Origin of the sequence: Flagellimonas lutimaris (genome assembly GCF_003581615.1) — a bacterium.
GTDB lineage: Bacteria > Bacteroidota > Bacteroidia > Flavobacteriales > Flavobacteriaceae > Flagellimonas > Flagellimonas lutimaris.
The window spans coordinates 535,769-593,439 of the sequence record NZ_QXFH01000077.1 but is presented as its reverse complement, the minus strand read 5'-3'; the positions used below and the strand labels follow the sequence as shown (position 1 = coordinate 593,439).

The following is a 57,671-nucleotide window of genomic DNA, read 5'->3' as shown; positions in this document are numbered from 1 at the left end:
TCGATAATTCATTTTATCTTTTACATAAAAAGTATCTGGAAAGGTATCTATTTTGACCATGGTATTATGGGTGAGTCCCATTTTAATGAGGTCACGGGAAACAGCTATACTTTTCATGCCAGGTTTTAGGGTATCTCCCCATGCTGCAACAGTAGGACTGATACTATCCGTTTGCCAAAAAACCGAATTGTATGCAGAAGCTACCACTTCATGCCCGTACCATTCGTATTTTGGGGCAGGTTCAGTTTGGGGATTCTCTTTTGGTGAGCAACCAATAAGGATTAAGATTACTATGGAAAAACCTTTTTTCAATGCAATGTGTTTTCCAGGACCATAATATCCACATTGCTGTTTTTCCAGCGGTTGGATAATACTTCGGGGACAGGTGTGAATCCAAGGGTTAAGGAACTCAATACTAAATCTTCGTCACCGTCATCATCAATATCCGCTGCATCCATTAAAAACCAACGCGCCATGGATGGGTCTTCCAAAATATTTGTAGCAAAAACATAATTTTCTGAATCCTGGTTCTCGAGATATACAAAAGTTAATTCTGGAAATTCCAGGTAATTCGGAAAAGTACTGATCAAGGCAAAATCTAGATCTCCATCTTGGTCAAAATCGCGCGACACCACCCTTGTCGCTCCATACATTGGATAAAAGAAGGATTCTGAATAGGTATTATCACCATTGTTGAGATAAATCCGCATGCCATGATAAGGTTTGTGTACATAGGAGATATCCGCATTGTCGCCCTGAACCGTAATAATATCTTCCAGACCATCCCCATTGTAATCTACCAATTCATACCAACTGGTTCCAAAAACCGGGCTGAACTCCAAGACCTTTTTTGCTTCAAACTTCAAATCTTCCGTTTGGTAAAAGACGGTAATACTCTCATTACTTTGCGTCATTAGAGCTACAATATCTTTTTTTCCATCATTGTTCATGTCCTTTGCCACGGTTCGGATGGCCCCGGGAAGATTCAATAATACTTTTTTGTCATACTGTCCTGAGTTGTTCTCGATCAAAAGTGATAATCGCCCGGATTGATTTCCAAATTCACTAACAACAATCTCATTTTTCCCATCATCGTTTAGGTCTTCCAATAGGGTATGAACAGGTCTATGAAAATTTTGGTCAATCGAGAGTGTATCCTGCCCTATTCTTCGAATTATTTTTCCCTTTTCCAATTCTGAAGGTCGTATGATTCCAACTTCACTGATAATTTCAACAGAATCTTTTTTACTATACCAGGTAACAGGTGTTTTTCCTTGATAAAGTTGTTCGGAGTGCTCTTTATCAAAATTGAAGAAGCCCAAATTTCCCGTAAGATCTCCGAAGTATACTTGGTTAAGGCTATCTAAAAATTGTAAATAGGTGATCATAGCCCCATTTTGAGCATCCACAGCAAAGGGTTTGGGCGTAAAAAGCTTCAGGGTATCTGCTTTGGGCACTTGTATGGGCTTTAAAGTTTCGGGTGCATTGCTTACAATATAATGCTCCAGCTGAGCCCATTCCTTTATGGTAATTTTTGGTCGAAATCCAGTTGGCCCCGCAACGGGGTCTTGGTAAAGACCTTCAACATCCATGCGCTCCAACATTGCCGGCAACACCGATTTTTTCCAAACCTCTTTGGTTAGTTCATCAATTTTTGGTGCTAGGTGGCAACTGGCGCAATATTTATTGTAGAGTTGTGCTTCCTCTTGCTGTTTTGGTTTTTCTTTTTTACAGGAACCCAACACAAAAATGAGTGTAAGGAAAACTATTTTTGGGGAAATTTTTAGGCTATCTGGCATTGGCTGGTTACGGTTTTAAGGTTTAGTGCGCCACTTTAGTTTGGTAAAGGAACATAGGTGTTGTCATTCTCCATCATCGGAAAAGTTTTATCGGACCACGCTTTTTTGGCCTGTTTCAGCTTTTCTTTGCTGGAAGAAACAAAATTCCAATAAATATAACGTTCCTCTGGAAAAGGTTCGCCCCCAAATAACAATAAATGAGTGTTGGGTTGTAGTTTTATGTTGCAGGTATCTTCAACCTTGGAAACTAAAATATTTCCTTCTTCTACCAATTCACCACAGGCTTCTATTCCTCCTTCCACGATACAGATACCAATTTCTCCTTTTAAATTTCCATTTACATTGAGTGTGTAAGCTTCTACACTTTTGACTTCTACCATAAAAAGATTGGAATGCACGGGTACTGGCGATTTTCTTCCATAGCCTTCGCCTGCGACCAGCTTAAATTCGGTATTTCCATCGGTCCATTTAGGAATATCTTTCGCATCAATATGATGGAATTCGGGTTCCATGTTCTCAAGATTTTTTGGTAAGGCGACCCAAATCTGATAGCCATGGGCAGTAAAGGTGTTCCCATTGCGCATATCGGGTGGTGTGCGTTCGGTATGGGTAACTCCCTTCCCGGCCGTCATCCAGTTTACGGAGCCAGGCTTGATCCGTTGGTGCGTGCCCAGACTATCTTCGTGGATTATTTCGCCCTCGAGCATAAACGTTAAGGTAGACAAACCCATGTGTGGATGTTGGTTTACATCCATATATTTTTCAGGCCCTAATTGTGTGGGTCCCATATGGTCTATAAAAATGAATGGGCCGATCATGCGTTTCTTACGGAAAGGAATAAGTCTTCCCACCAAAAAGTCGCCAATATCTCTACTTCGTTCTTCAATGATTAATCCAATGTTGGACATGTATAAATGTTTATATTTAGATGCAGAAAGTTACAAATACATCCTATAACCATGAAACTACTTAAGCGTGTTTTGCTGCTCCTACTTATTGTAATCGGAGTGGCCATCTATTTTAATTATCCCAAATTGAACATTATTTCAGGCTATGCTGCCAAAAATATGGCTTCAGGGGTTTATGTCGCCCACCGTTCGGCAGCAAGCATTAATCAATACGATAATAGTGCTCCTTTGATTGAAATTGCTTCGACCGAAGTAAATGAGCAGGAAGAATCAGCTTCTTCAACTGTATATGGTTTGATGGAGCGTACCGCAGTATATCGCGATGGATTGGGAACGGTTTTGGTCAATGATGATTATGACCCGGAAAAACTCACCATCAGACCACAAAGAAATCAGCCCCCTGATACCATTCCTTATCCATTTGGGCAAGCAGCTCCGATTGATACTGTTTTGCCAGAAGTAGATATGGATCAAATCAATAAGGCCATTGCCATGGCTTTTTCTGAACCGGAAACACAGAAAACACGAACCCTGCTTATTTTATACAAAGGCCATCTAATTGCCGAAAGATACATTGATGGTTTTGATAAGGATACTCCTATTTTGGGCTGGTCCATGACCAAAAGTGTTTTGGCCACATACTTTGGAATTTTGGAGCATCAGGGAAAATTGGAAATGGATTGGCCAGCACCCATACCTGAATGGAAAGATGACGAACGAAAGAACATTACATTAAATCATCTGCTGCGTATGCAAAGCGGATTAGCGTGGGACGAGGATTATACGGGCATATCTGACGTTACTCGAATGTTGTTTTTGGACAGTGATATGACCCAGGCCCAGCGTGATAAAAAAGCGATTGCAAAGCCTACAGAGATTTGGAACTATTCCTCCGGAACCACGAATTTATTATCGGGTATCCTAAGACAACAGTTTCGTAGTCATCAGGAGTATTTGAATTTCCCCTACTCCACATTAATTGATAAAATTGGAATGTATTCCATGATCATGGAAGCTGATATTGCTGGAAATTATGTAGGCTCTTCCTATTCGTGGGCCAGTACAAGAGACTGGGCGCGATTTGGTCAACTGTATCTAGATAAAGGAAACTGGAACGGTGAGCAACTATTCGATTCTACTTGGGTAGATTATATTACTACTCCGACGGTTAATTCTGATGGCACGTATGGGGCTCACTTTTGGTTGAATGCTGAAGGAAAGTATCCTGATGTGCCTAAAGACCTGTTTTCTTGCAATGGTTTTGAAGGTCAACATGTATTTATGATTCCTTCGAAAGACTTGGTCGTTGTACGAACCGGTTTGGCCGAGGAACCGTTTTTTGATATAAACGGTGTCTTGTCAAACATCGTAAAAGCAGTACCATAAATCGGTGTGATATACTAAAACGACCATAAAACCACAGGATATTGACACTTCACAACAATAATTTCGTTTACGGGAACACTGGTGGTACTTTTATCATGTAATAATAAACGAAAGTAATTTTTTCATTTTCATATAGTGTTCTCGTAAAAGAGTCTTGACCCAAGTGGCAGGGCTCTTTTCTATTTAGGGCTATCCTAAACTTTTGGATTGACATGAATTTCACGAATTACTGTAACTCTGTCATTCTGAGTGCAGCGAAGAATCTCACAAATATTTATAAAATAATTCTTCAAACGTTCCACTCCTTCAGAATAACTGTTTCAATGCGGTAAACAGCACTTGAATTACAATTAATGCTGATGTGACAACAAGTAGCAGTCTCTTCACAACAATAATTTCTCTAAAGTTGAGTTGCGGACTACATTTACTATGTAATAATTAACGAAAGTAATTTTTTCATTTTCATATAGTGTTCTCGTAAAAGAGTCTTGACCCAAGTGGCAGGGCTCTTTTCTATTTAGGGCTATCCTAAACTTTTGGATTGACACGAATTTCACGAATCACACTAATACTTGTCATTCTGAGCGCTGCGAAGAATCTCCTATTAATTCAATCATCAAGAACCAGGATTTGGGTCTACACATTTCTATCCGTCACCCTGAACTCGTTTCAGGGTCTCATCTTTAATCCGTGGATTCCGTCTCAAAGCACGGAATGACACACAGAGTTTTAAGATAAAGTATGCACCTCTAGTTTCTTCAGTCATTTCACTTCTTCAGCATGACAACAAGTAATTGTAAATTGTTTATTGCAAACTTACATTGCTTTACGGAATCCACTTGTCTTTTCCAAAATCGGGCTTGCGTTTTTCTAAGAATGCGTTTCTACCTTCTTTGGCTTCATCGGTCATATAGGCCAAACGTGTAGCTTCTCCGGCGAATACTTGCTGCCCTACCATTCCATCGTCGGTAAGATTCATAGCGAATTTCAACATTTTTATAGATGTTGGTGACTTTGCCAAAACTTCTTGAGCCCACTTGTAAGCTGTGTCCTCTAATTCATCGTGCGGGATAACGGCATTCACCATACCCATTTCATAAGCTTCTTGTGCAGAGTAGTTTCTTCCCAAAAAGAAAATTTCACGGGCTTTTTTCTGTCCTACCATTTTTGCAAGATATGCTGAACCATATCCACCATCAAAACTAGTCACGTCAGCATCTGTCTGTTTAAAAATAGCATGTTCTTTACTGGCAAGGGTCATATCACAAACCACGTGAAGGCTGTGCCCTCCCCCAACGGCCCATCCGGGCACTACGGCAATCACCACTTTGGGCATAAAACGAATCAAACGTTGCACTTCCAGAATATTCAAACGATGGTAACCATCGTCGCCAACATACCCTTTGTGTCCACGTGCTTTTTGGTCACCGCCACTACAGAAGGCCCATTTGCCATCTTTGGACGAAGGCCCTTCACCGGAAAGTAACACCACACCAATAGAAGTGTCTTCCTGGGCATCGTAGAAGGCTTTATAAAGTTCGCTAGTGGTCTTTGGCCTGAAAGCGTTACGTATATCGGGACGATTAAAAGCAATACGAGCTACGCCGTTACATTTTTTATAGGTGATATCCTCAAATTCCGTGGCGGTCTGCCAGTTGGGTGATTCCATAGTTCTATTTTTTGTTGCACCACAAAATAACGGAAATTCTAGTTTACGACCATTGTAGAAAATTTGGTTTAAAGTTTTAAGACATCAAAAACGTTATCTTTAATAATGCCTATAGTTTCAAACCAATAGTAAAATAGATACTACCTTGGTTTTATATTGGCTTGGATTTTAATAAATCATGAAAGAATCAATGATAAAAGATAATCAACTTAAAGTAGCGATGGCACAGATTGCTCCTGTTTGGCTGAACAAGGAGAAAACCATTGAAAAAATAAAGTCCTGCATAATTGAAGCCGGGGAAAGTAGCTGTGAACTTATCGTTTTTGGTGAAGCTTTATTACCAGGTTATCCCTTTTGGGTTTCCATTACGAATGGCTCTGAGTTTGATTCAACGTATCAAAAAAAACTATTTGCGTATTATGCCAACAATTCAGTTCAAATAGATAATGGTGACCTCGACGAACTTTGCTCGTTAGCTAAAAAGAATAAAATAGCTGTGTATTTGGGAATTATTGAAAGACCAAAAAACCGTGGTGGGCATAGCTTATATTGTTCTTTGGTATATATCGATGCTGCTGGCACGATAAAATCGGTTCACAGAAAACTACAACCCACGTATGAGGAACGACTGGTTTGGTCGCCTGGAGATGGTAATGGTTTACAAACCCATGACCTAAAACAATTCACAGTGGGTGGTTTAAACTGTTGGGAAAATTGGATGCCACTTTCAAGAACTGCACTGTACGGATTGGGAGAAAACCTGCACATTGCGGTTTGGCCCGGTTCTGACTTCAACACGAGGGACATTACCCGGTTCATAGCAAGGGAATCCCGCTCCTATGTTATTTCCGTGTCAAGTTTAATGCGTAAAACTGACATAACTATAGATATACCAGGTTTTGAAAGGATGCTTGAAAATGCCCCTGATGTTTTGAGCAACGGAGGCTCATGTATCGCGGCTCCATCGGGCGAATGGATTTTGGAACCTGTCATTGAAAAGGAAGGACTTATTACATGCATCATAGATTTTAATAAGGTGTTGGAAGAACGACAAAACTTTGACCCTGTGGGACATTATTCTAGACCAGATATCACAAAATTGTCCGTTAATAGGGAGAGGCAATCTGTGGTGAAATTTGAAGAGCAAAAGTAAAAATCATTGTTCTTAGCTACTTGTTTTTGAATAAACTAGAATGGAAATTATTGAATTATTGGTTGTTTTAACCTCCCTTAGGGTTTTGTTTGGTCAAGACAAAAAGGTATCTTTAATTACAAACCAACCGCCAGACTATTATGAACACTTTTCAAACTCCGCTGGAAGCTTTTTCGCATTGGTTGCAAAAAGATTCAGATTATATTTTTTTACGCCAACCCATCAATCGTAAGTTTATTGAGTATACACGGCAAATAGCCTATGATCAAGCCTTGTGCATTGCCGGAGCCTTGCACAGCATGGGATTAAAACAAGGTGACCATGTTGCGTTGCTCTCCAAAAACTGTGCGCATTGGTTTATGGCCGACTTGGCTATTATGCTAGGCGGGTTTATTTCGGTACCCCTCTATCCTACCTTGGACAAGGAAAGTATCAACGAAATATTGATTCATAGTGAAAGTAAGGCCGTCATCGTGGGCAAATTGGATAATTATGAAGCCCAAAAACCCGGCATACCCAATATTCCAAAAATTGGGGTGGCTCTTTATGGAATTCAAGAAACATATACATGGGAGGATATTGTTAAAACCCCCACTGATTTTCAACCATTTGAACAGAACCCAGAGGACCTTATTACCATTATGTACACCTCAGGTACTACAGGGAACCCAAAAGGCGTAATGCACAGGGTCAAATCTTTTAACCAGGTGGCAAGTACTGGGGTTGAGATTTTAGAGATTAAAAACCAGTCAAAAATGTTCTCCTATTTGCCCTTGTCCCATATTGCGGAGCGGATTGGGATAGAAATGGTATGTTTTTATACGGGAAGTACAGCAAGTTTTCCCGAATCTTTGGAAACCTTTGCAGAAGACTTGGGCTCTGTTAAACCCAATACCTTTTTTGCGGTTCCCAGAATTTGGCAAAAGTTCCAAGAAGGAGTTTTAAATAAAATTCCACAAAAGAAATTGGACAGGTTATTAGGAATTCCCATCATCAATGGTATTGTCAAAAAGAAGATTGTAGGCAAATTAGGTTTGACCGAAGCTTCCTTCTGTGCATCGGGAGCAGCGCCACTAGCTCTTAGTCTTCAAGAATGGTACAAGAAATTGGGAATTGAAATCAAGCAGTGCTATGGGATGACGGAAGATTGTATCCTGTCACATTTTAACCTTCCTAGAACCAATAAATTTGGAACCGTGGGCAAGCCCGTACCTGGGGTGGTTTCAAAATTGTCGCCAGAAGGTGAAATTCTAATAAAAAGTGATTGTCTTATGGTGGGGTATTACAAATCCCCTGACCAAACAAAGGCAATGTTCACCGAAGATGGGTTTTTAAAAACAGGTGATCTTGGGGAATTTGACCATGATGGGTTTTTATCGATTGTTGGACGGATAAAAGACCAATTTAAGACGGATAAAGGAAAGTACGTGACCCCCTCACCAATTGAATTGGAGTTGACCAAAAACACTGACTTGGAACACATTTGTTTGGTAGGTACCGGAATCTCACAGCCCATAGTTTTAATTATTCCTTCGGAAGCTGGATGGGCCAAAGGCAGGGAAGTTTTAAGTAAATCCATCCTAGAGTCTGTGGATGCCTTAAACCCTAAGTTAAAAAAACACGAGAAAATCGAGAAAGCGGTCGTTATGAAAGAACATTGGACTGTAGATAATGGTTTGATGACGCCATCTATGAAGATCAGGAGAAATCGTATTGAAGCCATTCACCAGCCTATGTATTTGGATTGGTTCTCGAGAGAAGAACGCGTGGTCTATGAAAGCTGACAATAATGGAACTTGAACATTTATTGTTAATCCATTTTCCAATATGTTGTGTTGGAAGAAAATGTAAGTTTCTCCAAGTTTTTCGTTTAATTTTAGGGTCTAATTGATTTACGAAATTAATGCTATGGAAAGTGATTGGCTTAACATGTGGAATGCCAAATTTGGGCAGAAAGAATATGCTTATGGAACCCAACCCAACGACTATTTAAAAGAAAAACTGGGGACCCTGCCGGCAGGCTCCATTCTTTTCCCTGCCGAGGGTGAAGGACGTAATGCCGTTTACGCTGCTCAATTAGGGTGGAAAGTCTCCGCTTTTGACATTAGCGAAGAAGGACAAAAGAAGGCTTTGAAACTGGCCAAGAAGAAACAGGTTTCAATTGATTACGAAATCGGGGAATTGGCCAACTTGGGATATAAACCGGAACAGTTTGATGCTATTGCTTTGATCTATGCCCACTTTCCTCCAAATATCCGTTCCAATTACCATAAATTGCTCCACACCTACTTAAAAAAAGGCGGAACTATCATTTTTGAAGCTTTTAGCAAGGCTCATTTGGACTACAAAAAGAAAAATCCCAATGTAGGTGGTCCAGGCAGCCCGGATTATTTGTTTTCGATGGAAGAATTACAATCCGATTTTTCCGATTATGAAATCTTGGACCTTAAACAAACGACCGTACAGCTTAACGAGGGAGATGGTCATGTGGGAACAGGTTCTGTAATTCGTTTTTTAGGTAGGAAGCACTAATTACCCCTGAGCTTTATTCTCCAATAGCCGATAAGACCAATTTTTCCTTTAAATCATAAAATTAAAATTCAGGCAATTATTATTGCCTGAATTCTTTTCTAAACTTTGGGGGACTACCTAATTAAATTTTTATTTGCACTGACCTTTTAATGTTTCTGGACGAAGCCCCAGCCTTTATTACATAGCTGCCAGGCTCCAAGGTCCATTGAGAACTTTTTTCGTTCCAATACTGAAGACTTTTTACGGGTATGTTTACTTCAAGCGTGTCTGTTGCTCCTGTAGATAACTCTGAGGTTTTAGCGAATCCTTTAAGTTCTTGCTCTGGTCTGTCTATTTGAGTGGAATCTTTGGATACATAGAATTGAACCACTTCTTTCCCGGTCACATCACCGATATTGGTCACGGGTAAAGTCACTTTGAGCGAATCGTTTTCATAGACCAATTCCATATCCCCATACTCAAAATCGGTATAGGAAAGTCCATATCCGAAGGGATAGGAAACATCTAAATCTGCTTTATCAAAATGACGGTATCCTACGTAAATCCCCTCTTCATAATTGGTGTAATCTACATTTTCCACCATTTCATCTTCAGGAACTTCATCTTTGCCAAATAGCATATCCATCATTTGCATGGGCATTCCGTTCTGGGGAAAGTTGGCGTTGCTCGCATGATCATCAATATGCATCGGGAACGTCATGGTCAATTTTCCACTGGGGTTAACATTGCCATTTAGGATATCCGCGACGGCATTTCCGCCTTCCTGCCCGCCTTGCCATGCCAATACAATGGCATCGGGTTGATTTTTCCAAGAAGCGGTTTCGATAACTCCTCCAATGTTCAAAACCACAATAACTTTTTTGTTTACAGCATGAAAGGCTTCACAGGCTGCACTCAACATCTTTTTTTCTGCTTCTGAAAGAAGAAAATCATCCTCGACTACTCTATCTCCGCCTTCTCCACTGTTTCGACCAATGGTAATAATTGCCAAATCACTATCGTTGGCAATATCTTGCATCATAGCATCATCATACGACATTTCTGGAGGAAGGTATGGGTTGAACATGGCCGACATGCCTTCTGGTTTTATAAATGCTTCTGGATTGGCATTTTTATGCTTTTGGTAGACTTCTTTTGCTTTTTGATTTACGGAAAACCCAGTATTGGCAAGCCCTTCTTCCAGAGAAACTGTGTAGGCTTCATTTACATCCCCTGAACCTGTTCCTCCTGCAATAAAATCATAGGAATAAACACCAATAAGTGCTACGTTTTTACCTTTTTGCAATGGCAATGTATCGTCATTTTTTAGTAAAACTATGCCTTCGGATGCCGATTTCCTGGTGATTTCGGCATGTGCTTCTAAATCTGGGTTTTCACCATAGGTGTAATCCGTCATCTTTTTGCTTTTCAAAGCCAAAGTCAGAATTCTTTTAACTGAAGTGTCCACGGCATCCATGTCCAAAGTACCATCTTCATAACCTTTGGTAAGGGCTTTCCATTGCTTCTTGGTTCCAGGTTCTAAAAGGTCGTTTCCTGCATTAATCATTGCGACAGCATCGTTCCCACCAAACCAGTCGGACATTACTAGTCCTTCAAAGCCCCAATCATCCCGCAAGATATCGGTCAACAAATCCCTACTTTCAGCAGTATAGGTCCCATTGACTTTATTATAAGAAGACATAATGGTCCAAGGTTGGGCATCTTCCACAATAATTTCGAACCCTTTCAGGTAAATTTCGCGCATGGCTCGGTCAGAAACCCGAGTGTCGTTATAGTTTCTGTTGGTCTCTTGATTATTGGCCACAAAATGTTTTACCGAAGTTCCAATTCCGTTGGATTCAATACCATTTACCATGGCCGCTCCAATTTTACCGGTTAACAAAGGATCTTCGGAATAGTATTCAAAGTTTCTTCCACAAAACGGGTGACGGTGAATATTGGCACCTGGCCCAAGAATTACATCAATTCCGTATTCCAATGCTTCGTTGCCCATGGCATCTCCCACACTATAAACCAATTCGGTATTCCAAGTAGAGGCTAAAAGCGTAGCAATAGGAAAAGCAGTAGCATAAAATGTCCGATCAACCCCTTCCCGAGTTGGTTCAATACGAAGTCCTGCAGGGCCGTCGGACAGGTTTATGGCAGGAATACCCAATCTAGGGGTGGCGACAATGGTGCCAACCACACCGGGAATGCCCTCTTCGGGGTCGACCATGCCCATACCGGATGCCATTCCGGAACCTTTTAGAATATGGATTTTTTCTTCCACGGTCATTTGAGAAAGTAGGTCCACTACTCTATCCTCAATGGAGGCTCTATCATCTTCATACACATCCAATGCCCCATTATCATTACGGTCTAAAAAGGTGTATCCATCAATAGTAAGTTCTGGAATTTCCGTTTTTTCCGTATAATCATCTTCAAAGCTCAAAAATTGTGAGCTTACATACCACCATCCCAGTAGTCCTCCTATAATTAAGATTACAAGAATGACTCCTAAAGTCTTTAAAGTAATTCGAAGTGCTTTTTTCATCGTTGTTTAGTTTGTGACAATAAGTCACAAATATAAACATCATTTTTTTGTGGCAAAGTGACACAAATCATTATTTTTGTTATATGGACTTTCAGGAATTCATTGAACAAGGAGAAAAGCTTTTTTTACCAAACCTATCGGTCGATATGGTAATCATTGGATTTCATGAGGGTGAACTCAAGTGCCTCCTGCTTAAAATTGGGGATAAATGGCTACTGCCAGGAGGATATGTTTTTCGAACAGAGTCCGTAGAAAATGCCACAGTTAGAATATTAAGGGAGCGTACTGGACTCAAAGATCCGCATTTTAAATTTTTGTCCGTATTCGGTGGTGAAGACCGAAAATTCACTGAGGAATGGAAACAATTTTTTGTAGAGAATAATCTTCCCTTTAAAGAAAATACTTGGTTAAACGACCGCTTTGTGACGCTGGCGCATTATTCCTTGGTAGATTTTGAAAAGACCAAACCGGTTATAGGCAATTTTGATGAAGCTTTTGCGTGGTTTAATTTAGATGAGCTTCCCAAGATGTGGATGGATCACAAAGAAATAGTGCTAACAGCCAAAAACCGTTTAAAAGAAGATATTCAGCACGAGCAATTAACATACAACCTTCTGCCCAAGGAGTTTACCATGCCACAATTACATGGATTGCACCAGACCATTTTGGGTGAAAAATTGGATCGTAGCCGTTTTCAGAAAAAGATGATTGCTTCAGGAGCTTTTGAACGCTTGCCTAAACTTCAAAAAGACTCTCCTGGACGAAAACCCTTCCAATACCGAGTAAAAAAAGCCTAGAGCTAGTGAGTCCCTCTTGGGTTTGCGATTTAAATAGTATAACTTGGTTATCTCACTAAATAACCAAACTATGAAACCAACCTATTATTTCCCATTACTTGCTGCGCTATTCATTTTTGTAGGCTGTTCCCAATCCGAAAATTATGATATCCTCATTAAAAATGGACAAATTGTAGACGGGTCCGGAACACTCTCTTATATCGGTGATGTTGGTATCAACGCCGATACCATTGCCGCTGTTGGCGATTTGGGGGATGCTACGGGAACCCAAGAGATTGATGCTACTGGTTTGGCCGTCGCTCCTGGATTTATCAATATGTTGAGCTGGGCCACAGAATCCTTAATTGAAGATGGAAGGTCCATGGCCGATATAAAACAAGGGGTGACATTGGAAGTTTTTGGCGAAGGTTGGTCTATGGGGCCACTCAACGAATCCATGAAGAAGCAAGAACAAGAGAGCCAAGGAGATATCCAATACGACATCGAATGGAACAGCTTGAATGAATATTTGGAATACCTGACCACAAAGGGAGTTTCGCCCAATGTGGCCTCTTTTGTAGGTGCAACCACTTTACGCATAAACATGGTAGGCTATGAAGACCGTGCCCCTACTCCACAGGAAATGGACTCCATGAAACTGATGGTAAAACAGGCTATGGAAGAAGGTGCTTTGGGCGTAGGTTCATCTTTGATTTACGCACCTGCTTTTTATTCCAGTACCGATGAACTGATTGAACTCTGCAAAGTAGCGGCGGAGTATGATGGTATGTACATCAGTCATATGCGCAGCGAGGGTTCTCGTTTATTGGAAAGTTTGGATGAGTTGATTTGGATTGCGGATGAAGCTGGAATACGTGCCGAAATCTATCACCTAAAACAAAGTGGAAAGGAAAATTGGGACAAGTTTGATGATGTCGTGGCCAAAGTAGACTCTGCCAATGCTGCTGGATTGCACATTACTGCAGACATGTACAACTATGTCGCTGGGGCCACAGGTTTGGATGCATCTATGCCGCCATGGGTGCAAGAAGGTGGGTATGATAAATGGGCAGAGCGCTTGCAGGACCCTAAGATTCGCAAGAGGGTAAAAGAAGAAATGACTACGCCAACAGATGAATGGGAAAGTTTGATGCAGGCTGCAGGCGACCCAAGTAAAATCCTTTTGGTAGGGTTCAAAAACGACACATTGAAACATTACACAGGCAAAACATTGAAAGAAGTAACGGAAATACGCGGTACCTCACCTGAGGAAACCGCGATGGATTTGGTAGTGCAAGATGGCAGTCGTGTGGGCACCATCTATTTTTTGATGTCCGAAGAGAATGTAAAAAAACAAATTGCCCTACCATGGATGAGTTTTGGCTCCGATGCCGGTTCGCCAGCTACCGAAGGTGTTTTCTTAAAGTCTAGCACACACCCAAGAACCTATGGGAACTTTGCTCGTTTATTGGGCAAATATGTACGGGATGAAAAGGTAATTTCCTTGGAAGAAGCCGTACACAAATTATCTCAATTGCCAGCGACCAATCTTAAAATACAAAAACGGGGCAGCCTTACCGAAGGGAATTATGCTGATGTAGTGCTTTTTGACCCTGAAACGATTAATGACAAGGCCAGTTTTGAAGACCCTCATCAATATTCTGAAGGGATGCAACATGTTTTTGTAAACGGCACGCAAGTATTGAAAGATGGTGAACATACCGGGAAAACACCTGGGCAAGTGGTACATGGACCTGGGTATAAAAAGAATTGAGGAATATACTATTGTGAAAAAAGCTTTTCTTTTTTTAATCCTGGTATTACCACTATGTGGTTTTTCACAGCACAAGAGTTCGCAATTTGTCTTATTTGATGTGGAGTTTACCTATACCAAGCAAGATGCAGATACTTCTACACCGAGCAAGTCCCATGATCAATTAGGTCCTAATGTTCCCAAAGATTGGACAAGTCCTGTAGATTTCCGTAATGGAACAGTTCATATCCGTATTGATGTCTTGGACAAACCACCCGGTAACGAACCTACCAAATGGACGCTTTGTTATATTCCTAACCAAGGGCAAGGAAACGGGTATGGCTGCACTTCCTCCGATTTATTTTTGGAAGAGGGGGTTTATGAAAAAGAGGTTTTAATGACCGAATTCTGGGAAAATGAGTCCATAATTTGGAAGGAAGGCATCAAACAAATGGATTTGGTCATCAAAGATGATAGTGGTGGACAGGGCCATGCGCACAAAAGGAAGGATCATGAAAAATTTTTCCCCACCAAAGTGCGAATAACCATGGTGCAAGTTGCCAAAGGCGCAGAGTATGACCCGCCCATACTAAAACCTTGAGATTCAAATTTTGGCACTTGAGCTGTTGAAAACGCCAGATTTTGGCTAAATTTCTTACTTGTACTGAACTTAATTCAGTATCACTGGATATAAATCAATAAAACGAATTTATATCCTTAACGATAACGAAATTACTTCCTATTTTTCTCTTCAATCCATTTGGCCATATACTTGGTGCTGGACATGGTTTGTTGTTGTAGCAGCTTTCCTATAAAATTTGATTGCCGATGGGTTTCCAAAGCGATGCGAAGTTGATGCAACCGATCTTTTAATTGGTTTTGCAAAACTTCTTTTTTATAAAAAGTTTGTAGCAATTTGATTCCATTTTGTTGGGCATTGTGCCAAGTAGTTTGGTTTTGGTGCAATTCCACAGCAGCTTGAACAAACTCATCCCAATTATCAGTAATACTACCATTCCAGGCCAGGTTACCATGCATGCCTTCAGCACCAATGGTAGTCGTAACACTTGGAGTGCCTGTTTTCATCGCATCCAGTAACTTTCCCTTAATGCCTGCCCCAAATTGTAGCGGTGCCAGTAACACCCTTGCATTTTGGAGAACATTATCCACATTTTTCGCCCAACCGTTCACATGAAAACCCGTGTTGGGACTGTGCACTTCATTCACTTGTTGTGGTAAATAAGCGCCATATATATGGATTTTAGCTTCTGGAAGCTGCTTTCGTATTCGGGGCCAAATCTCTTGCTTTAAAACCCTTACAGCATCCACATTGGGAGCATGCTTACCATTACCAATGCTTACAAAACCACTTCGTATTTCAAAAGGAGTAAATTTCTCTTTAAATATTTCTGAAACATCAACCATAAAAGGCAAATGACACAACAACTCGGCCGGAACATGGAGTTCTTGCTGTAAAATTTCCATTTCGTAGGTGGAAATCATCAAACTCAAATCACAACGATAGATACTGGCCACTTCTCGTAAGGTCATTGGGTGGTTTTTCCAATCTTCTATCCTAAAGGAATGATTTTTTTTATGAGCTTCTTCCCTACTCTTGCGTAAGGCGTGCAGATCTTCGGTGTTTAAAATACGTAAAGCTTCAGGGGCAAATTCTGCCACTCGCCATCCAAATTGTTCTTCAATCATAAAACGGTCGAACAATACTACATCAGGAGCTAGTTCCTGTATAAATCCATCAAAACTGGAATGGTTGAGCCGTATAGCAACTTCCTTAATCCCCATTTTTTGTAAATCCAAACTGTACTCCGTTTTACTGGCGGTACTGGCAAAGGTGATTTCGTAATCAAAGCATAGAAAGGCTTCCAATAACTGCTGCATGCGGCATCCAGCGCCCGTTGTACTTGGCTCTGGCCAGACATAACCGATTACGAGGAGCTTTTTTGACATGTGGGTAAAATTACGAAGTTGGAACTACAAAGTTCAAGTGCAAGTGCAAACTCAAGTTGAAGTATCAAAATGGAAAACAAACAATCCAATAATCCAACCGTCCAAGAATCCAATTACATCCTCGCTGCAAACATTTTGGAAATACTGGAACGGAGTTTTCGCTCATAGTCTTCCTCCAACCACTCTTTGTAGTTTTTGGTATTGTTCATAATGCAATAGGAATACTGTTTTACGCGATACTGGATTTCATCCTTTAATTCTTTGGCCAAAATACGAGCATCAAAAACATCTTCACTGTTTTCCACACATATTTGTGCGTGTTGCTCAATACTTTTTTCCAATACAACCTTGGATTTTTGTCCTTGTGCAAATATCTTTTTGTACTCTGCTTTTACATCAAAAGTTATATTGTCAGATTTACTAAACTTGGCACGAAGTTCATCTGGCATTTCATAGACAAATTCACGCTCAATTTCTTCATCATTTTTAATGTTCTCTAGATAAAAGTCCGGGAAGTGAAAGATTTCCTGCCAGTCTATCGGTGCATCCCAAGGTCCAAAACGAGCTAAGTTGTTACCCATATCAATCACATTGAACTTATCCTTGTTGGGCAAAACCCTGGAACCCCTACCAATCATTTGAAAATATAGCGTAAGGGAACGTGTTGCCCGATTCAGAATAATGGATTCCACTGTAGGTTCATCAAAACCAGTGGTAAGAATACTAACCGAAGTTAGAATAGCATCTGGGGTCTCTGAAAACCACTCTAGAATCTCTTTTCGTTCCGTAGCTGTGTTTTTATTGTCCAAATGCCGAACATTGTACCCCGCCTTTTTAAAGGTTTCGTATACATACAGTGAGGTATTGATACCATTATTGAAAATCAATGTTTTGGTACCCTTTGCAATCTCTTCATAGGCAGTGAGCAATTTACCCAACATGCTATGGGCGCTGTAAAACTCATCAGAAGATTTTACTGTATAATCCCCATTGATACCTAACTTTAAGGTACGAAGGCTTACATCGTAATTATAAAGATTGGCCTTGGCCAAAAACTGTTTATCTATTAACGATTTGATGGACTCCCCTATAATCAAATGTTTATAGTTGTCTTTCATGGGAAGTTTGATGTTGGAACTCAATGGAGTTGCCGTTACCCCCAAAATGGTAGAATCCTCAAAATATTTGAAAAGTTTTCTAAAGGAATTATAGTGGGCCTCATCGATAATGACCAGCCCAATATTATTGATTTTCACCTTTTCTTCCTGTAAACGATTGTTCAGTGTCTCCACCATCGCCACAAAACACATGTAGTCGTCCTGATCGTACAGTTCCTTGACTTCGCTATTGATGACTTTATTGGCAACACCGAACCCATGGAGCATTTTGGAAGTTTGCTTACTAAGCTCGATACGGTGTGTAAGTACCATCACCTTCTTGCCGGTCTGCTCAATAAACCGTCTGGTTATCTCAGAAAACACTACGGTTTTACCACCTCCAGTGGGCAATTGATACAAAATATTGGTGCCTGGAGGAAGCTTCTCCAAATGTTTGAAGATTTTGTTCAGATCTTCTTCCTGATAATCGTATAAAGTTTTCTTCTTAACTGTTTTGTTTACTTCCAAAGGAAAAATGGCATTATGGATTCTTAAATAAAAAACCTTACAAAATTAGAGGTTTTTTGTGCGTGAGACCAATACTCGAAGGCTTTTCTATCAAAATTGTATCAACAATCCATAATTGTGTGTTATTTCCCCTATTTCCCGAATTTGCTTATAACATTTTGATAAGAATAACATTTTGGACTTGGAAAAATGGAGATTATGATGTATAATGATAGCTTATAACACTTGTAAACCAGATATAAGAATGAGGCAGCTAAAAATAATCAAACAGGTCACGAACCGGGAATCCAAATCACTTGATAAATACTTGCAAGATATTAGTAAGATTGATCTAATCACGGCGCAAGAGGAAGTTGAGTTAGCACAAAAGATTAGGGCCGGTGATCAAGCTGCTTTGGAAAAATTAACGAATGCAAACCTTAGGTTTGTGGTATCTGTAGCAAAACAATATCAAAATCAAGGATTAAAATTACCCGATTTGATTAACGAAGGTAATGTTGGGTTGGTAAAAGCCGCTAAACGTTTTGATGAAACCCGTGGATTTAAATTTATCTCCTATGCGGTTTGGTGGATTCGTCAATCAATTCTGCAAGCCTTGGCAGAACAATCCCGTGTGGTTCGTTTGCCGCTAAATAAAATCGGATCTATCAATAAAATTAAAAAGACATTCTCTTACTTGGAACAAGCGCATGAGCGTCCACCATCGCCAGAAGAAATTGCAAAAGAGTTGGACATGACGGTTTCCGAAGTAAAACAATCCTTAAAGAATACTGGACGTCACGTATCCATGGATGCACCTTTAAAAGAAGGAGAAACGTCCAATTTGTATGATGTATTGAATGCTGGCGATTCTCCAAAACCAGACAAAGGTTTGATGCACCAGTCGTTGAACACTGAAATAAACAGGGCATTGGATACACTCTCTCCAAGAGAAGCCGATGTGGTACGATTATATTATGGAATTGGGGACCAACCTTCCATGACCTTGGAAGAAATAGGTAGCACCTTTGATTTGACAAGAGAACGTGTGCGTCAAATCCGCGAAAAAGCAATTAGAAAATTAAGGCATACTTCAAAAAGTAAGATTCTTAAGTCGTACTTGGGATAATTGCCAAATTGTTATAAATAAAAAAGGGGATGCTGTTAACAGCATCCCCTTTTTTATGATATACACTTAAGCATCATGGTTTACTCAAAAGACTGATATCAAAATCAGTGAGTATGTCTTTTAAATCTTGAATAAAATTTAAGTAAGCGGTGTTTTCTTTGTTATGGTTTTTCATGGTAACAAATTTTGGGGTGTTTGTCTACTATAGGTAATCAAGTTCGGCAAGTTCGTTAACTGTCAAAATTTCGTTCAGTTCTTGTAAAAATGCCAAGTATTCTTCGCCGTAGGTATCGTATAACATTGTAATCTTTGGTTTATTTGTCGGGGTTTTAGGTATAACGTTAATTCATTTTAAAGATTATTTTAAAATCGTAAAATGTGGTGAAAATCCCACTTTGGGTGGTGAAACCCTATTTCTGTTTCATGTTTAAAATATCCAGTTCTATCTCAAAGTCGAGATCTTTATCAACTTTGCTCGGCCTAATATTGAATTCATCATAGATAAAACAAAGGTTCATGGGCAACCGTCGTCGCTCTGTATCGGACATTACGCCCAATTTGGATTGTAATTCATTTTTAATTTCAAACGCCTTATTGCTTATTTTGGGATTTTCATGGGATTCCAACTCAGTTAGAAAAGGAATTTCCTTCTTATCCCCTACCTTCAACATTTCATCCAGAAGCATTAACCGGCATTCTAGATCCTTTGCATGCTGGAACAAGGGATAAAAAACACTTTGTAAATACTTTGGTAGATTGCTGTTTTCCATGGTAGTTGTATTTTACATAGTCCTATACATTTCCATTTCAAAGTCTATCTGCTCTTGTACACGAGGGTATTCTTGAAGAAATTGGTCGTATAAAAAAGCAAGGTGCTTTAAGTCCTTATCAGTTTTACACAATCTTGATACTTGTTGTGTAGCTTCCAAAAGACCATAGGTTTTCATCATTCGTAAGGAAGGCATAACTTTTTGGCAAGCTAGTTCCAATGCGCTAAAGTTTTCGTTTAACAGGTTGATTTTGGCATTGCCTATAAACTCCCATACGTTTTGTTTGAACATGCGTACCAACTCTTCCAAGAGCTCCATCTGCCCCATACAATCTTCCAAAACGGGTTTTAGATCAATACTTTGGTTTGCAAACCCGGCCTGCAAGCTTTTTTCTATAAATTCAAAATCTGTAGACATGCTATCCGTGGTTTTATCTGAATTTTGAGCTTTCCTTTTTGTACCATGAACCATGTTTTTAAGTTCTTTCACAATTTCACTTTGCTCCTTGGATAATGGGGTGTTCTCAAGTGCTTTGATTAGTGTTAAAAACTTGGAACTTTCGGATTCGGTGAATTGTCTGTTGTCAAGGCTCTGGATGCCCACTTTTTCGTAAATGCTTTCGAGTTGTTTCATTTCTGAAACCCCAAAAACTTTGTTTTCCAGTCCTATCTTGAATACCTCGAAAGATTTTTTGAGTTCTCCTGCTTCAACAACGCCTAATTCTTCATAAGAAAAGGAGCTTAATCCTATTTCCAACTTTTCTAGATACGTTAACAATTCTCGTGTTCCCAACTTATTGCTATAAAGGTTATTAATCATTCTAAAAATGTTGATAAAACTGAGGTATTACAATTTATTGTTCCGTAGCGCTCGGATATTGTTGTCAAATTGCGTTATTTGTATGTGTAAAAAAACCAACCATGAAATATTTTTATTTATTCTTTAGCCTTACCCTATTGATCTCCTGTGGAGAAAAAAAAACTGAAAAGACAGAAACCTTGGAAGAAAAAGCCCAGAGAATCCACGATTCTGTGGTTACGATTGATACCCATGACGACATCAACGTTCAAAATTTCACGGACAGTATCAATTATACCCAAAGATTGGATACCCAAATCAATCTTCCCAAAATGGAAGAAGGTGGTTTGGATGTAGCCTGGTTTATTGTATACACCGGACAAGACACTTTAACTACCGAGGGATATGCAAGAGCATCGGAAAATGCAATCTCTAAATTTGATGCTATCCATAAACTTTGTGAAGAAATTGCTCCTGACCAGATTGAATTGGCTTTGACTTCGGATGATGTCAGACGAATTGTTGCCTCTGGAAAAAAGGTAGCTATGATCGGAGTGGAAAATGCCTATCCGATTGGCGAAGACCTTTCTAAAATTGAAGAATACCAACAACGAGGCGCCCGATACATGTCATTGGCACACAACGGGCATAGCCAGTTCAGCGACTCCAATACTGGGGAAAAAGATAGCGTTTGGCTTCATAATGGACTTAGTGATTTAGGTAAGGAAGCAGTGGCAGAAATGAACCGGGTTGGAATTATGATCGATGTGTCCCATCCATCCAAAGAAGCCATGAAACAGATGATTGAGCTTACTAAAGCCCCAATTATTGCTTCGCACTCTTCGGCAAGAGCGCTTTGCGGCCATAGTCGTAACTTGGATGATGAGCAATTGATGTTGATTAAAGAAAATGGTGGCGTAGTGCAGACCGTAGCTTTTAGCTCTTATTTGAATACAGAAAAGCACGAAGCTCGGTCGGCTTATATGACCGAAGTTTATAAAAAAGTAGCAGACTCATTGGATATTGCTTGGTACGAGCGTTCTCAGTTCCCTTCGTTGACGGATGAGCAGCGTGAAGAGTTTTTTGGTAACTACAGAAAAGTGATGAACATTGGTAAAGAAATGGTCGAAACCGACCCCAATGTACCACCAGCCGTAAATGTATCCGACTTTGTGGACCACATTGACTACATGGTGGATTTAATTGGAATTGACCACGTGGGCATCAGCTCCGATTTTGACGGAGGCGGTGGTATCGAAGGTTGGTCAGATGCTTCTGAAACCTTTAATGTAACCTTGGAACTTGTAAAAAGAGGCTATACCGAGGAAGAAATCGCCAAACTATGGGGCGGTAACTTGTTAAGAGTACTGGACGAGGTTCAGGCTGTTGCCAAGACACTCAACTAAGCGTTTTCCTCTTTTTCCTTTTTGGCCAAACGGTCCTTAACGTATTCTATTTTCGTTTTGCCGTGGGCTTTTGGATTTCCGTTATCGTCTAGGTTCACCATAATAATATTGTCGACCGTAACAATACTTTCGTGGGTCATCTTATTTCTAACTTCACAGTTAAGCGAAATTGAGGTGACCCCGAATTTTATAACCTCTATTCCGATTTCTATAATGTCTCCCTCGTGAGCAGTGCTCATAAAGTTGATTTCGGACATGTATTTGGTTACAATTTTCTTGTTTTCGAGTTGTATGATGGTATATAGCACGGCTTCTTCGTCTATCCAGGCAAGGACTTTACCCCCAAAAAGAGTTCCATTGGCGTTCAAATCCTCTGGCTTTACCCATTTCCTTGTATGAAATCGCATAATTGAAACTTTTAAAATTCTAGTGCAAAGTTAGATTAATCCATTGAAGAATATCTTGTTAATCTCTTTAATTGATGCGAATTACGAATTTCAGATATTTGCTCGTTGGTAAATATTTAGTAAATAATTATGGATGCCCAAGATTTCAAACTTGATCAATTTGGGCCCATTTAATCAAATAAATCCTTTTGTGGGGGTAAAGTGGTCTTAGGAATCTGTAGGTCAAAGCCCATTTTAGTATTCAATTGCTCAATAAAATAGGCGGACAATAATGGAGATTCCAATTCAAGATTTTGATGTACAAAGAAATGGATGTTTTCAAGACCCATGGATTTCCAAGTAGATAACCGTTCTATCCAATCATCTAAACGCGGATAATCGGATCTATGGTTGGCTCCCACATATCGAATAAAAGCTTCATTCTTGGTCAAGCGCATGTGCATAAGGTCTCTCCTACCTGCAGTGTCGACCAAAATATTGGCAATATTGTTCTCTTCCAGTAAATGATATAGTTCTTGTGCCACTTTCTCATCGTTGAACCAATCCGTATGTCTAAATTCCATGGCCAAAGGGAACTCTTTGGGCCAGTATTCCACAAAGCGCACTACCCTATCCCAGTTTTTAGGGCCGAAGTTGTTGTGCATTTGCAAAAAGATGGTCCCCAGTTTTTCGCCCAATAATGATGTTACTTCCAAATAACGGTCCGCAGCTTCCAGCGCTTTATCGTTCATTCGTCGAAGATGGCTGACCTCGTTGGTCATTTTCGGGAAAAATTTAAACCCTTCGGGTGTTTTGTCCCGCCATTTCTCATATTGTTCTGCTGGAAAAATACGGTAGAATGTCGCGTTGAGTTCAATACTGTTGAATTGTGTGGAATAATACGCTAATTCATCTTTTGTGCCTCTTGGATAGAAATTCTTGAGTTCTTGCCTGTTCCATTTGGCACAGCCGACAAAAACCTTTGTATCTGAGCCCGTTTTGTTCTTTTTGAGAACCACTGGAGTATCAGGATGGTCTGGTGGCATGGTAAAATCTATAAGCTCTGGATGGTCAACTTTTCCGAATTTCATAGTTGAGTTTGCTTTGTCTTCAATTTATAAAAATAAGATTTTTAGTGGGGAAAAATTATACTGTTATTTTAGTATATTTAAACATGTCATTCTTCAATTCATCTTTTAAATTCCCTAGGCTATTCAGATATTGGGTTATGCTCGAATTCTCAATCTGTGTGGCAAGCCTAATCATTTACTGGATTTCTAAATTATTCTAACTCGCCTTTGTTTATAAGAGGTTTAAGTTGTTCATAACATCGTTGACAACTATTGCCATATTTACAAGTGTGCGGTCGATCATTCTGTAATTTTAGTAAAAATCACAACCATGGATTCACAATCCGACCGCAGGTTGGACATTCGTCCAAGTATTCCAGAGTCACATTTTAACAGCCAAATGGGTTTTAACGAGCATTTTCAGAACAAAACCCTTCGACCTGTAATCAAACTCCAAAACGATTTATTGGTAGAGGCATTCAAAAATTATGCGAACAAGCACAAGGGGGTTTTCTACGAACTTTCTTTGGAGAAAAAGTTCCATTACATTGAGCGGGCCATCCAAAAGGATATCAAATTCAGGAATTCCCTAAAGGGAATGATCATTGGTCAATTTACCGTAGATGAATACCGCGATTATATTACCAATTCCTCTGCCCTGAACAAAAGAATGATGAATATGGTAGTGGAACGGCTAAAGGACCAAATCCAATTATTGGAGGAAGAAGCCTTATTTCAAAATTGACTCTCCATTTAAGTTGGTGGTGAGGATATCACTCATCAAGTCAAAATAAGGACGAATGGCTTTGTACGACATGTCCACTTCATCTAAAAATGATGGAGAGAGTACTTCTTTATCAGAAAAGTTGCGCACAAACATAAACTGTTTCTTTCGAATTAGGTCAATGTCAGGGTGTTCTTTATCAAATCCTTTGGGAGCCGTTTTTAATTCATCACCTCTCAATTCACCCCAAATTGATTTTAATTCTTCTTGGTTGATGACTTCACGAAATTCACCCGCGTCCATTTCCAATTCTTTTCTAATTCGGAAGAGGTCTTCCTTGTTCGGGGCAAAAAAACCTACGCCTAAAAAAGACTCTCCAGGTTTTATATGAATATAATATCCGCCTCGTAAATGTGCACCCAAGCGGGAGAAAAAACCTGCAAAATGACTTTTATACGGTGTTTTGTCCTTGGAAAAACGTACATCCCGATAAATACGGAACATTTTTGTTTTTTCTATCTCATCATGATGGTTCAGGTTGTCCTTTGCCGCTTCAAGAAAAGTCTTCACCTCGGATTGATGCCTTTTAAACTCGGGCTTATGCTCTTCAAACCATTCCTTATTGTTGTTTTTTTCAAGGTCGCTTAGAAAATTAAAAACCTCTTTGGAAACTGTAATATTGGACGCCATATGTCGATAATATGTTATTTTTAAACTAAAGTTACCTTTTTATATGGGCCTATGGTAAGCTTTTGTCTAATTTTAAGACAATAAAGAGCAGTATGGACAAGGAAAAAATTATCGCCGAACTCAACAGGCACAAAAAACTGCCTTATCTAGATTATAGGTTAAAGCAGGAAACTGAAGATTTTACAGATACGCTTTTTTACACTCTATTTGATGCCAACACCCCAGTGGCGGTTAACTTGGAGTTGTTAGAAAAAAAGTTCGATAAGCTAATGGATATGGCTTGTTGGGACTTAGAAAAACCTAGCGAAGAACTTTGGGGAAATTATATTTCCCATTTACCACAAATATTAGAAAACTTGAATTTGGATGCCGAGGCTATTTTGAATTGTGACCCTGCTTCTTTATCCATTCAGGAAATTTACATGGCCTACCCTGGCTTTTACGCTATTGCCATTTATAGGTTGGCCCATGAACTTTATGAAGAGGGAGTTCCTTTGATTCCAAGGATGATGACGGAATATGCACACAGACAAACAGGTGTCGACATTAACCCAGGAGCCAAAATTGGAAAATCATTTTTTATAGATCACGCTACAGGTGTAGTCATTGGTGAAACAGCAGTAATTCATGATAATGTCAAATTGTATCAAGGGGTTACCTTGGGGGCATTATATGTTGCCAAGAACTTGGAGAAAACAAAGCGACATCCTACAATAGAGAACAATGTTACTATTTACGCCAACGCCACTATTTTAGGAGGAGAAACTGTTATAGGCGCAAACTCGATTATTGGTGGTAATGCTTGGATTACATCTTCTGTTCCTCCCAACTCAAAAGTTTATCATACACCAGAAATTAAAATAAAGACAACCCCAAATGTCTAACAGCATACTAGACCTTATTGGAAATACACCTTTGGTGGAGTCCAAAGTATTGAATACAAACCCCAACGTAAAAATCCTGTTTAAGCTTGAAGGAAATAATCCCGGAGGCAGCGTAAAGGACAGACCCGCATATAATATGATCAAAAGTGGTCTGGAACGCGGAGATTTTTCCAAATCCACTAAATTGATTGAGGCAACAAGTGGCAATACGGGTATTGGTTTGGCTATGATTGCGGGTGTTTTTGGACTTGATATTGAACTGGTAATGCCTGAAAATTCTACGAAAGAGCGTGTACAAACTATGCGTGCCTATGGAGCTAAGGTAACTTTGACCCCTGCAGACGTTGGCATTGAAGGAGCTCGGGATTACGCTGAGGCCAAAGTTAAGAATGAAGGATTTCAAATGTTGAACCAGTTTGCCAATGATGATAACTGGAAGGCTCATTATAAGACTACAGGCCCTGAAATATGGAGGGATACAGATGGCGAAATCACACATTTTGTATCCAGTATGGGAACTACCGGAACCATCATGGGAACTTCCACCTTTTTAAAGGAACAAAATCCCAATGTGCAAATTGTAGGTGTGCAGCCTACCGATGATTCCAAGATACCAGGAATTCGAAAATGGCCACAGGAATACCTGCCTAAGATTTTCAATCCTGAAAAAGTGGATACCGTCATGGAAGTTAGTGAGCAGGATGCCACCGAAATGGCCAAAAGGTTAGCCAAGGACGAAGGTATATTTGCCGGGATGAGCAGTGGTGGAGCTGCTACTGTTGCATTACGTCTTGCGGAAACTTTGGAGAGTGGAACTATCGTGTCTATTGTTTGTGATCGAGGTGATCGTTATTTGTCTTCGGACTTATTTGATTAAACACTCAATTTTCATATCAACTTTTACAGGTTTTATGTCGGATTTTTCGCATTATCCAACATTGTTTGCGGGTTGTCGATTTCTTTAAAATAGCCCTTTAAAAAACCCGTTCTTTATGTTAAATAAAGTCTCAAATCTGCATTTAACATGAATACTCTATCAAAAATCATCACTTGGAAAAGAAATATTCTTGCCAGTATGGCGATTCTTGTAGCCTTGGTTGTTTTAAGCTTTTATGGTGTTTATACGAACCAGTTCTATTTTTTTAAACCTGACAATTATATTGTTCCTATTCTTACTTCCGTACATTTTATTTATCTCTACGTCGTATGGTTCAAGATTGTTGAAGACGAACTTCCAGATCCTAAAATGAGAAACATTGAGTATGCCCTTTATACCATTATGATTGTATATTTTTTTAAAATCTACGATAGTGCAATAGTTCTCAACTCCGTTGATGTGTATGGAGAACATGTAATTCCCGCAACTTTTAAACCTATGGCTGCGCTGATTCTTGTTCTTTACTGCGTACTGCCAATATTAACGTTGTATACCTTTTGGCTAAGGAAAAGGTTTATTGGAGTTTATAACTTTGAGAATTACAATGACAACTTAAACATTTGGCAGTAGTTTAAAGACCACGAATATAACTTCCGTATAAATCTTTAAACTGATAACCTTGTTCAAAACGATGTTTGCTCAATTTTTTATGGGCAACCAGTCCCCAAAGCAATAATTCCTTTAAAAAATAAGAATCCTCTTTGGGTGTGTCCGGTTGGTATTCCTTTAAAAGATTGTTCAACGGGCCAATCGAATCCAGTTTGGATTTATAATCCTCCTCTTTTTCATCATCCAGCAAATCAAAACCTTCACCATCAAAGAACCAACTGATTAATTCATCGTACTCGTTTTCTTCTTCTTTACGTTGAAGTTTATCAATTTTTGGAAAATAATTAGGAAACAAAGACTTGGCAGCATCCTCGATTAAATTTTCAGCTACGGAGCCAACTCCCTCCTGCTCTCCTTCATAAACCAACTCTATTTTTCCTGTAATGGAAGGCACTACACCCATAAAATCACTTAAACGGACATTGGTTTTCTTGTCACCAGCAACAATAGCCCTGCGTTCGGCGGTACTCAATAGATTTTCGAATGCGGTGATACTCATACGGGCACTTACTCCACTCTTTACATCCACGTATTCACTGTTTCTTGCCTCAAAACTAATTTGCTCCAATAAATCCATTGCAATTTCAGGTACATACACGAAATCTGATTGCCGTTTATCCAATTGCGCTTCTTGCTTAGTAATTTTTTTGGCAATCTCGATACTTTCTGGGTAGTGGGTAAGAATCTGGGAACCTATTCTGTCTTTTAAAGGAGTAACAATGCTTCCCCTGTTCGTGTAATCTTCAGGGTTGGCGGTAAACACAAACTGAATGTCCAAATGCAAGCGAAGTTTGAATCCACGAATCTGTATATCACCTTCTTGCAGTATATTAAATAGCGCTACCTGAATTCTTGCTTGAAGGTCGGGAAGCTCGTTTATCACAAAAATACAACGGTTGGCCCTCGGTATCATTCCAAAATGGATTACACGGTCATCCGCGTAGGATAATTTTAGATTGGCCGCTTTAATAGGGTCAACGTCACCTATCAAATCTGCTACAGTAACATCTGGTGTAGCCAACTTTTCATAAAAACGTTCACTTCGGTGCACCCAGCTAATAGGAGTACTATCTCCTTTTTCTTTAATAAGCTCCGTTGCATATCTTGAAATAGGTTCCAAAGGGTCATCGTGAATTTCAGAGCCCTCAATAATCGGCATCCATTCGTCCAATAACTGCACCATCAAACGGGCCAAACGTGTTTTTGCCTGTCCGCGCAAGCCCAATAAATTAATATTGTGACGGGAGAGAATTGCTCTTTCCAATTCTGGAATCACCGAATTTTCATAACCCCAGACACCTTCGAACACTTGTTCTCCTTTGGTTATTTTCTCCAAAAGATTCTCCCGTAGTTCGTCTTTAATGCTTTTGCTTTTATAACCAGCTGATTTTAATTCACCTAACGTTGTAATTTTGGTATGATCCAAGTTCATATGTTGTGTTATCCTTTAATTCTTCTTTTTCTGTTCTGTTCGTAATCTTCAAAAATCATTTCACCCAATCCCTTCAACCCTGTGTAAAAGGCTTTTCCTTTGTTCGCTTTGGTAAATTCACGCACAAACTGCATCAGGTAAGGATCTTCTGCAATCATAAAAGTGGTAATAGGGATATGAAGTTTTCTGGCCTGTTGGGCCATAGCGTAGCATTTTTCAACGATATACTCGTCCAGACCTACACTGTTCTTGTAATAATCACCGTTCGGAAGTCGTAAACAGGACGGTTTGCCGTCAGTAATCATAAAAATCTGTTTGTTGGTATTCCGTTTTCTGCGGAGCATATCCATCGCCAATTGCAAACCTGCTACGGTATTGGTGTGGTACGGGCCTACTTTTAAATAAGGCAAATCTTTAATGGGAATGGGCCATGCATCATTTCCAAAAACCAGAATATCCAGTGTATCCTTTGGATATCGTGTGGTAATGAGCTCGGCCAAGGCCATTGCTACTTTTTTAGCGGGAGTAATTCGGTCTTCACCATATAAAATCATACTGTGGCTGATGTCAATCATGAGTACTGTACTCATTTGCGCCTTGTATTGTGTATCTTCTACCACCAAATCCTCTTCACTCAGTGAAAAGTTGTCCAATCCGTGGTTCACTTGGGCATTTTTTAGGCTTTCGGTCATGCTGATGTGCTCCAACGAATCCCCAAAACGGTATTCTCGGAATTCACCCGTATGTTCATCACCTTTGCCGGATTTTCCAGTTTTATGGTTACCGGAACCACTACGTTTTATTTTACCAAATATTTGGTCTAAAGCGCGTTGGCGAAGCATTCGCTCCAGTTTGGAAGTAATGGAAAGACTTCCACCCCCACCATTTTCGTCACCTTCCTCGCCTTCAACGCCTTGCGGTCCATCCATATCAAATTCCTCACGGATATAACCCTTGGCCTTGAGGTCTTCTATAAAATCGTCTATCGTGTAATCATCGTCGGTAAGTTCGTATTCTTTATCCAACTCACGCAGCCAATCCAAAGCCTCCTCAACGTCACCTGAAGTGTGGGTGACAAGTTCCTGAAAAATCTCGAAGAGTTTTTCGAACGGAGTTTGGTCTGGCGCCTCGTAATTGGTAAAACGAAACCCTTTTCTTGTATTCATAGCCATTACATAAATTTACGGCATTTCGCTGTAAAGGCTAAAGGTTTACAAAAAACTTAACGGATTTGTTTAATGTCGTTTTTCCAGAACTTGTGCAATATCATTCAAAGAATAACCCTTGGCTTGTAATAGAATCAGGTAGTGAAACAGTAGATCGGCACTTTCGTTCAGGAATAGTTCCTCATTGTCATCTTTAGCCTCGATTACGGTTTCCACGGCCTCTTCCCCTACTTTCTGTGCTATTTTGTTGATGCCCTTTCGAAATAAAGACGCTACGTAGCTATCCGGATTCTCTTGGTCATTTTTTCTGGATTCGATGACACCTTCCAAGGTAGACAAAAAACCATACCCTTGAACATTTTCTACGGCCCAACAGGTATCCGTTCCTTTGTGACAGGTTGGTCCAACCGGGTCCACTGTAACTAGAAGCGTATCATTGTCGCAGTCAATTTGAATATCCACGAGGTTCAAAAAGTTTCCACTTTCTTCTCCTTTGGTCCATAAACGTTGCTTTGAACGACTAAAAAAGGTTACTTTTTGTGTTTCTGTGGTTTTTTCAAACGCCTCTTGGTTCATATACCCCAGCATCAAAACGTTTTTGGTGGTTGCATCTTGAACAATTGCTGGAACGAGTCCGTCTGAATTTTTATTGAAGTCTATTTGCATTATTTATATTCTTACAGGAATTCCTTCTCCCTTTAATTCTTCTTTGAGTGTATTGATTTCAATTTCCTTAAAATGAAAAACGCTGGCGGCCAAGGCAGCATCTGCTTTTCCATCCTTAAAAGTATCTGTAAAATGAGAAATGGTTCCTGCACCACCAGATGCAATCACAGGGATGTTCACCAATTCCGATAGCTCGGCCAATGCTTTATTGGCAAAACCGTTTTTAGTGCCATCATGATTCATGGATGTGAATAAAATTTCACCTGCTCCACGTTCTTCCACTTCTTTGGCCCATTCAAAAAGATCTATTTCTGTTGGAACCTTCCCTCCCACTAAATGTACTTTCCATTGTCCGTCTATTTGTTTGGCGTCAATAGCGACCACGATACATTGCGAACCGAATTTAGCGACCAATTCATTAATCAATTCCGGTCTTTTTACAGCAGAGGAATTAATGGAAACCTTGTCAGCTCCATTTTTCAGTAGGATATCCACATCCTCAACGGATGAAATCCCACCACCAACGGTAAAAGGTATATTGATAGTCTCTGCTACGTGATATACCAATTCCGCTAAGGTTTTACGTTTTTCTTCAGTAGCGGAAATGTCCAGAAATACTAATTCATCCGCCCCTTCTTTGGCATAGATTTCTGCCAATTCCACCGGGTCTCCCGCATCGCGTAGGTCCACAAAGTTGATTCCTTTTACGGTTCTACCGTTTTTTATATCTAGACAGGGTATAATTCTTTTTGTTAGCATTTAATTTTATTTATAAAACCATCAGTAAAGGGTTGTCGTCACCCTGAACTTGTTTCAGGGTCCCACTTATCTATTTTGGTGAGATGCTGAAACGAGTTCAGCATGACGTTATCCATAATCCAAAGTTTTTAAAGTTGGATTTTGTTCTTTCATCAAATTCAATTTCCAATCGTGGCGCCAATTCTTCAACTGTTTTTCTCTTGCGATAGCTTGATTCATATCGGAATAGACTTCAAAATAAACTAAATCATTAAGTTTGTACTTTCCAGTGAAATTTGAACCAACACCTTCATGATGCTCTGTGATTCTTTTCACAAGATTTGATGTTACTCCAATATAAAAAGTTGTTCTGTACTTGTTGGTCATTATGTAAACAAAGCTTTCCTTCATATCATATGGGATTCCGAAATGAGTTCGGAAAAACCATTTTGATTCATAGTATTATAAATTCACAGCTGCTGGTCGTCACCCTGTACTTTTTCAGGGTCTCACTTATCTATTTTTGATGAGATGCTGAAGCGAGTTCAGCATGACGTAATTCATAATTATATATTTTTAGTTTCATTCTTGACATTCAGGTTTACATCGCCATAAAAGCCTAAATCTTTATTCTGCAAAATTTTAGTCCATAGTGCTATTTGTCCTGTGTGATAAGACAAATGCTCTGTTACGTGGATGATGTTGCCCACTCCAGAAAAATTAAATCCCTGTACATGTCTTTTTCGCAACAATTCTTCCAATGGAGCTTCGTAAAATGCTCGTTTGGCCTCATCAATCGTGTCTTCCAGCTTTTTCATGAGTTCCTTTTTGGTATAACCTGATTCCGTTGTAAATTCTGCATCACGCAGGCGGGTATCCTCTAAATTTTGAATCGAGGCTATTCCATATTGGGTAATATTTCCACAGAGATGTAAAATGAGGTTTGCTATACTATTACTGGACTCATTGGGTTTTTCCCAGACTTGCTTCTCTGATAATTGTTCTACACAGATTTTGATCATTCGAAGGCTTTCGTTCATACGGTATCCCGCGTTCCAAACCAAGTCTTCCTGAAGTTGTCTTTCCTTATCCATTTTCAAGAATGTATTGTTCCAATTGTTTTAAACTGATTTTGCCTTCATAAATGGCTTTGCCTATGATTGTGCCTTCGCAACCGATATCAGCAAGTTTGGGGAGTTCGTCAAAAGTGGATATGCCACCACTGGCTATTAAATTTAAACCTTTTTTGGTTTGAGACAGCATTTTTTGATATAAGTCGAACGCAGGGCCTTGTAACATACCATCTTTACTGATGTCCGTACAAATCACATAGCTAACCCCTTGATTTTGATAAAACTGTACAAAAGGTAATAATTCTTGCTCAGATTCTTCTTGCCATCCTGATACGGCAACCTTTTCTTTATTGGCATCAGCACCCAGAATAATTTTATCAGCACCATATTTTTCCAACCATCCCAAGAAGGTTTCTCTATCTTTTACTGCAATGCTTCCGCCCGTAATTTGATGAGCTCCGCTATCAAAAGCGATGTGTAAATCCTCATCTGATTTTAAACCACCGCCAAAATCAATTTGCAAGCTAGTTTTTGATGCAATGGATTCCAATACCTTATGGTTAACAATATGTTTGGATTTTGCACCATCCAAATCCACTAAATGAAGGTGTTGAATACCGTGCGCCTCGAACTCTTTGGCCACTTCCAAAGGGTTTTTGTTATAAATTTTCTTGGTGCTATAATCCCCTTTGGAAAGTCGAACGCACTTCCCCTCAATGATATCTATAGCTGGAATCAATCTCATTTCTAATCGTATTTTACTCGTTCTATGGACATCCACATCTCTGAACCCCCCACTCTTTTAAAACCTAAATTTTCATAAAAGCTATGGGCATCCATTGTTTTAAGCGCAACTGTGTTGACCATTTTCACATCTTGTCGATTTAAAATATGCTCCACTAGTCTTTTCCCAAGACCCTTACCTTTATATGGGTCAAAAACGATTACATCCATAATATAAGTAAAGATTAATCCGTCAGTTATCATTCGGGCATAAGCCATTTGTTCTTCTTTTTCATTGTACATGCCAAAGCAGATACTTTTTTCAATCGTCATCATTGTCTCTTCCATGCTCCTGCCTTTTCCCCAATAGGTCGCAGCAACTTCCTCGTGCACCTTTTGGATGTCCAACCTATCCTTATCCGTTGATATTTGGAATTCCATGATTAGGTTAGTATTAAAAAGTTTTTCAGAATTTCACTGCCCACATCGCTGCTTTTTTCGGGGTGGAATTGTACACCGTAAAAATTATCTTTTTGTAAAGCAGCACTGTATGTTAGGTCGTATTCTGATGTAGCAATGGTTTCCTTACCAATTGGCGCATAGAAACTGTGCACCAAATAGATGTATGATTTCTTTGGAATATTGGTAAACAGGTTGCTTTTTAAATCTGAAATCTGGTTCCATCCAATTTGAGGCACTTTTACTTTGTTGGAGAATTTGACCACGTCCAAATCAAAGATGCCCAAACCTTCGGTATTCCCTTCTTCGGACGAATGGCACATCAATTGCATACCCAAACAGATGCCCAAAACAGGCTGCTTCAGCGTTGGAATCACCTTGTCCAACCCCGTCGCTTTTAATTTGGCCATCGCAGAACTAGCTTCCCCTACTCCGGGAAAAATGACCTTATCCGCATTTCGGATTTCTTCTGCATCATGACTTAAGACCGCTTCATAGCCCAGCCTTTTTATGGCAAACATGATACTTTGAATGTTTCCAGCCCCGTAATCTATGATTACTATTTTCATAACAAAGTACAATGTTTGAAGTTTGATGTACGAATGATTTTCAACTCAATATTATTTACCATTTGCTCTTGCGGTTTTAATCGATGAAACAACAATGGCTAAAATTTCACTTGCCTCGGTATGCAATGATTTCATTTCTGCAAGGTTATTTTGCCTGATTTCCATCAAAAGTTCCAAAAAGTACATACTCTCATCTATTTCTTCTTCAACTATCTTGAGCTTATTGATGAAATCTGCTCTTGATTTTGCTCTTTGTGAAGCTCTGTAATTTGCACCAACGGAACTTGAACATCTAATCAATTGATTGACAAAGGCATTAAATTCTCTGGACTTTGGAATGTTTGCACACAAATTCCAAGTTCTAATGGCAAATGTTTTCGTTCTGTCTTTCAAATCCCTTTTCATTGGTCTCCTTCGTACTTTTTGCTTCGTACGTTCAACTTTTACAGCATTCCTTTAGTTGATGGCAGCACCATTTTCTCCGCATCACGTTTTACTGCCATTTTAATGGACTTGGCAAATGCCTTGAAAATTGCCTCGATTTTATGATGTTCGTTAGTGCCCTCGGCTTTTATATTTAAGTTGGCTTTGGCGCCATCTGTGAACGATTTAAAAAAGTGCATAAACATTTCCGTAGGCATATCCCCCACTTTTTCACGTTTGAACTCGGTGTTCCAAACCAACCAGTTTCTACCTCCAAAGTCAATCGCTACCTGCGCAAGGCAATCATCCATTGGCAAAGCAAAACCATAGCGTTCTATTCCAAGTTTGTTGCCTAAAGCCTTTGAAAACAGTTCTCCAAGTGCAATTGCGGTATCTTCAATAGTGTGGTGCTCATCTACCTCCAAGTCACCATCCACTGTTATTTCCAAATCCATTTGTCCGTGACGTGCCAATTGGTCCAACATATGGTCAAAAAAGGCCAAACCGGTATTAATGTCACTTTTTCCAGTGCCATCAAGGTTGATTTTTATTTGAATATCCGTTTCATTGGTTTTTCGGGATATTTCAGCAATACGATTCTCCAGTTTTAAGAATTCGTAGATTTTCTCCCAATCGTTGCTTTCAAGTGCAATATATTCGTCTAACTCCTCACGTTTTACTGTAATTTCGCCTGTTCCCAATTGGGTGTCATCATTAATAAAAATTCCCTTGGCTCCAAGGTTCTTCGCCAATTCTACATCGGTCAAACGATCACCAATAACAAAGGAATTCTCCAAATCGTACTCCTCGGAAAAATAGGAGGTCAACATCCCTGTACCTGGTTTGCGGGTATCCGCATTGTCCTTTGGAAAAGTTCTGTCAATAAATACATTATCAAATACGACCCCTTCATTCTCAAAAGATTTCATGATGAAATTGTGAACCGGCCAAAAGGTATCTTCTGGAAAAACATCGGTTCCCAGTCCATCTTGGTTCGTGATCATCGCCAATTCGTAATCCAACTCTTTGGCTATTTTACCCAAATAAGTAAACGCTTTGGGGTAAAAAACCATTTTTTCAAAAGCATCAATCTGCTCGTCGGCAGTTTCTTTGATGATGGTTCCATCGCGATCAATGAATAATACTTTTTTGCCCATTACTATAATTCTTTTAAAATGGCTATCAATTTTTTGTTCTCTTCTGGTGTGCCCACGGTAAATCGCAAGGTATTTTCACAGAGCGGTTGCGTACTTCGGTTCCGCACCACCACCTGCTTTTCAAGCAATTGTTGGTAACGTTTGTTAGCATCATCCACTTTAGCCAATACAAAATTAGCATCGGTTGGATGTAATTCTTTTACAAAATCCAGATTATCCAATGCTTTGATTAATTCAGCTCTTTCATCAAGAATTTTTTTCACCTCTTGATTTACCAAGTCTTGATTTAAAACACGTTGTAATGCTCGTTGCTGTGTTAGTTGATTGACGTTATAGGGTGGTTTGATTTTGTTCAAAATACCTATTATTTCTTCCGATGCATAGCATATCCCCAATCTAATCCCAGCCAAACCGTAGGCTTTGGATAGGGTTTGGGTCACAATTAAGTTGGGATATGTTTTAAGTGCTGACAACCAACTTTCATCTTTTGAAAAATCAATATATGCTTCGTCAATAACCACCAATCCATTAAAGGATTCCAACAACTTCTGAATTCCTTCTTTTTTGAAGGAGTTTCCGGTAGGGTTATTAGGCGAGCAAATAAAAAGAAGCTTGGAATTAGTGTCAGCAACTTTCAAAATTTCATCCGTATTGGGCTCAAAATCGTCCGTCAGCAACACTTCTTTGTTCTCCACCGCATTTATTCCAGCAAGCACCTTGTACATTCCATAAGTGGGTGGCAAAGTGATGATGTTATCCTGATTGGGTTCACAAAACGCCCTATAAATCAAATCCAAGACCTCGTCGCTACCGTTGCCAAGCAGAATTTGACTTTCCGATACCCCTTTTTGCTCCGCCAAAAGTGATTTAAGGCTTCGCTGATAAGGGTCCGGATAACGATTTACGCCATTGTCAAAAGGGTTTTCGTTGGCATCCAAGAATAGCATCTCAGAGCCATCGGAAACATATTCGTCACGTGCGGAGGAGTATGGTTGCAGCTTGCGAACCGACTTTCTGACCAATTTATTCAAATCAAACCCTTTCATTTTTTCAAACTTTTTAATCTAAGGGTTACCGCATTTTTATGCGCTTGCAATCCTTCCGCTTCGGCCATCAATTCTATGGCACTTCCGATACCCTGTATACCTTTTTCCGATATTTTCTGAAAGGTCATACTCTTCATAAAGCTATCTAGATTTACGCCACTGTATTGCTTGGCGTAACCGTTGGTGGGTAGGGTATGATTGGTGCCCGAAGCATAATCTCCAGCACTTTCAGGTGTATAGTTTCCAATAAATACAGATCCTGCATTTTGAATGTTTTCGAGGTAATAATCCTCGTTCTCCACACAAACAATAAAGTGTTCTGGACCATATTCATTAATGAGTTCTAAAGCTTCTTGGTCATTGTTAACCAAAATCAATTTGCTGTTGCCAATAGATTTTTCAGCGATTTCTTTTCGTGGTAATTCCTTTATTTGATTTTCAATTTCTTCTTCAACAGCCTCAATCAACTTTTCTGATGTAGACACCAAAATTACCTGACTGTCCACTCCGTGCTCAGCCTGACTCAATAAATCCGAAGCTACAAAAGCAGCATTGGCTGAATCATCTGCAACCACTAAAAGTTCGCTGGGACCTGCAGGCATATCTATTGCTACCCCATATTTGGTGGCCAATTGCTTTGCAACGGTCACATACTGGTTCCCCGGGCCAAATATTTTATAGACTTTTGGGATGCTTTCTGTTCCAAAAGTCATTGCAGCAATAGCCTGTATCCCCCCTACTTTAAAAATCCGCGTTACGCCACAAAGTTGGGCCGTATATAAAATAGCAGGATTGATTTCACCATTCTTATCTGGAGGACTACAAAGTACAATTTCTTTACACCCTGCAAGTTTAGCCGGAATAGCCAACATTAAAATGGTAGAAAACAAAGGAGCTGTTCCTCCTGGAATATACAACCCTACTTTTTGAATAGGACGTTTTTCCTGCCAGCAATCCACTCCTGGCATCGTTTCGATTGCAACTCTTGAGGTTTTTTGGGCGGCATGGAACTTTTCAATATTGGATTTAGCCAGATTAATAGCTTGTTTCAAAGCCTCTGAAACGTTTCCATTTGCTGTTTCAATTTCAGTTTCGGTCACCAAAAGAGAGTCCAAAGTGACTTTATCAAATTGGGCTGTATATTTATTGATGACGGTATCACCCTCATCTTGTACCTCCTTAAAAATGCTGTTGACCACCGCTTCAATGTCGGAAACAGTTTGTGTAGGACGCTTCAATATGTCCTCCCAGTCCTTTTGTTGTGGATAATTGATACGTTGCATTACAGTACCATTTTTTCGATAGGACACACTAAAATACCTTCTGCACCTGCTTGTTTCAATTCATCTATTACCTCCCAAAAGGTTTCGCGATTGATTACGGTGTGCACGGAGCTCCAGCCCTCTTCTGCCAAGGGCAAAACTGTAGGGCTTCGCATTCCCGGTAAAATGGAAATAATTTCATCCAACTTATCGTTCGGAGCATTCATCAACACATATTTGTTCTGACGCGCCTGAAGGACAGATTTGATCCTGAACTGGATTTTTTTCAGCAATTCTTTACGCTCTTCAGAAATGGTCGGTGATACCGCTAGTACAGCTTCACTTTTCAGCATCACCTCAACTTCTTTCAAGTTGTTTTTGAAAAGGGTACTTCCACTGGACACAATATCACAAATACCGTAAGCCAAGCCAATGTTGGGAGCGATTTCCACAGACCCATTGATGATGTGCAAATCTGCTGTTACTCCTTTGGATGCCAAGTAGCCCTTGACCGTATTTGGGTAGGACGTTGCTATTTTTTTGCCTTCAAAATCCTTGATGGAATTGTAAGTCTCATTTTTTGGAACTGCCAAGGATACACGGCATTTTGAAAAACCCAATCGCTCCGCAATGGAAATATCTTTTCCTTTTTCAATAAGTACATTTTCCCCGATAATGGCGATGTCCACTACTCCATCGCGCAGATATTGGGGAATGTCACCATTTCTTAGATAAAACACTTCCAAAGGAAAATTTCGGGAGGTCGCTTTTAACTGGTCTTTTCCGTTATCGATGGAAATACCGCAGTCTTTTAAAATTCTAAGGGAATCCTCGTTTAAACGGCCACTTTTTTGAACAGCAATTCTAATTTTTGTCATTTTTCAATCGTTTTGTCTGAAAAACCAAAGGGGTACAAAAAATAAACCCGTTTGATTTCTCAAACGGGTTAGAATATATTTTAAAAACAACAATACATTTCTATCTCGCTTGAGGGCAAGTATAAAAATGATGATGTGTGTTTTTGTTTCTCATGATGGTTCAAAAATAGAATATATTTTTATATCAAAAAAGGGAAAATTAGTTATTTCCCAAAATTAATGGCAATCCATCATCGCCTGAACCTACCACCACAACTTTAGCATTTGGTGATTCCGCTAACTTTAAGGTGGCATCTATACCTTTGTCCTGCAATATCTTATCGGTAAGCGAAGCGCTCAATATTTTATTGGCATCCGCCTTACCTTGTGCTTCAATACGAACTTTTTGAGCTTCTTTCTCGGCGGTAATCAATCTAAATTCGTACTCCAAGGATTCTTGCTCTTGTTTCAGTTTACGTTCAATGGCTTCCTTGATGGTCGGAGGCAGTGTAACATCCCTAACAAGAATTTGGTTCAATTGAATATATTGATCACCCACAATGTTCCTTGTTTCTTCAAAAATTTCTTGTTGGATGGCGTCCCTTTTGCTGGAATATAATTGCTCAGGTGTATATCTGCCCACAACACTACGTGCAGCCGAGCGTATTGCCGGAAGAAGGATACGGTCCTTGTACAGCTCACTTTTTTCTTGATGCAGTTTTCCCAAGGATTCATATTCTGGTTGAAACCATGCAGAAGCATCAAGCTTAATTTCCAATCCATTGGAGGAAAGTACTTGCATTTTTTCGAAGACTTCCTGTTGTCTGACTTCATAAATAAAGACTTTGTTCCATGGAGCCACTAAATGAAACCCTTCACCCAATGGGGCCTCATCGGTAACTACACCACCTCCAAAGGTCTTATAAAGTACACCGGCCTCCCCTGATCCTATGGTGATAGCTGATTTTGAAATAATAATAATTAAGAAAATAATCGCTGCCAATGCTGGCAACGCAATCTTTGGTAATTTATCCATTTGTATTTTGATTTATATTAATCCATTATATTTTCTGATAAACCATTCCAATGCTAAGGAAAGCACTATCAGTCCGAGTAAAATACGGAAATCTATTAAAGATACAACATTATCCCTGCTCTTTTGAACAGGAAGAAATTCTTGAGACGAAGCTAAGTTACTTTGTAGAGTTTCAACTCCATCTAAATAGTAAAGTTCACCCCTATTTTGTTGGGCCAATCGCTCCATTTTTTTATAGTTGGCGGAAATCAATTGCTTTTCTGGATTGAAATCCAAAATTCTGAATGTCCCAGACCGATTCAGGTTTTCGCCTTGAACGGTTACGGTAAAATTATATTCTCCAGCTTCCAAATCACTTAAATCAACTTCGTAAAACGAACCTTTTAAAAGTACGGGCGAAACTCTGGAAAAATCATTGTCTTTACCTTCTATCTTTATGGAAATGTTGGCATTGGCATCAAATTGATAGCTTTCATCAAAATACGAAGCTCTGATTTTGGCCATACTAGCATTGTCAAAAACCAACTCATAATCCAACTCCAACCGGTTGCGCTGCCTGTTAGAACCCAAGTATACCATTAAATTGCCGATGAAATCATCAAATTTTTGAAAACTTTGATCGTCACGATACACTTGAGCCCGCCAGCGCCAAACATCTTCTCCAAAAAGCACGGCTTCTTTTGTATTACCTTCTGTGAGAATTGTGAACAAGGGTTTATCCAAACTGATGCCTTGTAATTGTTGAAACATCAATATTTCATTATCCCTGTTGAGTTGAATATCCCCAAGTGTTCCCTGTAATGGTGGAAATCCATTTACAGAAAACGCTCCAAGACCAAATAAGCCAAAGGCATTGTTTAAAACCGGTAAAATATCTTCTGGTTGTCTGCTTCCGGAAACCGTAAAACTCTCTTGTGCCCTATTTAAAAAGTTCCAATCTGTTTTGCTTCCTGTAATTGTAAAGTAATTAGCTCCTGAATTTTCCAGAAACTCGTAAACACTCCTAAAATTTCGATTAGGTTGATAGAGAATTATAAGGTCAGATTTCTCAAAAGCAGACTGACTGGCATGTGGTTTTACCAAGGTAACGGAACGTTGTTCGTTCGATTCGATAGATTTTTTTAAGGCACCAATGTCTGGATGTAGGATATCAGAAACTACGGTCACATTGGTTTTCTCATCAATTACCTCAATGGCGGTCTCTTTGGAGTTATTCGCTGTATTTCGCTCATTTTCTAGCGGATTCACCTCAATTTTGATGGTTTTGACGCCTACGCTTTGGGCTTCAACCAAAGTATTTAGGGTTATACTGTTCTTTATGCTATTGAGATTGACTCGCTCCTGATGTACCCTACTTCCGTTAATGGAAATAGTGACTGTACTTGAAACAGGTCTGGAACCTAGATATCGAATGGAAGTCTCAATAGGAAAGCTATTGCGTAAAAAAGCAAATTTGTTCACATTGATTAGTCCAATGGAAATGTCTTCATACTGCGTAGTGTCGCCCACTACTACGGGGTTTACCGTGGTATTTTCATTTAAGCTGATATATTCGTAGTCCCTCCCCAAAGTTTGATTACCATCTGAAAACAAAACAATAGCATTGTTTCCGTTTACAAAGACATCATTCAAAGTAGAAAGTGCGTTGGAAATATCGGTGTTTCCTTTATTAAAACTAAGTGAGTCCGTTGTGGTTATTGTATTCCCAAATCCATATTGATGGATGGTAAACCTTTTATTTAAAGCTTGGTCCTGTTTGAGTTGCACAATCGCTTGGGAAATTTCTGCTTTAGAAGTAGCCTCTTCCATTGAAGTGGAATTATCCACCAACAGGATCAGGTTTGCTTTTTCAACAAAATAATCCTTGCTTATAAACTTTGGGTTTATCAAAAGCAAAAGGCCGCTAAACAAGGTGACAAACCTTAATGCGGCCAATATTATCCTAAGTGAACCTTTTCTCGGGTTTTTATAGAAGTACTGAAAATAGACCAAGATAAGCGCGGCAGCAACTGCTAATAAAATAAGAAGTACCGTGCTCAACTCCATTCATTTAGGTTAACATTCCACCATCAACGTTCAATACCTGTCCTGTTACGTAGCCAGATAGGTCCGACGCCAAAAATACACAGGCATTGGCCACATCTTCCGGGCTTCCACCACGCTTTAATGGAATTCCTTCTCTCCAACCTTGAACCGTTTTCTCGTCCAATTTTTCGGTCATTTCAGTTTCAATAAACCCTGGGGCAATCGCATTGCAGCGAATGTTTCTAGATCCCAATTCCAATGCAACGGATTTGGTAAAACCAATCATACCTGCTTTGGAAGCTGCGTAGTTGGTTTGTCCAGCATTACCTTTTACACCAACCACACTACTCATATTGATAATGGACCCTTTACGCTGCTTCAACATGGTCCGCTGAACGGCTTTGGTCATATTGAATACAGATTTTAGATTGATTTCGATTACTTTATCAAAATCATCCTCACCCATTCGCATCAACAAGTTGTCCTTGGTGATACCGGCATTATTGATCAATACATCAATTCTGCCATCAAAATCCTCCAAAACTTTGGCCACAAGGGCTTCAGATTCTTCAAAACTTGCGGCATTACTTTTATAGGCCTTCGCTTTTATGCCCATTTCGGTCAATTCTTTTTCCAATTCCAAGGCTGGACCTTCACTGGAACTATAGGTAAAAGCCACATTGGCACCGTGTTTTGCAAATACTTCGGCAATTCCTTTTCCAATTCCCCTACTGGCTCCTGTTATGATTACGTTTTTCCCTTCCAAAAGTTTCATACAATGATTGTGTTTGAATGGTTATTAACCAAATATAGTTTTTGTTTTATGTTTAGACGAAAAAAAATCCCGCATAAAACGGGATTTAGTATGGTTTTAACGGTTGGTTACCCAACCACTTCTTTCACTTTTACGCCAATTTCGGCAGGTGAATCCACAACGTGGATACCACAATCGCGCATAATTTTTTTCTTGGCTTGGGCTGTATCGTCACTACCACCTACAATGGCACCAGCGTGTCCCATGGTACGTCCTGCTGGAGCAGTTTCACCAGCAATAAAACCAACAACTGGTTTTTTGCTGCCACTTTCTTTATACCATTTTGCCGCTTCGGCTTCCAACTGGCCACCAATCTCACCGATCATTACAACACATTCAGTTTCTGGGTCGTTGATTAAAAGCTCAACAGCTTGTTTTGTTGTGGTTCCGATAATGGGGTCACCTCCAATACCAATGGCCGTGGTGATTCCCAATCCTTGACGCACAACTTGGTCGGCCGCTTCGTAAGTAAGTGTTCCTGATTTGGAAACGATACCTACTTTTCCTTTTTTGAAAACAAATCCTGGCATAATACCAACTTTTGCTTCACCTGGCGTAATTACACCTGGACAGTTTGGACCGATCAATGTGCAGTCCATATTCTTGATGTAATCGTTGGCTTTTACCATATCCGCTACGGGAATACCTTCGGTAATCGTGATGATTACTTTGATTCCTGCATCAGCAGCTTCCATAATGGCATCCGCAGCAAATGCAGGCGGAACAAAAATTATAGTGGTATCGGCACCAACTTCTTTTACAGCGTCTTCCACTGTGTTGAAAACTGGTTTTCCCAAATGTTCTTGACCACCTTTTCCGGGGGTTACACCACCAACCACGTTGGTTCCGTATTCAATCATTTGTTCGGCATGGAAGGTTCCTTCACTACCGGTAAATCCTTGTACAATTATGTTTGAATCCTTGTTTACTAAGACGCTCATATATTTAACTTAATGTAGAGATACAAAAATATGGTTTACTAAAGTTTTTATCTATTGATTTCTTAAATCTTTTTTAGTTTTTGCAAGATTTCTGGAATCCTTTTGATGGATGCGATTTGTTTTAGTTTTTCCCGAGCTTCCTCAGCTGGGTAACCAAAATAGGTTTTGCCTCCCTCAAGTGATTTTGAAATACCTGATTGAGCCAAAATCACCGCTTTTTTACCAATGGTGGCTCCGCTTGTGATGCCTACCTGTCCCCATAGGGTCACTTCGTCCTCAATAATGCAACAACCCGCAATTCCTACATGGGATGCTATCAAACATTTTTTTCCGATAACAGTATCGTGCCCAACTTGAATCTGGTTGTCCAATTTGGAACCTTCTTTAATGGTGGTTGAACCCGTTACTCCTCGGTCAATCGTACATCCAGCACCAATGTCCACATTGTTTTCAATCACAACGTTTCCTCCTGAAAGTAATTTGTCAAATCCTTCTGGCCTATTTTTATAGTAGAAAGCTTCGGCTCCCAAAACAGTTCCCGCGTGGATGGTTACATTATCCCCAATGATACATCCATCATAAATGGTTACGTTAGGGTGAATCACACAGTTTTTACCAATTTTTACGCGGTTCCCAATAAAAACGCTGGGTTGAATTATAGTTCCCTTTCCTATTTCAGCAGATTCGGCAATAGATGATGCAGCACTTTCAAAGGGTTTGAAATGGCCTGTCAATTTATTAAAATCTCTAAATGGGTCATCAGAAATAAGTAGGGCTTTGCCCTCTGGAAAATCCACTTTTTTGTTGATGAGAACAACTGTTGCTTTAGATTGCAGGGCTTTATCGTAATATTTGGGATGGTCCACAAAAACGATATCACCTTCTTCCACTACGTGGATTTCATTCATACCCAAAATGGGGAAACTTTCATCTCCCACAAAGTCGGCATCAATAAGCTCCGATATTTCTTTAAGTGTATAGGTTTTAGGGAATTTCATTCAGGCTACTCTTTGGCACGTTCCATATATGCTGCTTTCTCTGTATCAATCTTTATTTTGTCACCTTCGTTGATAAAAAGTGGCACATTGATGGTTGCTCCAGTTTCAACCGTTGCAGGTTTTGTGGCGTTGGTTGCCGTGTTTCCTTTTACTCCAGGTTCTGTGTGGGTCACTTCCAATACAACACTTGCAGGCATTTCAACGGAGAGCGGATTATTGTCCTCAGCATTAAAAATAATGGTCACCACTTCGCTTTCTTTTAGCAAATCAGAAGCATCGAGAGCATCTTTTTGCAAAGCAATCTGGGTGTAATCATCCGTGTTCATGAAGTGATAGGTTTCCCCATCATTGTATAAAAATTGGTACGAACGTGTTTCTACACGTACATCTTCAATCTTGTGTCCTGCAGAAAACGTATTGTCCACCACTTTACCGGTGGTCACGCTTTTTAGCTTGGTACGCACAAAAGCAGGTCCCTTACCCGGTTTTACGTGAAGAAACTCTATAATCTTATAAATATCGTTGTTGTACTTGATGCACAATCCTTTTCTTATATCTGAAGTACTTGCCATAAATTTAGTTTGAACTGAAATATCCTTTCATAATTCCACGTTGCGAATCCCTAATGAACTGGAGAATTTCATCCCTTTCCGGGGTTGCTTCCATTTCAGCTTCTATGATGGATGCCGCTTGAGAATTGTTATAATTTCTTTGATACAGTAAACGGTAGATGTTTTGAATCTCCCTGATTTTATCGGAATCAAATCCTCTTCTACGCAATCCAATGGAATTGATTCCAACGTATGATAAAGGTTCTCTTGCTGCTTTTACATATGGAGGTACATCTTTACGAACCAAGGAACCACCTGTTACAAAAGCGTGGTTTCCAATAGATACAAACTGATGTACAGCAACCATTCCGGCCAAAACAACATTCTGCCCAATGGTCACATGTCCCGCTAATGTGGAATTATTACTGAAAATACAGCCATCACCTACAAAACAATCGTGTGCAACATGACAATAGGCCATAATCAAACAATTGTTCCCAATAACTGTTTTCATTCTGTCAGAAGTACCTTTATTTATAGTTGCACATTCTCGAATCGTTGTATTATCTCCAATTTCTACCGTTGTATCTTCTCCTTGGTACTTAAGGTCCTGAGGCATTGCAGAAATTACAGCCCCCGGGAAAATGCTGCAGTTTTTTCCGATTCGGGCTCCTTCCATAATGGTAACATTGGAACCAATCCAAGTCCCTTCTCCAATAGTTACATTATTGTGTATAGTAGTAAAGGGTTCAATTACCACATTTTTGGCAATTTTGGCCCCTGGATGTACATATGCTAATGGTTGGTTCATCTACGAATCTGTATTTTTTGTTTTTACGATCTGTGCCATAAGCTCAGCTTCGGAAACCAATTTTCCATTGGCGTATGCATAAGCTTGCATGTGGCATATTCCCCTCCGTATGGGTGAAATCAAATCGCATTTAAATATTAAAGTATCCCCAGGAACTACTTGTTGTTTGAACTTTACTTTATCAATCTTCATAAAGAAAGTCAGGTAGTTTTCTGGATCGGGAACAGTACTCAAAACAAGTATTCCTCCTGTCTGGGCCATTGCTTCTACCTGTAAAACTCCGGGCATTACAGGTGCCCCTGGAAAGTGACCCACGAAAAATGGTTCGTTCATGGTCACGTTTTTGACCCCTACAACATGGGTGTCGGAAAGTTCAAGAATTTTATCTACCAATAAAAATGGAGGACGGTGTGGTAATCTGGCCATGATTTCATTGACGTCCATTAATGGCTCTTGGTTCAAATCATAGCTGGGAACTTTGTTCCTTTTTTCTATTTTGATGATTTTGGACAATTTTTTAGCGAATTGGGTATTAACAAAATGTCCAGGCTTGTTCGCAATCACCTTTCCTCGGATTCGGGTTCCGGCCAAAGCCAAATCTCCGATTACATCCAGCAACTTGTGCCTGGCAGCTTCATTGGGATGATGCAAGGTAAGGTTATCTAAAATACCATTGGGCTTTACGGAAAGCTTCTCTTTATTGAAGGCCTTTTCCAATTTTTTCATTGTGGATTCCGATATTTCCTTGTCCACATATACAATGGCATTATTGAGGTCTCCGCCCTTGATCAGTCCATTTTCCAACAACATTTCAAGTTCATGAAGAAAACTGAATGTACGTGAATCGGAAATCTGTTCTTTAAAATCGGACATTTTTTCCAAAGTGGCATTCTGTGTGCCCAAAACTTTGGTTCCAAAATCCACCATAGTGGTCACTTGGTATTCATCCGCAGGAATAATGGTAATCTCACTTCCTGTGGTTTCATCTTTATAGGAAACAACATCTTTTACCACATATTCTTCACGTTCTTGCTCCTGCTCAACAATACCCGCTTCTTCCAAAGCTTCGACAAAAAACTTGGAAGAACCATCCATAATAGGAGGTTCCGGAGCATCCAATTCAATTAAAACGTTGTCGATATCCAATCCAACCAAGGCAGCAAGTACATGCTCCGAAGTATGAATTTTGACTCCGTTTTTTTCCAAATTGGTACCACGTTGGGTATTCACCACATAATTGGCATCTGCCTCAATTATGGGTTCTCCCTCTAAATCTATTCTCTTAAACGCAAAACCGTGGTTTTCATCAGCGGGCAGAAAACTCATGGTTACATTTTCCCCTGTATGCAGTCCTACACCTTGTAGCGTTACTTTTTTCGCTATAGTGCGTTGTTTGTTACTTGTTTTACTCACCTTCAACTTTTTTTTCTATGTTGGAGATTTGATTTGCCAATTTTGGCAAATTCTTAAAGTGTACATATGATTTGTTGAAGTCCCCATAGTTCAATGCCGGTGAACCTTGTAGCACTTCATCATCTTTTACATTTCTTCCGATACCCGATTGGGCTTGAATACGAACCCTATCACCAATAGTGATGTGTCCTACGATACCCACTTGACCACCAATCAAACAATTTTTTCCAATTTTAGTGGATCCAGCAACACCGGTTTGGGCAGCAATTGCAGTATGTTCGCCAATTTCAACATTGTGTGCTATTTGGATTTGATTATCCAACTTCACTCCTTTTCTCAATATGGTGGAACCTAAGGTGGCACGGTCTATGGTTGTACCGGCACCAATATCCACATTATCTTCAATAATAACATTACCAGTCTGGGGTACTTTACTGTATTCCCCATTAGAATTTGGTGTAAAACCAAATCCGTCTGCCCCAATAATAGCTCCTCCGTGAATAACACAGTTGTTTCCTATAATAGTTTCGGAATAGATTTTGGCCCCTGCAAATACAACTACATTATCCCCTATGGTTACATTATCTCCCACGTATGCATTCGGATAAACTTTCACATTGTTACCAATGGTCACATTGTTTCCCAAATAGGCAAAAGCACCAAGGTAAAAATCTTCTCCATAGTTGGCGCTTTCAGAAACATAGCAAGGACTTTCAATACCTACCTTGTTGTTTTTTACCTGATTGTAATATTCCAATAATTTGGAAAACGATTTATAAGCATCATCTACCTTGATCAAGGTAGTGGAAATTGATTGTTCTGGAACAAAATCCTTATTAACTATGGTAATGGATGCTTTTGTAGAGTATATGTAGGATGTATATTTTGGATTGGCAAGAAAGGTCAACGACCCTTTTTCGCCTTCCTCTATCTTAGATAGTTTATGGACAGCAATTTGAGGATTCCCCTCAACTTCCCCTTCTAAGATTCCGGCAATTTGGGTAGCTGTAAATTTCATTGGTGCAAAAGTAACAAAATTTGTTAAACGGCTTTCTTTGGATAGCAGCTATAATATTTGGTAACGGTTTTCGCCAGCGCTTTTAGGCTAAGCTGGTCCGACTCCTTTAAAACATCTGAAATTTTTCCGTTCTTCTTTAAAATTTGAATGGCTTCATCTTTACTGTAAGCCTTGTTGGATATTTCTCCCTGAAAAACAAAATTGGAAGCTTCCTCAACCGAAAGGTCATGCTTTTTGATGATCCAATCTATCTTCTCTTTGATTTTTTCTGGAGTTATGGGGCTCTTTTTAACCTTTACGTGCAAAAGTCTTCTGTCCAGTAACATTTTGCACAATTTGGAAAGCACAAAATCATTATGGAATTGCCAACTTTTCAAGGCGCCAAGAACATCAATATCGTCAAGTTCGGCAAAAGTTTTTAAAACGTCGGCATTAAATGATAAAGTTCCGTTGTTCTTCAGAAAAAATAATAAGGGTTGACTTCCATTTAATTCTTCGCCCTGACTTAAGAGCAGTCTCGCACGTTGCATAATCCTAATCAATAACTGCTCGGCCACCAATCCTGTTTTATGCAAATACACTTGCCAATACATAAATCTACGGGCCATCAAAAACTTTTCTACCGCATAAATCGCCTTCTCCTCTACCACTAAATTACCTTCTACTACATTCAGCATAGAGATAAGTCTTTCAGAATTGATGTTTCCTTCGGTAACGCCAGAGTAAAAACTATCTCTTTTAAGGTAGTCCAAGCGGTCCATATCCAACTGGCTGGAGACCAGTTGATTTAAAAAAGGTTTAGGGTAATCTCCTTGAAAAACGGCAATGGCAGTATCCAGCTGCCCTTCGAATTCTTTGTTCAACTCCATCATAAAACGGAGGGAAATCTGCTCATGACTAATTTCTTTGGCTACAAAACCTTCCAAGGCATGGGAAAACGGCCCGTGGCCTATATCGTGAAGCAAAATGGCACACAATAAACCTTTCTCCTCCTCTTCGGTAATTTCTACATTTTTTAATTTTAAAACCTGAATGGCCTTGGTCATTAAATGCATGCTACCAAGTGCATGATGGAATCGAGTATGGTGCGCCCCTGGATACACTAAATAGGAAAGCCCCATTTGGGATATCCGCCTCAACCTTTGAAAGTAAGGGTGCGAGATCAGACTAAAAATTAGTTCGTTGGGAGTTCCAATAAAACCGTAAATTGGATCGTTGAAAACATTAAGCTTATTGGTTTTTACCAAGAGTTTTTGTTTTAATTCCCACAAAGATAACTACTATATGAACAAGATAACAATTCTTTGGGTCGATGATGAGATAGACCTTTTAAAACCTCACATATTATTTCTGGAAAGTAAAGGCTATAAAGTAATCACGAGCCAGAGTGGCCAAGATGCCATTGAAGAAATCAAAGAAGCTTTTTTTGATATTGTTTTTTTGGATGAAAATATGCCTGGCCTTTCCGGCTTGGAGACACTAACTGAAATAAAGAAATATGACGGTTCCATTCCTGTGGTAATGATTACCAAAAGTGAAGAAGAATACATTATGGATGAAGCAATCGGCTCCAAAATCGCAGACTATCTCATAAAACCTGTAAACCCGAATCAAATTCTTTTATCCTTAAAAAAGAGTTTGGACAATTCTCGCTTAGTATCAGAAAAAACCACGGCCAATTATCAACAGGAATTCAGGAAAATAGCCATGGACCTTTCTATGGTAAATACCTGCGAAGAGTGGGTTGAACTCTACAAAAAACTGATTTACTGGGAGTTGGAATTGGAGCAAATCGAAGATTCCGGTATGTTCGAAATACTGGAATCTCAAAAGGTGGAGGCCAATTCCCAGTTCGGAAAGTTTGTGGATAAAAACTACAAGACTTGGTTCCATGACGGCGATGCTCCAGTAATGTCGCACACCCTATTTAAGAGTAAGATTCAACCTGAGTTGGAAGGTAACAAAACCCTATTGGTTGTGATTGATAATTTAAGATATGATCAATGGTTGGCATTCGAAAAAACTTTATCGGTTCATTTTAAAAAGAAACAGGAGTGTGCATATTTCAGCATACTCCCAACAGCAACGCAATATGCCCGTAATGCCCTGTTTTCTGGCTTGATGCCTTCCGAAATGGAGAAACGGTATCCGGATTGGTGGAAAAACGATACGGATGAAGGCGGGAAAAACCTTTTTGAATCCGAGTTTTTAGGAGAACAGTTGAAACGATTGGGGCTTAACCTCAATTGGGAATACCATAAAATAAGTAATCTAAAACAAGGGAAGCAACTGGCACAAAACTTCAGATCACAAAAAGATAACGACCTCACCGTGGTTGTCTACAATTTTGTAGATATGCTTTCCCATTCAAAAACAGAAATGGAGGTAGTAAAGGAACTCGCTTCCAATGACAAGGCCTATCGTTCACTTACACTAAGTTGGTTTAAAAATTCACCCTTGTTGGAAATTATCCAGCAAGCGCAAGAGCTTGGCATGAAATTGATTTTGACCACGGATCATGGTACCATCAATGTAAAACAACCCTCAAAAGTGATTGGTGACCGCGAAACCAGCTTAAATCTTCGTTATAAGACTGGTAGAAGCCTTACTTATCAAGATAAAGATGTATTGGCCACTAAAAATCCGCAAGAAATTCACTTGCCAAACATTAATCTGAGTAGCAGCTACATTTTTGCCAAGAACGACCTCTTTTTTGCTTACCCAAACAACTACAACTACTATGTAAGTTATTATAGGAACACATATCAACATGGCGGTGTTTCATTGGAAGAAATGGTTGTTCCTTTTGTAGTTTTGGACCCTAAATAAATTTATTTTGAAACGAAACTTTCAATTAAGCCAAATTCAAGATGTAGCCAAAGAAGTAATCAGGAATTCACCCAACAAAGTCCTTTGTTTATATGGTGATATGGGCGTCGGTAAAACCACTTTGGTTAAAGCTTTAGTAAAAGAACTTGGTGCTGTAGATGAGGCAAACAGTCCAACTTTTGGTTTGGTAAATGAATATTCGGATGAAAATAACAATCCCCTCGCCTATCATTTTGATTTTTATAGACTAAATGATGAAATGGAGGCTTTGGATATGGGTTTTGAAGATTATTTGAATTCTGATGCATGGCTATTTATAGAATGGCCAGAAAAAATTTCATCTCTTTTGCCTGAAGATGCTGTGGGGGTATTCTTGCACTTTATCGAGGAAAGCACTCGTTCAATCGAGTTAAATGTTTCTTAAAACACAATCGCTCTATCTTCAGACATATTATTGCGCAGAGCAAGCCGATTTCGATAAACTGTAAGTTTTTTGCGTTAAAAAACCAATTTTATCGATAAAAGGCATGGTAGGTTGAAATATTTTCCTACATTTGTTCTGAGAATGAATTCATTTATTAACCAAAAACTCTTTTACGATGAACACTAAGAAAGTTTTTTTTGGGTTGCTAGCTGTTGCATTTTTGGCAATGACTGCTGTTTCGACCAGCGTTGTTAAAATTGACAAAGATCAAACAACTAGCATTAGAAAAGATCAGCTAAAGAAACTTTAGTAATCTTTTTCCAAACCGTTACGATAATCCCTTTTTTTTAGAAGGGATTATTTTTTTACAATAATCTTTCATTTTTCTAGTTATCTACAACAATGAAGGACAAAACTAGAATTAGGAAAAAGTTTGTAATCGAGGGAGTGATAGCACTTTTTATTGCTATTTCTCCAATACTATTTTATGGTTATAAATATTTGCCCGTCGGAGCCAAGACTTGGACCTTTTTAGGTATTGAGTTTACGGATAATGGGTTTGATGATGATGTTAGCTTAGCTTTCTATTATTATTTGAACAAATTAATCCCTTTACTTCTACTAGTAATATGGTTCGTAACTTCAAAAAACTGGTGGTACCATGCCATATTGATTCCAATCGCTATGTACAGCTTCCAATTGTACACGGTCTTGAATTATTCCAATAGTGAACGAATCGACGAAAACGAAATCCTGTATGTCATTGCCGTAACCATGGTGGTTATACCCGTAGTGTATTTTATAAGGGTAAAATTGGTTGATAAACATGTGCATGGTATCGACTTAGAGGCTATGGATACAGAACTTCAAATCCTAAAAGAAAAAGAAGAATTACGTAAGGAACGCGAGAAATTGGAACAACGCAAGAAGACTGCTTCAAAAAAAATGTAAATTTGCTCGAATACCTTATGGTATAGTAAATAGATTTACTTTTTATGAGCCAAGCTTCCTCTCCATTTAGCAAACAGCAATTACTTCCGCAAGAAGAAACTTTAGAGGTTGTCAAACAAAAGGGAGAACTCTTTATAGGTATTCCAAAAGAGAATCAATACCAAGAAAAACGGGTGTGCCTTACCCCAGACGCCGTTAACGCCATTACAGCAAACGGACACCGGGTATTATTGGAGTCTGGAGCAGGCGAAGGAGCAAATTTTTCCGATATTGATTATACCAATGCTGGAGCTGAGATTACAAGAGATACCAAAAAAGTATTTTCCTGTCCTATAATTTTAAAAGTAGAGCCCCCTACCCTTTCGGAAATAGATTTACTGAATCCGCAGACCATTATAATTTCTGCATTGCAGATCAAGACCCAGAACAAGGAATATTTTGAAATCATGGCCAAAAAAAGGCTCACGGCCATTGCCTTTGAATACATTAGGGATGAAGATGGTAATTATCCAGCGGTGCGCTCACTAAGTGAAATTGCCGGAATCTCCTCCATTTTGATTGCCTCCGAGCTTATGTCCAACCCCAATACCGGTAATGGATTGATGTTTGGAAATATTAGCGGGGTGCCCCCTGTTGAAGTTGTGATTATTGGAGCTGGTACTGTAGGCCAGTTTGCTGCACGGTCAGCCCTTGGGTTGGGTGCTAATGTCAAGGTTTTTGATAATTCCATTAGTAAATTAAGGGATCTCCAAACAAACCTGAACCAAACCCTTTACACATCGACCGTACAGCCCAAGAATTTATTAAAGTCCCTAAAACGTTGTGATGTGGCCATTGGGGCAACACGAGGAAAGGACCGTTCACCCGTAGTTGTATCCAGTTCCATGGTAGAGAACATGAAAAAAGGAGCTGTGATCATTGATGTGAGTATTGATATGGGAGGCTGTTTTGAAACATCGGAGGTAACCACACACCGAAAACCAACCTTTGAAAAATATGGAGTTGTCCATTATGGAGTTCCCAATATTCCATCTAGGTACCCTAGAACATCATCCATTTCCATCAGTAATATTTTTACTCCTTATTTATTAAAAATTGGAGAAGAAGGCGGCTTGGAACATTCACTTCGGTTTGATAAAGGCTTGCGCAATGGACTTTATATGTACCATGGTATTTTGACCAACAAATCCGTTGGCGATTGGTTTGGGCTAAACTATAACGATATTAACTTTCTTATTTTTTAATGTAGATGGCATTTTTGAAACGATTGGGATGGTACTTGGTTGGACTATCCATAGGATTGATTTTTTTGGTTTTTATTTTGAAGAAAAAATCTGGCGAAGAAGGTATAGATTTTTGCTATTTCCCGAATTGTAGGGTGCTCAAGGATATGCGTTCCAAACCTTTGACTTTCTCGGAATCGCTACCCGAGCAATACCAAGACACACTTATGATTCAGGCCTTTTTACAGGATGGCGATGTGGATTTTGGAAAGAGTGATACCAAGTCCGAACCTTGTAAAACGTATTTTATCTCCCATGAATATAATGGTGAAGAATTAGAGCTAAAGGCTAAGAATTGTAAAAATCAAGTGACGGTGGAAGGAGTCACTTTTCTGGATTAATCCGATAATTTCCTCCGCTTCCGTTCTTTTGTGATCAAGGCAAGTTCCCGCGACGTTTGACCAGCTACCGAGGTGTTTTCCTCAGCTCTTCTGATTAAATAAGGCATTACATCACGTACTGGCCCATAGGGCACATATTTTACCGAATTATATCCTTCTGCCGCCAAGTTGTAGGTGATATGGTCGCTCATGCCAAATAATTGGCCAAACCAAATCCGTTCATCGTTGGTCGTGATGTCCTGTTTTTTCATCAGGTCGACCAGTTTGAGACTGCTCTGCTCATTATGCGTACCGGCGAAAATGATAAAACGCTCCAAATGCTCCATCATAAAATCGATAGCAGCATCAAAATTCTCATCGGTTTCTCGCTTGGATTTGCAAATTGGGCTTTCATAGCCTTTTTCATTGGCCCTTTCGTTCTCTTTTTCCATATAGGCACCGCGGACTATTTTCGCTCCGATATGAAAGCCTTCATCCACCGCTATTTTATATAGCTTTTTCATATAATCGAGGCGATCCCAACGATACATTTGAAAGGTGTTGAACACCACGGCCTTTTGCTTGTTATATTTGCGCATAAGATCAAGGATCAAATCGTCCGCAGCATCCTGCATCCAGCTTTCTTCCGCATCTATCAATAAAGCAACATCCAAATCATAGGCCTTTTGACAGACTTTATCAAATCGGTTTACAATCCTGCCCCACTCTGCCTCTTCCTTTTCGTTTAATTCACTGCCGGCAGTGACCTTCTCAAATAGTTTAAAACGCCCAAAACCGGTAGGTTTGAATACGGCAAAAGGCATAGCATCTTTTTCCTTGACAAAGTCCAGAATCTCCAAGGTTTTTTCCATGGCAAAATCAAACTGGTTGTCCACCTCTTTGCCTTCTGCTGAATAATCTAAAATGGAGCAAACCCCATTACCGAACATATTGTCAATAATTGGCAAACAATCTTTTTCGCTGACACCACCACAAAAATGGTCAAATACAGTAGCCCGGATCAAACCCTCAACAGGGAGGTGTGCCTTAATGGCAAAATTGGTCACCGCAGTACCGATACGAACCAAAGGTTCGTTAGAAATCATTTTAAAAAGAAAATAGGCTCGCTCCAACTGGGAGTCCGTTTTTAGCTCAAAAGCTATTGCAGTATTCTCAAAATTTGGTCGCATTAATTATAATCCATTAAAGATTCAAATATAAGTACGGAATCTAGAACCATATATATAAAAATAATCTTTATTTAGCAGTGTAAACAAAATTATGGATTCGGTTAAATCACAGTCTTACGAGGTACATATTAACGAATTGGCAAAAGCTGCTCTTAACCAACATGTTGCCAATAGAACATATTCCAAAATATTTCTTTTGGTGGATGAAAACACCAAGAAATATTGTTTGCCCGTTTTAAAAGAAATTTTTGATGGCCCCGTCGATTCTATCTTAGAAATTCAGTCCGGGGAAGAAAACAAGCACATTCAAACTTGTTTACAAATTTGGGAAGATCTTTCCAATTTGGATGGTGATCGAAAAAGTCTGCTCATCAACCTCGGCGGAGGTGTACTTACCGATATGGGGGGATTTGTAGCATCTACTTTTAAAAGAGGGATAGATTTTATCAATATCCCCACCACCCTGCTTGCCATGGTCGATGCCTCCATTGGTGGGAAAACAGGTGTGGACCTCGGTTCTTTGAAAAATCAAATTGGAGTAATCAACCAGCCTCAGATGGTATTGATTTTTCCAGAATTCTTAAAAACCCTTGACCCACGTCAAATAAAAAGTGGATATGCCGAGATGTTAAAGCACGGTCTTATACAGGACGAAGTCTATTGGCAAGACTTAATCAAAAAAAGCAATTTTACCGATGCGTCATGTATTCAGAGATCTATTGCCATTAAGAACGAAGTGGTTTTACAAGATCCTACAGAACAAGGATTGCGCAAGATTTTAAATTTTGGCCACACTTTGGGGCATGCTATAGAATCTTATTGCTTGGAGAACCATGATAGGAAAACATTATTGCATGGCGAAGCCATAGCCATTGGGATGATTCTGGAGGGGTATTTGTCCCACGAACTCCGTGGACTTTCCAAATTATCATTGGATGAAATCAAAAAAAGCTTTTTGAGGTTTTTTGATAAAGTAGATTTTACCGACGAAGACATTGATTCCATTCTTCAATTGTTGAAATATGACAAGAAGAATTCCCACGGCAATGTAAATTTTGTACTGCTACAGGCTATTGGCGAGGCAGTCATCGATATTGAAGTTCCAGAAGAATTGTTCCAAAAAGCTTTTGCTTACTACAAGGAATAGGCACTTCACATACTTATTTTTTACGTTTGCAACTCTTTGGGTCCATCAAATTCAAAAATTCCTAGTTTAGGAATGTAATTAATAACTAACCATTATGAAACGAATTTTGATAGACTACAAAAAATTGGACCATAAAGTAGCGTCCATGTTAATTGATTCCTATCCAGACGGTTATGGTGACGATGACATCATAACCATAAGAAAGCCAAATGGAGAGGTAATTGAGGCAGTAGAGGTAAAAACAGCCGATACGATCTACTTGGTGAAAATAAGTAAGAGCCTTTCCAATTTTATAGCCAATTTTGAGGAAACCATCGAAAAGGAACTCGACAAAGATTTAGTGGCTTCCGAATTTGAAGGGGATTCTTTCGAAGGAATGGAAACTGCTTCAAACGATGTTGATGAAGACCATCAATATTGATTTAAGACAAATATCTTTCTTCAATAATTCGAATATGGTGTGCTTGATGTCCACTAATGATGAACCCCAGTGCCCTTACACTCATTTTTGAACCGCTGGCCGTGCCAATTCTTTTAATAGATTCGTCGTCAAACGAATTAAAAAGTGATATTGTGGAGTCCCTTACTGCTTTATATTCTTCGATTAAATCCTTTTTTGTTCTATTGGAAGCATTGGAATATGGTACATAGGCATCTTGGTCAAAGCCAGGAAATGGAGTTTTGTCATTTCTAGCAATACAAAGTGCACGGTACTGAAAAATTCTTTCCGTGTCGATGGTATGCACAATTGCTTCTGCTAAAGTCCATTTACCTTCTTCATAGGCAAAACCCAGTTTTTCCTCTGAAATTTTTTCAAAAAGTGATAAAAAATTGGATTTACCGATTTTTAGCTCTTCAATCAAAC

Annotated in this window: 58 protein-coding genes (2 of these 58 running past the window's edge); 20 read left to right on the top strand and 38 right to left on the bottom strand. The window is 39.4% G+C overall.

All coding sequences use genetic code 11. The features are described from left to right. The 3 genes in view from D2V08_RS16860 to D2V08_RS16850 are tightly spaced (at most 35 nt apart) and all read right to left on the bottom strand, a layout consistent with a single transcriptional unit that may run on beyond the window. A protein-coding gene (locus tag D2V08_RS16860; protein WP_245980612.1) for a 3D domain-containing protein crosses the window boundary here: on the bottom strand, positions 1-312 show its 5' portion. It extends 132 nt beyond the left edge of the window; the window shows 312 of its 444 coding nt (coding positions 1-312); the start codon lies at positions 310-312; its stop codon lies beyond the left edge, outside the window. Continuing rightward, complete coding sequence (locus D2V08_RS16855; RefSeq protein WP_119609598.1) at positions 309-1,799, bottom strand: FG-GAP repeat domain-containing protein; 1,491 nt, start codon at positions 1,797-1,799, stop codon at positions 309-311. The genes D2V08_RS16860 and D2V08_RS16855 overlap by 4 nt, the downstream gene beginning before the upstream one ends. 35 nt (positions 1,800-1,834) lie before the next feature. After that, positions 1,835-2,707, bottom strand: a complete 873-nt coding sequence (locus D2V08_RS16850; protein ID WP_119609597.1) for a pirin family protein — start codon at positions 2,705-2,707, stop codon at positions 1,835-1,837. Between the two features lie 51 nt (positions 2,708-2,758). Here D2V08_RS16850 and D2V08_RS16845 point away from each other — a divergent pair, with 51 nt between their 5' ends. After that, complete coding sequence (locus D2V08_RS16845) at positions 2,759-4,093, top strand: serine hydrolase domain-containing protein (protein ID WP_119609596.1); 1,335 nt, start codon at positions 2,759-2,761, stop codon at positions 4,091-4,093. 826 nt (positions 4,094-4,919) lie between these two features. On the opposite strand, the gene D2V08_RS16840 is transcribed toward D2V08_RS16845, so the two are convergent. Beyond that, entirely contained in the window at positions 4,920-5,762 is an 843-nt protein-coding gene (locus D2V08_RS16840) for a 1,4-dihydroxy-2-naphthoyl-CoA synthase (RefSeq protein WP_119609595.1), read from the bottom strand. A 178-nt stretch (positions 5,763-5,940) separates the two neighbouring features. Here D2V08_RS16840 and D2V08_RS16835 point away from each other — a divergent pair, with 178 nt between their 5' ends. From D2V08_RS16835 to D2V08_RS16825, 3 genes are all read left to right on the top strand, one after another. Next, positions 5,941-6,915: a carbon-nitrogen hydrolase family protein gene (locus tag D2V08_RS16835; protein ID WP_245980611.1), complete on the top strand. Its 975-nt coding sequence runs from the start codon at positions 5,941-5,943 to the stop codon at positions 6,913-6,915. A gap of 140 nt (positions 6,916-7,055) precedes the next feature. After that, positions 7,056-8,699 (top strand): AMP-binding protein, encoded by a 1,644-nt coding sequence (locus D2V08_RS16830; protein ID WP_119609594.1) that lies wholly within the window; start codon positions 7,056-7,058, stop codon positions 8,697-8,699. Between the two features lie 124 nt (positions 8,700-8,823). After that, positions 8,824-9,447 carry a class I SAM-dependent methyltransferase gene (locus D2V08_RS16825; RefSeq protein WP_119609593.1) on the top strand — a complete coding sequence of 208 codons (624 nt, stop codon included), beginning with the start codon at positions 8,824-8,826 and terminating at the stop codon, positions 9,445-9,447. Between the two features lie 121 nt (positions 9,448-9,568). Here D2V08_RS16825 and D2V08_RS16820 read toward each other — a convergent pair whose 3' ends face one another. Then, positions 9,569-11,980, bottom strand: coding sequence for a glycoside hydrolase family 3 C-terminal domain-containing protein (locus D2V08_RS16820; RefSeq protein WP_119609592.1), 2,412 nt, complete (start codon positions 11,978-11,980; stop codon positions 9,569-9,571). Positions 11,981-12,063: 83 nt separating this feature from the next. Between D2V08_RS16820 and D2V08_RS16815 the strand changes: the two genes are divergently transcribed. The 3 genes from D2V08_RS16815 (at position 12,064) to D2V08_RS16805 (ending at position 15,110) form a co-directional block, all read left to right on the top strand. Further along, positions 12,064-12,777, top strand: coding sequence for an NUDIX hydrolase (locus D2V08_RS16815; protein ID WP_119609591.1), 714 nt, complete (start codon positions 12,064-12,066; stop codon positions 12,775-12,777). A gap of 70 nt (positions 12,778-12,847) precedes the next feature. After that, positions 12,848-14,530, top strand: a complete 1,683-nt coding sequence (locus tag D2V08_RS16810) for an N-acyl-D-amino-acid deacylase family protein (RefSeq protein WP_119609590.1) — start codon at positions 12,848-12,850, stop codon at positions 14,528-14,530. 13 nt (positions 14,531-14,543) lie between these two features. Beyond that, a complete protein-coding gene (locus D2V08_RS16805) occupies positions 14,544-15,110 on the top strand; it encodes a hypothetical protein (RefSeq protein WP_220473414.1) in 567 nt (188 codons plus the stop codon). A 131-nt stretch (positions 15,111-15,241) separates the two neighbouring features. Here the strand turns inward: D2V08_RS16805 and D2V08_RS16800 are convergent, their stop codons facing one another. Beyond that, complete coding sequence (locus D2V08_RS16800; RefSeq protein WP_119609588.1) at positions 15,242-16,477, bottom strand: glycosyltransferase; 1,236 nt, start codon at positions 16,475-16,477, stop codon at positions 15,242-15,244. A 113-nt stretch (positions 16,478-16,590) separates the two neighbouring features. Beyond that, the gene (locus D2V08_RS16795; protein ID WP_119609587.1) at positions 16,591-18,102 is read right to left on the bottom strand and encodes a DEAD/DEAH box helicase; all 1,512 of its coding nucleotides are present in this window, start codon (positions 18,100-18,102) and stop codon (positions 16,591-16,593) included. 244 nt (positions 18,103-18,346) lie between these two features. Between D2V08_RS16795 and D2V08_RS16790 the strand changes: the two genes are divergently transcribed. Beyond that, complete coding sequence (locus D2V08_RS16790; RefSeq protein WP_100818963.1) at positions 18,347-19,210, top strand: sigma-70 family RNA polymerase sigma factor; 864 nt, start codon at positions 18,347-18,349, stop codon at positions 19,208-19,210. Positions 19,211-19,620: 410 nt separating this feature from the next. Here the strand turns inward: D2V08_RS16790 and D2V08_RS16785 are convergent, their stop codons facing one another. After that, the gene (locus D2V08_RS16785; RefSeq protein ID WP_147374174.1) at positions 19,621-19,980 is read right to left on the bottom strand and encodes a hypothetical protein; all 360 of its coding nucleotides are present in this window, start codon (positions 19,978-19,980) and stop codon (positions 19,621-19,623) included. A 12-nt stretch (positions 19,981-19,992) separates the two neighbouring features. After that, positions 19,993-20,799, bottom strand: coding sequence for a hypothetical protein (locus D2V08_RS16780; protein WP_119609585.1), 807 nt, complete (start codon positions 20,797-20,799; stop codon positions 19,993-19,995). A gap of 101 nt (positions 20,800-20,900) precedes the next feature. Between D2V08_RS16780 and D2V08_RS16775 the strand changes: the two genes are divergently transcribed. Continuing rightward, the gene (locus D2V08_RS16775; protein WP_119609584.1) at positions 20,901-22,184 is read left to right on the top strand and encodes a dipeptidase; all 1,284 of its coding nucleotides are present in this window, start codon (positions 20,901-20,903) and stop codon (positions 22,182-22,184) included. Here D2V08_RS16775 and D2V08_RS16770 read toward each other — a convergent pair. Both D2V08_RS16770 and D2V08_RS16765 read right to left on the bottom strand, forming a co-directional pair. Further along, positions 22,181-22,591: an acyl-CoA thioesterase gene (locus D2V08_RS16770; protein ID WP_119609583.1), complete on the bottom strand. Its 411-nt coding sequence runs from the start codon at positions 22,589-22,591 to the stop codon at positions 22,181-22,183. The genes D2V08_RS16775 and D2V08_RS16770 overlap by 4 nt on opposite strands. A gap of 170 nt (positions 22,592-22,761) precedes the next feature. Further along, on the bottom strand, positions 22,762-23,661 hold the full coding sequence (locus tag D2V08_RS16765; protein WP_119609582.1) for a DUF72 domain-containing protein: 900 nt from the start codon (positions 23,659-23,661) through the stop codon (positions 22,762-22,764). A gap of 310 nt (positions 23,662-23,971) precedes the next feature. Here D2V08_RS16765 and D2V08_RS16760 point away from each other — a divergent pair, with 310 nt between their 5' ends. Next, a complete protein-coding gene (locus D2V08_RS16760) occupies positions 23,972-24,385 on the top strand; it encodes a glyoxalase (RefSeq protein WP_119609581.1) in 414 nt (137 codons plus the stop codon). Here D2V08_RS16760 and D2V08_RS16755 read toward each other — a convergent pair. Further along, on the bottom strand, positions 24,371-25,054 hold the full coding sequence (locus D2V08_RS16755; protein WP_119609580.1) for a DUF2461 domain-containing protein: 684 nt from the start codon (positions 25,052-25,054) through the stop codon (positions 24,371-24,373). The genes D2V08_RS16760 and D2V08_RS16755 overlap by 15 nt on opposite strands. A 92-nt stretch (positions 25,055-25,146) precedes the next feature. On the opposite strand from D2V08_RS16755, the gene epsC reads away from it, so the two are divergent. From epsC to D2V08_RS16740, 3 genes are all read left to right on the top strand, one after another. Then, entirely contained in the window at positions 25,147-25,938 is a 792-nt protein-coding gene (epsC, locus tag D2V08_RS16750; RefSeq protein ID WP_119609579.1) for a serine O-acetyltransferase EpsC, read from the top strand. Further along, positions 25,931-26,815 (top strand): cysteine synthase CysM, encoded by an 885-nt coding sequence (gene cysM, locus D2V08_RS16745; protein WP_119609578.1) that lies wholly within the window; start codon positions 25,931-25,933, stop codon positions 26,813-26,815. The genes epsC and cysM overlap by 8 nt, the downstream gene beginning before the upstream one ends. 147 nt (positions 26,816-26,962) lie before the next feature. Beyond that, the gene (locus tag D2V08_RS16740; RefSeq protein ID WP_119609577.1) at positions 26,963-27,445 is read left to right on the top strand and encodes a hypothetical protein; all 483 of its coding nucleotides are present in this window, start codon (positions 26,963-26,965) and stop codon (positions 27,443-27,445) included. A 1-nt stretch (position 27,446) separates the two neighbouring features. On the opposite strand, the gene D2V08_RS16735 is transcribed toward D2V08_RS16740, so the two are convergent. From D2V08_RS16735 to D2V08_RS16620, 24 genes are all read right to left on the bottom strand, one after another. Further along, on the bottom strand, positions 27,447-28,916 hold the full coding sequence (locus D2V08_RS16735) for a magnesium chelatase (protein WP_119609576.1): 1,470 nt from the start codon (positions 28,914-28,916) through the stop codon (positions 27,447-27,449). Positions 28,917-28,924: 8 nt separating this feature from the next. After that, entirely contained in the window at positions 28,925-30,088 is a 1,164-nt protein-coding gene (locus D2V08_RS16730) for a vWA domain-containing protein (protein ID WP_119609575.1), read from the bottom strand. A 63-nt stretch (positions 30,089-30,151) separates the two neighbouring features. Beyond that, positions 30,152-30,748 (bottom strand): bifunctional phosphoribosyl-AMP cyclohydrolase/phosphoribosyl-ATP diphosphatase HisIE, encoded by a 597-nt coding sequence (gene hisIE, locus D2V08_RS16725; protein ID WP_119609574.1) that lies wholly within the window; start codon positions 30,746-30,748, stop codon positions 30,152-30,154. Positions 30,749-30,751: 3 nt separating this feature from the next. Beyond that, positions 30,752-31,507 (bottom strand): imidazole glycerol phosphate synthase subunit HisF, encoded by a 756-nt coding sequence (gene hisF, locus D2V08_RS16720; protein WP_119609573.1) that lies wholly within the window; start codon positions 31,505-31,507, stop codon positions 30,752-30,754. A 108-nt stretch (positions 31,508-31,615) separates the two neighbouring features. Continuing rightward, entirely contained in the window at positions 31,616-31,873 is a 258-nt protein-coding gene (locus D2V08_RS16715) for a GIY-YIG nuclease family protein (protein ID WP_245980619.1), read from the bottom strand. A 179-nt stretch (positions 31,874-32,052) separates the two neighbouring features. Beyond that, positions 32,053-32,580: a DinB family protein gene (locus D2V08_RS16710; RefSeq protein WP_119609571.1), complete on the bottom strand. Its 528-nt coding sequence runs from the start codon at positions 32,578-32,580 to the stop codon at positions 32,053-32,055. Then, on the bottom strand, positions 32,573-33,304 hold the full coding sequence (gene hisA, locus D2V08_RS16705; RefSeq protein ID WP_119609570.1) for a 1-(5-phosphoribosyl)-5-[(5-phosphoribosylamino)methylideneamino]imidazole-4-carboxamide isomerase: 732 nt from the start codon (positions 33,302-33,304) through the stop codon (positions 32,573-32,575). Before hisA ends, D2V08_RS16710 begins: the two co-directional genes overlap by 8 nt. Positions 33,305-33,306: 2 nt before the next feature. Beyond that, positions 33,307-33,723, bottom strand: a complete 417-nt coding sequence (locus D2V08_RS16700; RefSeq protein WP_119609569.1) for a GNAT family N-acetyltransferase — start codon at positions 33,721-33,723, stop codon at positions 33,307-33,309. Positions 33,724-33,725: 2 nt separating this feature from the next. Further along, the gene (gene hisH, locus D2V08_RS16695; protein WP_119609568.1) at positions 33,726-34,310 is read right to left on the bottom strand and encodes an imidazole glycerol phosphate synthase subunit HisH; all 585 of its coding nucleotides are present in this window, start codon (positions 34,308-34,310) and stop codon (positions 33,726-33,728) included. Positions 34,311-34,361: 51 nt separating this feature from the next. Beyond that, positions 34,362-34,715, bottom strand: coding sequence for a four helix bundle protein (locus tag D2V08_RS16690; RefSeq protein WP_119609567.1), 354 nt, complete (start codon positions 34,713-34,715; stop codon positions 34,362-34,364). A gap of 38 nt (positions 34,716-34,753) precedes the next feature. After that, the gene (gene hisB / locus D2V08_RS16685) at positions 34,754-35,890 is read right to left on the bottom strand and encodes a bifunctional histidinol-phosphatase/imidazoleglycerol-phosphate dehydratase HisB (protein ID WP_119609566.1); all 1,137 of its coding nucleotides are present in this window, start codon (positions 35,888-35,890) and stop codon (positions 34,754-34,756) included. A gap of 2 nt (positions 35,891-35,892) precedes the next feature. Next, positions 35,893-36,936: a histidinol-phosphate transaminase gene (hisC, locus tag D2V08_RS16680; RefSeq protein ID WP_119609565.1), complete on the bottom strand. Its 1,044-nt coding sequence runs from the start codon at positions 36,934-36,936 to the stop codon at positions 35,893-35,895. Continuing rightward, positions 36,933-38,219, bottom strand: a complete 1,287-nt coding sequence (gene hisD, locus D2V08_RS16675) for a histidinol dehydrogenase (RefSeq protein WP_119609564.1) — start codon at positions 38,217-38,219, stop codon at positions 36,933-36,935. The genes hisC and hisD overlap by 4 nt, the downstream gene beginning before the upstream one ends. Beyond that, positions 38,219-39,076: an ATP phosphoribosyltransferase gene (gene hisG, locus D2V08_RS16670; RefSeq protein ID WP_119609563.1), complete on the bottom strand. Its 858-nt coding sequence runs from the start codon at positions 39,074-39,076 to the stop codon at positions 38,219-38,221. Before hisG ends, hisD begins: the two co-directional genes overlap by 1 nt. Positions 39,077-39,275: 199 nt before the next feature. After that, the gene (locus D2V08_RS16665) at positions 39,276-40,091 is read right to left on the bottom strand and encodes a prohibitin family protein (RefSeq protein WP_119609562.1); all 816 of its coding nucleotides are present in this window, start codon (positions 40,089-40,091) and stop codon (positions 39,276-39,278) included. Positions 40,092-40,103: 12 nt separating this feature from the next. Further along, positions 40,104-42,137, bottom strand: a complete 2,034-nt coding sequence (locus D2V08_RS16660) for a VWA domain-containing protein (RefSeq protein ID WP_119609561.1) — start codon at positions 42,135-42,137, stop codon at positions 40,104-40,106. Positions 42,138-42,141: 4 nt separating this feature from the next. Further along, positions 42,142-42,891 (bottom strand): 3-oxoacyl-[acyl-carrier-protein] reductase, encoded by a 750-nt coding sequence (fabG, locus tag D2V08_RS16655; protein ID WP_119609560.1) that lies wholly within the window; start codon positions 42,889-42,891, stop codon positions 42,142-42,144. A gap of 107 nt (positions 42,892-42,998) precedes the next feature. Next, positions 42,999-43,871 carry a succinate--CoA ligase subunit alpha gene (sucD, locus tag D2V08_RS16650; protein ID WP_119609559.1) on the bottom strand — a complete coding sequence of 291 codons (873 nt, stop codon included), beginning with the start codon at positions 43,869-43,871 and terminating at the stop codon, positions 42,999-43,001. Between the two features lie 62 nt (positions 43,872-43,933). Further along, positions 43,934-44,869, bottom strand: a complete 936-nt coding sequence (locus D2V08_RS16645; RefSeq protein WP_119609558.1) for a UDP-3-O-(3-hydroxymyristoyl)glucosamine N-acyltransferase — start codon at positions 44,867-44,869, stop codon at positions 43,934-43,936. Between the two features lie 5 nt (positions 44,870-44,874). Beyond that, positions 44,875-45,441: an elongation factor P gene (gene efp / locus D2V08_RS16640; RefSeq protein WP_119609557.1), complete on the bottom strand. Its 567-nt coding sequence runs from the start codon at positions 45,439-45,441 to the stop codon at positions 44,875-44,877. Positions 45,442-45,445: 4 nt separating this feature from the next. Continuing rightward, positions 45,446-46,231 carry an acyl-ACP--UDP-N-acetylglucosamine O-acyltransferase gene (lpxA, locus tag D2V08_RS16635; RefSeq protein WP_119609556.1) on the bottom strand — a complete coding sequence of 262 codons (786 nt, stop codon included), beginning with the start codon at positions 46,229-46,231 and terminating at the stop codon, positions 45,446-45,448. Then, positions 46,232-47,644 carry a bifunctional UDP-3-O-[3-hydroxymyristoyl] N-acetylglucosamine deacetylase/3-hydroxyacyl-ACP dehydratase gene (locus D2V08_RS16630; protein ID WP_119609697.1) on the bottom strand — a complete coding sequence of 471 codons (1,413 nt, stop codon included), beginning with the start codon at positions 47,642-47,644 and terminating at the stop codon, positions 46,232-46,234. Next, complete coding sequence (lpxD, locus tag D2V08_RS16625) at positions 47,637-48,662, bottom strand: UDP-3-O-(3-hydroxymyristoyl)glucosamine N-acyltransferase (protein WP_119609555.1); 1,026 nt, start codon at positions 48,660-48,662, stop codon at positions 47,637-47,639. The genes D2V08_RS16630 and lpxD overlap by 8 nt, the downstream gene beginning before the upstream one ends. A 23-nt stretch (positions 48,663-48,685) precedes the next feature. Continuing rightward, entirely contained in the window at positions 48,686-49,909 is a 1,224-nt protein-coding gene (locus D2V08_RS16620) for an HD domain-containing protein (protein ID WP_119609698.1), read from the bottom strand. Between the two features lie 37 nt (positions 49,910-49,946). Here D2V08_RS16620 and porX point away from each other — a divergent pair, with 37 nt between their 5' ends. From porX to D2V08_RS16595, 5 genes are all read left to right on the top strand, one after another. Beyond that, positions 49,947-51,491, top strand: coding sequence for a T9SS response regulator signal transducer PorX (gene porX / locus D2V08_RS16615; protein WP_119609554.1), 1,545 nt, complete (start codon positions 49,947-49,949; stop codon positions 51,489-51,491). 7 nt (positions 51,492-51,498) lie between these two features. Beyond that, entirely contained in the window at positions 51,499-51,915 is a 417-nt protein-coding gene (gene tsaE, locus D2V08_RS16610; protein WP_119609553.1) for a tRNA (adenosine(37)-N6)-threonylcarbamoyltransferase complex ATPase subunit type 1 TsaE, read from the top strand. 402 nt (positions 51,916-52,317) lie between these two features. Beyond that, the gene (locus tag D2V08_RS16605; protein WP_119609552.1) at positions 52,318-52,866 is read left to right on the top strand and encodes a hypothetical protein; all 549 of its coding nucleotides are present in this window, start codon (positions 52,318-52,320) and stop codon (positions 52,864-52,866) included. Between the two features lie 44 nt (positions 52,867-52,910). Continuing rightward, on the top strand, positions 52,911-54,110 hold the full coding sequence (locus D2V08_RS16600) for an alanine dehydrogenase (RefSeq protein ID WP_119609551.1): 1,200 nt from the start codon (positions 52,911-52,913) through the stop codon (positions 54,108-54,110). A 5-nt stretch (positions 54,111-54,115) separates the two neighbouring features. Then, positions 54,116-54,490: a DUF4258 domain-containing protein gene (locus D2V08_RS16595; protein WP_119609550.1), complete on the top strand. Its 375-nt coding sequence runs from the start codon at positions 54,116-54,118 to the stop codon at positions 54,488-54,490. Here the strand turns inward: D2V08_RS16595 and D2V08_RS16590 are convergent. Next, positions 54,487-55,659: a proline dehydrogenase family protein gene (locus D2V08_RS16590; protein WP_119609549.1), complete on the bottom strand. Its 1,173-nt coding sequence runs from the start codon at positions 55,657-55,659 to the stop codon at positions 54,487-54,489. The two genes, D2V08_RS16595 and D2V08_RS16590, sit on opposite strands and share 4 nt — an antisense overlap. 91 nt (positions 55,660-55,750) lie before the next feature. On the opposite strand from D2V08_RS16590, the gene aroB reads away from it, so the two are divergent. Both aroB and D2V08_RS16580 read left to right on the top strand, forming a co-directional pair. Then, entirely contained in the window at positions 55,751-56,806 is a 1,056-nt protein-coding gene (gene aroB, locus D2V08_RS16585) for a 3-dehydroquinate synthase (RefSeq protein WP_119609548.1), read from the top strand. Between the two features lie 94 nt (positions 56,807-56,900). Beyond that, a complete protein-coding gene (locus D2V08_RS16580) occupies positions 56,901-57,227 on the top strand; it encodes a hypothetical protein (RefSeq protein WP_119609547.1) in 327 nt (108 codons plus the stop codon). 1 nt (position 57,228) lies between these two features. Here D2V08_RS16580 and D2V08_RS16575 read toward each other — a convergent pair whose 3' ends face one another. After that, positions 57,229-57,671: the 3' portion of a DinB family protein gene (locus D2V08_RS16575; protein WP_119609546.1), read on the bottom strand. Its footprint extends 76 nt past the window's final position; only the last 443 of its 519 coding nucleotides appear in the window; its start codon lies beyond the right edge, outside the window — the gene reads right to left on this strand; its stop codon occupies positions 57,229-57,231.

Bases quoted from the DNA above. Each gene is read 5' to 3' on its own strand.
- D2V08_RS16765 (WP_119609582.1), bottom strand. From the start codon at position 23,661: ATGAAATTCGGAAAAGTTGACCATCCAGAGCTTATAGATTTTACCATG.
- D2V08_RS16775 (WP_119609584.1), top strand. From the start codon at position 20,901: ATGAAATATTTTTATTTATTCTTTAGCCTTACCCTATTGATCTCCTGT.
- D2V08_RS16710 (WP_119609571.1), bottom strand. From the start codon at position 32,580: ATGGATAAGGAAAGACAACTTCAGGAAGACTTGGTTTGGAACGCGGGA.
- hisD (WP_119609564.1), bottom strand. From the start codon at position 38,219: ATGCAACGTATCAATTATCCACAACAAAAGGACTGGGAGGACATATTG.
- D2V08_RS16845 (WP_119609596.1), top strand. From the start codon at position 2,759: ATGAAACTACTTAAGCGTGTTTTGCTGCTCCTACTTATTGTAATCGGA.
- D2V08_RS16800 (WP_119609588.1), bottom strand. From the start codon at position 16,477: ATGTCAAAAAAGCTCCTCGTAATCGGTTATGTCTGGCCAGAGCCAAGT.
- hisC (WP_119609565.1), bottom strand. From the start codon at position 36,936: ATGAAAGGGTTTGATTTGAATAAATTGGTCAGAAAGTCGGTTCGCAAG.
- D2V08_RS16700 (WP_119609569.1), bottom strand. From the start codon at position 33,723: ATGGAATTCCAAATATCAACGGATAAGGATAGGTTGGACATCCAAAAG.
- D2V08_RS16730 (WP_119609575.1), bottom strand. From the start codon at position 30,088: ATGGCTATGAATACAAGAAAAGGGTTTCGTTTTACCAATTACGAGGCG.
- D2V08_RS16595 (WP_119609550.1), top strand. From the start codon at position 54,116: ATGGCATTTTTGAAACGATTGGGATGGTACTTGGTTGGACTATCCATA.
- D2V08_RS16755 (WP_119609580.1), bottom strand. From the start codon at position 25,054: ATGGCGTCCAATATTACAGTTTCCAAAGAGGTTTTTAATTTTCTAAGC.
- hisF (WP_119609573.1), bottom strand. From the start codon at position 31,507: ATGCTAACAAAAAGAATTATACCCTGTCTAGATATAAAAAACGGTAGA.
- D2V08_RS16825 (WP_119609593.1), top strand. From the start codon at position 8,824: ATGGAAAGTGATTGGCTTAACATGTGGAATGCCAAATTTGGGCAGAAA.
- efp (WP_119609557.1), bottom strand. From the start codon at position 45,441: ATGGCAAGTACTTCAGATATAAGAAAAGGATTGTGCATCAAGTACAAC.
- D2V08_RS16735 (WP_119609576.1), bottom strand. From the start codon at position 28,916: ATGAACTTGGATCATACCAAAATTACAACGTTAGGTGAATTAAAATCA.
- D2V08_RS16660 (WP_119609561.1), bottom strand. From the start codon at position 42,137: ATGGAGTTGAGCACGGTACTTCTTATTTTATTAGCAGTTGCTGCCGCG.
- D2V08_RS16820 (WP_119609592.1), bottom strand. From the start codon at position 11,980: ATGAAAAAAGCACTTCGAATTACTTTAAAGACTTTAGGAGTCATTCTT.
- D2V08_RS16855 (WP_119609598.1), bottom strand. From the start codon at position 1,799: ATGCCAGATAGCCTAAAAATTTCCCCAAAAATAGTTTTCCTTACACTC.
- D2V08_RS16850 (WP_119609597.1), bottom strand. From the start codon at position 2,707: ATGTCCAACATTGGATTAATCATTGAAGAACGAAGTAGAGATATTGGC.
- D2V08_RS16785 (WP_147374174.1), bottom strand. From the start codon at position 19,980: ATGGAAAACAGCAATCTACCAAAGTATTTACAAAGTGTTTTTTATCCC.
- D2V08_RS16740 (WP_119609577.1), top strand. From the start codon at position 26,963: ATGAATACTCTATCAAAAATCATCACTTGGAAAAGAAATATTCTTGCC.
- hisG (WP_119609563.1), bottom strand. From the start codon at position 39,076: ATGACAAAAATTAGAATTGCTGTTCAAAAAAGTGGCCGTTTAAACGAG.
- sucD (WP_119609559.1), bottom strand. From the start codon at position 43,871: ATGAGCGTCTTAGTAAACAAGGATTCAAACATAATTGTACAAGGATTT.
- D2V08_RS16835 (WP_245980611.1), top strand. From the start codon at position 5,941: ATGAAAGAATCAATGATAAAAGATAATCAACTTAAAGTAGCGATGGCA.
- cysM (WP_119609578.1), top strand. From the start codon at position 25,931: ATGTCTAACAGCATACTAGACCTTATTGGAAATACACCTTTGGTGGAG.
- D2V08_RS16715 (WP_245980619.1), bottom strand. From the start codon at position 31,873: ATGACCAACAAGTACAGAACAACTTTTTATATTGGAGTAACATCAAAT.
- D2V08_RS16760 (WP_119609581.1), top strand. From the start codon at position 23,972: ATGGATTCACAATCCGACCGCAGGTTGGACATTCGTCCAAGTATTCCA.
- D2V08_RS16690 (WP_119609567.1), bottom strand. From the start codon at position 34,715: ATGAAAAGGGATTTGAAAGACAGAACGAAAACATTTGCCATTAGAACT.
- D2V08_RS16770 (WP_119609583.1), bottom strand. From the start codon at position 22,591: ATGCGATTTCATACAAGGAAATGGGTAAAGCCAGAGGATTTGAACGCC.
- D2V08_RS16840 (WP_119609595.1), bottom strand. From the start codon at position 5,762: ATGGAATCACCCAACTGGCAGACCGCCACGGAATTTGAGGATATCACC.
- lpxA (WP_119609556.1), bottom strand. From the start codon at position 46,231: ATGAACCAACCATTAGCATATGTACATCCAGGGGCCAAAATTGCCAAA.
- D2V08_RS16590 (WP_119609549.1), bottom strand. From the start codon at position 55,659: ATGCGACCAAATTTTGAGAATACTGCAATAGCTTTTGAGCTAAAAACG.
- porX (WP_119609554.1), top strand. From the start codon at position 49,947: ATGAACAAGATAACAATTCTTTGGGTCGATGATGAGATAGACCTTTTA.
- hisH (WP_119609568.1), bottom strand. From the start codon at position 34,310: ATGAAAATAGTAATCATAGATTACGGGGCTGGAAACATTCAAAGTATC.
- lpxD (WP_119609555.1), bottom strand. From the start codon at position 48,662: ATGAAATTTACAGCTACCCAAATTGCCGGAATCTTAGAAGGGGAAGTT.
- aroB (WP_119609548.1), top strand. From the start codon at position 55,751: ATGGATTCGGTTAAATCACAGTCTTACGAGGTACATATTAACGAATTG.
- D2V08_RS16815 (WP_119609591.1), top strand. From the start codon at position 12,064: ATGGACTTTCAGGAATTCATTGAACAAGGAGAAAAGCTTTTTTTACCA.
- epsC (WP_119609579.1), top strand. From the start codon at position 25,147: ATGGACAAGGAAAAAATTATCGCCGAACTCAACAGGCACAAAAAACTG.
- hisIE (WP_119609574.1), bottom strand. From the start codon at position 30,748: ATGCAAATAGACTTCAATAAAAATTCAGACGGACTCGTTCCAGCAATT.
- D2V08_RS16580 (WP_119609547.1), top strand. From the start codon at position 56,901: ATGAAACGAATTTTGATAGACTACAAAAAATTGGACCATAAAGTAGCG.
- D2V08_RS16810 (WP_119609590.1), top strand. From the start codon at position 12,848: ATGAAACCAACCTATTATTTCCCATTACTTGCTGCGCTATTCATTTTT.
- D2V08_RS16600 (WP_119609551.1), top strand. From the start codon at position 52,911: ATGAGCCAAGCTTCCTCTCCATTTAGCAAACAGCAATTACTTCCGCAA.
- D2V08_RS16605 (WP_119609552.1), top strand. From the start codon at position 52,318: ATGAAGGACAAAACTAGAATTAGGAAAAAGTTTGTAATCGAGGGAGTG.
- fabG (WP_119609560.1), bottom strand. From the start codon at position 42,891: ATGAAACTTTTGGAAGGGAAAAACGTAATCATAACAGGAGCCAGTAGG.
- D2V08_RS16645 (WP_119609558.1), bottom strand. From the start codon at position 44,869: ATGAAATTCCCTAAAACCTATACACTTAAAGAAATATCGGAGCTTATT.
- hisA (WP_119609570.1), bottom strand. From the start codon at position 33,304: ATGAGATTGATTCCAGCTATAGATATCATTGAGGGGAAGTGCGTTCGA.
- D2V08_RS16830 (WP_119609594.1), top strand. From the start codon at position 7,056: ATGAACACTTTTCAAACTCCGCTGGAAGCTTTTTCGCATTGGTTGCAA.
- D2V08_RS16790 (WP_100818963.1), top strand. From the start codon at position 18,347: ATGAGGCAGCTAAAAATAATCAAACAGGTCACGAACCGGGAATCCAAA.
- D2V08_RS16665 (WP_119609562.1), bottom strand. From the start codon at position 40,091: ATGGATAAATTACCAAAGATTGCGTTGCCAGCATTGGCAGCGATTATT.
- D2V08_RS16780 (WP_119609585.1), bottom strand. From the start codon at position 20,799: ATGATTAATAACCTTTATAGCAATAAGTTGGGAACACGAGAATTGTTA.
- hisB (WP_119609566.1), bottom strand. From the start codon at position 35,890: ATGGGCAAAAAAGTATTATTCATTGATCGCGATGGAACCATCATCAAA.